This is a genomic window from Chryseobacterium salviniae, from assembly GCF_035819015.1.
GTDB classification, from domain to species: domain Bacteria; phylum Bacteroidota; class Bacteroidia; order Flavobacteriales; family Weeksellaceae; genus Chryseobacterium; species Chryseobacterium salviniae.
The window spans coordinates 57672-113427 of the sequence record NZ_JAYLAA010000039.1; the positions used below are offsets into that span (position 1 = coordinate 57672).

The window sequence follows — 55756 nt, forward strand, 5'->3', positions numbered from 1 at the left end:
ATACTGAGCGGCGAAAATGTATTTTTTATCATTCAGATCTTTGATCTGTACATTTGTAAGCTCTTCAATGCTTTGGCCGGTAGAAATTCCGACGTTAATAAATCTTCCAAGTCCAGAATGTGTTAACGGATACGTGTCAATGGTTTCGCTTCCGGCGGGCTTTTTTTCAATGTTCACCGATCCGATGTTTTCAGCAACGTTTCGCACATTAATCATTCCCAGATAAGCACCCACTGACGCGTATTTTGCATAAGCCACATCAAGTGCCGCGATATCTCTATCCTGGGCGATTACAAGTGAGATTTTAGACCCCTGTTTCGTGGAAAGGTCAACCAGGTCATTCAGCGCAATAGCCTCCGCCGGTCCTCTTCCTTCCAGAATAATGTAATCCAGGTCAATCCCTTCGTTCATTGCCTCTGTTGCAAGTGCCGTCTGAATGGCATCAACTTCACCCGGAAGGGTGGAAAGGTCGTTTGTAAATCCTGCAAAAGCAACCCCCTTGATTTCCCTGTTTTTCTTCAAAGCTGTGATCACAACAGGTATTTTGCTTTGAACTGTACTATTAGCTTCTACCGGTAGAATATACAAAGTACTTTCCGGCGCTAATCTGAAGTTTTCAGAGATATGGTGATATGCCAGGGTTTTATTATTAGCATCAGTTGCTTCAGTTAAACCCAGTACTTCTGCATCTTTTGTTTCCAGTAGTTTTTTAGCCTGGCCATAAACAAGAGTAGATCCGGCAATGCTCATGGAGACAACCAATAGTGAAACGTCATCCGTAGCGGGCGCGGTTCTTCCAAGCCCGCCGTTTATTTGTTTGACTTTAATTGCTTGAAATTTTCCCATTATGCAGGTTGATTTTGTGATTCTTCAGTGTTTGTTCCTTCAGATAACTTTTCAGCAATTAAGACCTTTAACCTTTCAGTACCTACATTGTGATGCGCTGCTTTTCCATAAAGCTCTTCGTATTGCGCTTTTAGTGCTTCCAGTTCCTTTGCTTCAGGATCTGAATCTGCTTCTTTCGTCACGACCGGGGTTGTGTGTAGAGCAAGCGTAGCTTTCACCACTGGTACATCTTCAGAATTCACGTTTACAGTCACGTTTTCCCATTGGTTTAATTCAACTGCCTGAAGGGCTTGTGTTCTGGTGATTGTGTGAAACTTCAGTCCAGGGATTCTTCTGCAATGTACACGCGCCCTGTTATCTTCAAAAAAGATGAAACCATCTTCAGCGGCATACACGATATCAATATCCTGGTGTTTTTCGTTGTTGAATACATCTGCCGACAGTCCAAGCAGTTCCTGTAATGATTTAGTATTTTTCACTTTAAAATATTTTTCTACGGATTAAAAACCTAATGAGATACGCTAATGCAATCAGACCAGTGGCCCAGATTACGAGTGTACCAATTGCCATTTTTGCTTCCTGCCATTTGGTTAGAGGCATAGGAACCGGAACCGGTTTATGAGTTTTTTCATACTCTTTGGTGAACTTTTCTTTCCAGTGAAAGAAAATGTTTTGGGCTTCTTTCTGGCAATCCACGGACAAAATGCCGTTTTCGAGCTTTACATTAGGAATAGCCAGATGTTTTCCGGCCTTACTTTTTGGAAGTGACTTCGTTTTGTCAGCCTTTTCTGAGGGCGATTTTAAAACGGGTTTTCCATTTACACATTCTATGTATGCCGAATAAAAAGAGCTGTCTTTTTCGACTACTAAAACTGTGTCTTTTACGGTTTCTGTCTGATAAATCAGACGTTCTTTTATTTCTCCTGGGAGTTGCTTGCTTTTACAACCGGTAAAAGCAAAGCATCCCAGAATAAAAAATATAAATATGAATGTTGTTTTCATTGGTTAGTTGGGTATCCTGATAAATCCCTTGAAAGATGAATTCTTCCGGATCCGGTAAGCGACTTCGTACCCTTCGCGGCTTCCATCATCATTGGTATTTCCTTCGATGGTTTTTACAGTTCCATTACTGTAAACTTCCACGACAAATCCGGTATGTCCCTGGCCTTTTCCGAAATCCATTATGAATATATCTCCAGGTTTCGGTCCTGCAAACTTCAATCTCGGATTGATCTCATTCCACTGGCGTAATACGCCGGCTGTTTTTATCAGGGGATTGGTTGTTTTTAATTCTTCAGCGGCCTTTTTGACCGACCAATAAACAAAAGCCATGCACCACGCATATCCTTTACCAAGCCCAACACTTTTTAGATAAGATTCCACTGCTGGTCCAGCATTGCTGTTTTTGGGAATTTCCTGTACGCCGTTTTGGCTTTGAGCGATTTTTAATGATAATTGATTGAGTGTTGACATGGCTTCTGATTGATATAGTAAAATGGTTATTAGTTATTATTAAGCTGCTTTTCCTGATCTGATAGCGGCAAGACCTTCATCTTTGATCGCTACGCACACCCAGTGCAATTCAAATCCGATTTCGTGACGTCTGAACTGAGGGTTTTGAGTTTTGTCGATCGCGAAACGTTCAGCTGATCCCGGTGCTTTCGCCGTCATTGGAGCGAAGAAACAAACGGAAGCTTCAGTTCCTTCAGTTGCACTGCCGTACGGAATTTTTACACCTGCATCCGTAAATTCTGGAGCGTAAATACTTTCATAAATCTTAAACCCGTAATATTTGGCAGCAATAGCGCCCTCTTCGTGGTTCATGTAACGCTGATTGAACTTTTCGTCCTGCTCCAGTAAATCATCTACGTGATCCGAACATAAAACCAACACACGCCCTTTTTTAGGAACTTTCAGTTTATCCAGTTTCTTTTTAAGCGTTCTCAGGTCCTTAGTGATTAACCTTTTTCTTCCTGTTCCGTCATCGGGTCCAGTTGTTACCAATACAGGCGATACCGTGCTGTCCTGTTCAGGGGTTAAAGAAAATAAAGCATGCTCAGCGGTTACATCTTCCAGAGTTTCTCTGTGTTGAACCTGAACATCATTCACTTTTTCGTACGGAAGCGCATAAAGCTCATCAGACGTTACTTCAGTGTTTTCAGTTTCATACTTGTGAAGAGAAATCTTAATGTGACCATCCTCACGCTGTGACCCGTTAATAGGATAGATTTTGTTATCAATAAGAACCTTCGGGGCCGTTCCCTGGATCGGAATCTTGATCACGTCATTTCCTACCCATTGCGGTTTTGAAGGCACCTCCTGAAGCCAGGTATGCTCATGGTTAAAGTTTTTAACCAATTCAGTAACCGCCAACTCATTTTTAAGCGCCAATACGCTTATTACTTTTTGTGACATAGTTATTAGTAAAAATTATTTTTTTTGAGAATAAGCAGCGTTCATTTTCTTAACCAAATCCGGATTGGTTTCACATAGATCATTGAACGCCTGTGGATCTTTCTCCAGGTAATCATCAATAGTCCAGTTTTCCCTTCCTTTTGGCAGGTCACCGTCAGCCGTATGCTTTTGGTTCTCTGAAGCAGCAGTAACGCCTTTCATACCGTTTAAAATTGCTTCAGTAGATGCCGGATCCTGAATATGTAAGCTGACATACGTTTCTTTCATATCTGCTGTGATCTTTTTATCCAGGATTGCTTTATTAACAACCCTTTCGGCATTAGTTTTCTTCTGTTCATTCGAACTGGCTTCGGCAGCGGCGGCAGCTTCAGCTTTCGTTTTGTTTTCTGCTAATCTGTTAAGTACTTCCTGCTCCGTAGCAGTTGCTGACATGCCTAATGCAGCTCTTAATTGATTGATGTCCATTTTTGTATCGTTGTTGTTTGTATTGTCAGATTTTTTGGCGGTTGGCTGTGGAACATTCGGACAACCACACGCTACCATCATCGCCACGGTTGTTTCATCCACTTCAATTTCTTCGTCTATGATTGTAGAGATCAGGCCTTTTTCTTTGGCTTCCTTTGCATCCATCCAATAGTCATTTTTCCATAGATCATCCACCTCTTCTTCAGTAATGTTCAGTTTTTTTGCATAAGCAGACCTGTAGACATTGGTTAAATTGGTTAAAGCTTTCAGTTCGGCTTTCACCTGGTCTTCGTTTCCACTGGCCCAGGTTAGCGGCTTATGAATCATAAATTGTGATGTGCTGTAAGATTGTGCTTCAAAATGACAGAGAAACATCGTTGCAGCAGAAGCAGCAAGTGATCCAATGGTGATAAGTACTTTATCAAGTCTTTTGAGTTCATTAATCGCTTCCTGGGCTTCAAATACTGATCCGCCTTCAGAATTGATATATAGTTCAGCAGTTTTGATATTTTGAGCCAGTGCAGCATCAATTTCCCATTTAAAAGATGATGCAACATCACCCTGCCAGATTCTTCCTGACAAACGAAGCTTTAAAACCCCGTTGGTAACTGCTGCCTCAATTTTTGTCTTTTTTGCCATTCCGTTCGTTTTACATTGGCAAAATTGCACTGGCTTTTTTTTCCTGTAAAATCGGTGTACCAAATCGGTACGATTCACGGTACGATTTAGTACGATTTACGGTACGATTTAGTACGGGAATTTTACAGGCGATTTTCTTCACCGCAACTTTGCTTCATTAATTATACACTGATAGCATGGCCAAACAAGAGCAGAAAAATCTCGCATTCTTCTACTTTACGGAGGAAAGGATGGAAGCAAAGGAAATTGCGACAAAACTCAAAGTAAGACCTAATACGGTAGGTGATTGGATAAAAAATGGAAACTGGAAACAGATCAGGGATTCAAAAATCAATCAGTCCGGGCAAAGACTTGACCGGATCCAACAGGTTATTGATGACCTGGCCGTGGAAAGGTTGGATATCATGAAAAAAATCAAGGAATATCCCCAACAGATCCGCGAACTTGAAAAAGAGATCCGCGAAGTTTCCAATAAGAATATTCAGGTTGAACTTAAAACACAGGTTGCAGAACTGAAAGGAGAAGAGAAGGACCTGAAGAGGCAAACGGTTTTTATTGACCAGGGAATTGCGATGTGGAACAAAACACTGGCAAACTTTCACACGGAAAACAAAATCACCCTCACCAGGTACATCGAAATACAGGAAAAAATCTTTAACGCAATGAGGGAATACGATGAAAAATTATACATGAAAACTTTAGACTTTCAGCATGAGCATATACTTCATGCAGCAACACAATACAATTAGAGCATTTAAAAAGCGTTTAAACGCTTTTTTTAGCCCTTAAAAAACTAATAACGACCAAAGACATGAAACGACAGGATAAACAGGCTTTAGAGCGCTATCTCGAAAAGTTAGAGTTTGCCCGCGGTGCAGGTTCGCCAAACCTGAACGAAACAAAGAAACAGAAAGAAAAAAGAATTGCCGGATACAAGACTGATATCCGCGGCATGGTGGAATATTATTTTCCACACTACGCAACTTCAGCATGTGCTGACTTCCAGATCGAATTTGCTGAGCTTATTGCAAAGCATAAAACATTTAAAGGATTCTGCCAGTGGGGCCGGGCGCTTGCAAAATCCGTCTGGAGTAATATCATAATTCCCTTCTGGCGATGGCTTTGTGGTGAACCAGTATACCTGGTTATTATCGGAAATTCATTTGAAAAAGCCAAACAGCTCCTGGAAGATATAAAAGCAGAATTTGAAGCTAATCCCCGGATCATATCTGATTTCGGTGAGCAGCAGCAATTAGGTAACTGGGAGGATAAAAAGTTCGTAACAAAAGGCGGCTTTATTGGCCAGGCATTAGGGATGGGACAATCCGTAAGAGGTTTAAGAGTGAAAAACACTCGTCCCAATATGATCGTTTGTGACGATATTGAAGACAAGCAGCTTGTAAAGAATCCAAAAAGACAAAACGAAATTGTAAAATGGATAGAACAGGATCTTATTCCATGTATGGATGGGGAATATCGAAGATGGTGGCAGGCAAACAACCGTTTTGCACCGGTGATGATTCAGACAAAGCTTCAAGAGAAGCACCCGAAATGGATTGTTCACGAAGTAAAAGCGTATGACCCGATTACTTACAAACCAACATGGCACCAGAAATATTCTGATGATTACTTCCGGATCCTGATTGAGGATCCTTTTGAAGGTATTGGAACGCTTGCCGGAAATGCTGAATATAACCACCAACCTCACATTGAGGGAACTCACTTTAAAGATGAAATGATCAACTGGGTGGATATGTCCCTTGAAGATTTTGAACATATCGTGGGCCATTGGGATATCGCATACGCCGGGAACGAAAACAGTGATTATAATGCAGTTAATGTCCAGGGACTGATGGCGAAGAAATTCTATATCTATGATCTTTTCTGCAAACAAACAAAAATGAAAGCGGCGCTGCTATGGATGAGTTTTTTCGACAAAAACCTCCCTCCAGGCGTACGGGTTCACTGGCAATATGAATCACAGTTCTGGAATGATGAAGTACAACGTACCATTGAAGAAGTCGAGGAAGAAACAGGTGTAAAACTGAGACTAAAGAAAGTAACGATCAAAGGCAATAAGGAAGACCGGATTCTCTCACTGGTTTCCTACTACCAGAACAATCGAATGTATATAAACAAAGCCATTAAGGGAAATAATGATACTCAGGTAGCATTAAGCCAGCTTAAAGGAATTGAACCAGGTTACAACGGCCATGATGACTGGCCGGATAGCCATGAAGCCACCACAAAAGAACTTGAAAAATACACCCCAAAGAAAAAGGCCAAAAACCTTATGGGTAAAATGAAACCCAAAAATGAACGTATATGATTTACTTACAGAATAAAGATTTAAACGCTTACACACTTGAACGCTTACTGGATGAAAGCGTGGCAGACTTTGAGCAGGCCAGGGACGAACTGGAGGAACACCGAATCACAGAAGTGAAATCAATGATTTCAAAATATTATGATGTTGAAAATATTTTCTCCAAAACTTCACCGGTACGCCATCCACATATTATAAAAATCCTGGCCAAGATGGTAGGATATGATATGAAGAGACGAACCGGAAGGAAAGCTGGCGAAAGTAACGAAAAGGATCTTGAGTGGGCCGAACGCGAACTGGATAAAATGCACCGGGGAATTATCAAGTTTGACGATCTGCCGGCAAAACCAGTAGAATCGACAGGAACCACCGCATCAAAAATGCTGTACGGCAATCTTAAAAATCCAAACTTTTATATCTAATGAAACCGTTTAAACAACGTTTAAAGACAAATCCAATATACAGGGCCGCGGAAAAATTTTTCATTGGCAATGCATCTTATACCCAATTAAACCAGGTAATGGCAGCAGGAAAAAGGCAAAACCCATCAATGCCTTCCGATGTTGTGAAACACCAGGCAACGATTATGCGGGTGGAAGATCTGGCTTCATGGAAAACGGCCGTAATGCTTGCAACAGATCCGGACAACCCGGACAAATCAAACCTGCACGCACTATACAGAAACCAGTGGACTGACAACCACCTGGAATCCACTATTGAAACCAGAATCGCCAAAACGCAGCAATCGCCTTTTAAGCTTGTAAGTAAAACATCAAAAGAACGCGATGAAGAGGCCGAGAAACTTTTTAAAACTTTGTGGTTTCAGGACTTTATCAAACTGGTCCTGGAATATAAATTTGACGGCACAAAGCTTATTGAGGTTTTTAAAACCAATGAAGAAGGATTATTAACTGAGATAAAAGAGATTGAGCAGCCTTACTTCAATGCAAAGAAAGGAATCATCCTGAAAGAACCTGGTCAAAGTACCGGTGAAGATTATCGAAATGGTCCGCTTTCTACTTATTATATCCAGATCGGTAAAGACTACAAGGATTTAGGGATCCGGGCTTTAATTGCGCCGATTATTCTGGCTAAAAAACTGGGCCTGGGTTCATGGCTTGATTTCATTGAAAAGTACGGCGTACCACCTTTATTTGTCACCACGGACCGTGAAGATGATGACCGATTACTGGAGCTTTTTGAAATGGCAACGAATTTTAAAAGCAATAACTTCATGATTGGCCGCGGAAATGAAAAATTTGAAATTCCAAATATATCGTCCACCAACAGCCAGGAAGCATTTGACGGATTAATCAAACGGGCTGATAATGAAGTTTCCAAACGGATTCTGGGCGGTACAGGACTAACGGATGAAAAAGGCTTCGTGGGTTCCGTGGAAATACAGTTTGAATTAGCCCAGTTCCGGTTTACCTCAGATAAACTTCTGGTCCGAAATGTTGTAAATGAAAAACTCATTCCATTACTCGTAAAGCTTTCGCCGGCTTACTCGAACCTTGCAAACTTTGATTTTGAGTGGGATGATGAAGATGAAATGACCATTGATAAGCTGATCAAAATTGTCAGCGGATTAGGAAATTATTTTGATTTCGATCCTGAGCAAATTGAGCAGATTACCGGTCTTAGAATTTTAGGAATTAAGAACGCCGGTTCCGGTGTCACTCAACCAGAACCCACCGCCCAGGGAGCGTCAAAAAAAAAAGCCGTGACATAAATGCTTTTCTAAAAACCAGGGCCGTTTTACGAGATATAGAAGCGGCCTATAATGGAAATAGCTGCGATTGTAAAGAATGTAAATCAATCTCTGAAGCTTTTCAAGCTATTGATCTGGAACCGTACGCCAGGCTAATAGAAAAGATTGCTAAAGATATGCACGATGGCAGTTTAAAACCGGAAGATCTGAACAAAGACCTTGTAAAACAGATTTACAAAGACCTTTCAGAAGGTGCTGCAACGGTCTACGGTGAAAAATGGAAAAAATTTGACGTCAAAGAACCACAATCCCTTCAGCAAAAGTTCAAGAAAAACCTTTGGCAGTTTTCAAGTGCAAAAACGTACACTCAGCTTCAGGAAATGAATAACAATCTCCTGGATAAAGGAAGAATCAGGTTATTTCCGGAATTCCTTCAGCAAGCGAGGAAGACAAATCAAAAGTTTAATGAGAACTATATCCAGGCTGAACACCAAACAGCAATAAAAGGCTGTCAGGCAGCCGAACAGTGGAAAATTTTCATGAGGGATGCCGATATCTTTCCGAACCTGGAATATAGGACCGTTGGCGACGACAGAGTAAGGCCGGAACATGAATTGCTTAATGGCGTGATAAAACCAATCGGAGACGCCTTCTGGAAAATCTATTATACCCCGAATGGATGGCGCTGCCGGTGTTACATCATCCAAACCGCTGCAAAAGCAACGCCGGGCAAATTTGACGATGAATCAGTACTTCCGGAATTCCGTGGAAACGTTGCCCTGGATGAAGAGATTTTCACAAAGAAAGGCGGGTTTTTCAAGCTGCTGAATATGGACCACAAGGCAAAAGTTAACGCCGAATACATGAAACTTAATGCCCCGTATGATGAAGCATATACGGCACAGAATGGTAAAAAAGTGTATGCAAATATCTTTGCGGATGAGTCTGACAAGGTAAAGAATGTGGAAACCGGGATGATCATTGCGGAAAAACTGGAAAAGGATGTTTTTGTCAGGCCTCACATAGATGTTCAGAATCATAAGAATCCGGAATATTTGATTGATGGTAAACTGGCCGACCGTAAAGAACAGCGCGGGAAAAACATTTCTTCAAATCTTAACTCAGCGAAAAAACAAGGCTGCAAAACGGTTGTTTTTGATATTACTGAAGATTTCAAACAGTCCTTAGAATTTTTCAAAAACCAGTTAAGAGGACATTTAAAAGCCCATTACAAAGGCGCTTTTGATGAGATTATCATCATCACCGGAAACAAGGCTGAAACAATAAAAGTAAAGGATTTAATTAAATAAAGAAGGGCGCTATACCTCGCGCCCGTAAGGAAGAAGATCAGATCACTCTTCTCTTCATTGCAAATATACAAAAATTATGGAAGTTCAAACACCTATGCCGGATTTTGAAGGTATTGCTGCTGAAGCTATTGATAAAGCCCGGCGTTATGCAATGGTATATTGTCTGAATTATTTCAAAGACAGTTTCCGGAAGCAGGGATTTACGGATCACAGTTTTGATGCCTGGGAAAAAAGAGTAAGCCCGGACTACCGTCCAGGTGGAGCGCTCCTGATATCAACATCGTTTCTATTGGAAAGTATAAAAGTTTTGTCAGGAAATAAGCGTCAGATCGTATTCGGATCGTATGCTCCATACGCGGGGCTCCATAACGAAGGCGGAACCGTTCAGATAAAGATCACCGCGAAAAGCAGAAAATATTTCTGGTATATGTTCAAAAAAACAAAGGATGAAAAATGGAAGTGGATGGCGTTATCAAAAAAAAATGTCATCACTTTTAAAATGCCGAAACGTCAATTTATCGGTGAAAGTGCTAAAATGATGGAAGGACTGGATGATTGGTTCTTCGAGTTTATTGTTCAAAAATTTAAAAACTTATAATGGAAAGTTGGAGTAATCTATACATGGAAATGGCCGAAATATTGGCCGCTGATTTAAACGAAAAAGAAATTGAAAAGTACGGCATGCTCAACACCATTGCCGGACGCGAAAACAAAACACCGGTTCGGTGGATTGATCTTTGGAATAACCAGGTGAATTTTTTATCTGATGAACTGGAGTTCCCTGCACCGGCCGTTTTCTTTTCTTATCGTACAATGGGAATTACTGACCTGGGAGAAAAGACCCAGCAGATCACGCTTCAGATTGATTGCTTTTACTTTTATGAAACCTTTGCCAATTCCTTCCAGGGATCATTTAACCAGGATCACGCAATCCGGTTCCTGAAGATCATGGACTTTATCAATAGCCGTTTCCACGGCACATCCGGTATTAATTACAATTCCATGAGAAAACTGGGCTTTAATCCTGAAGATACTGGTGGAACCGGCAATCTTTACAAGATAACTTTTGAGTGTATTATCCGGGATGATAGTGCCGCTCAGGATCCGGAAGAAGGAAATTTCTCAGGAATTGACTTTCAGGCAGGATATCAGATCAATCAGCCATAATAAAACCCCGCTAAAAAATAGCGGGGTTTTCTTTGCTTTAAAAAATAACACTTGTATGAGAAATTGTTTTGTTTACTTCATGGGCTTATGGTTTTAGTTTTTCAATTATTAAAGTTTAAATGTATAGGTAATTAATTTAACTGCAAATTATACCCTATGAAAAATGATATTTTCTACAGTTGCTGTACTGTAAAAAAAATTGTGGGCCAAATTTGCTACTATCCAATCAAAGCTATGCTTTTGCACGCCATATTCCTGAATTTCTGACAGTCTTTTATACTCTGCTCTGACTGCTCTGTGTCGGTTTTCAGTGGTTGTTTTAGTTTTTTTCGCATCACACATGCTGCAAAAATATATGAAGTTTTTTTTCCTGCAAATTTCAAATAAAAAAAATCCTGTAAATACAGGATTTAAAATCTTATTAGCCATTCTGGAGAAGAAACCATTCTGAATAAATATCCATTTTTTGACTTATAGCCTTGTTTAGAAATAGCCTCTTTATTTCCATCGGGATCAATAAATTTTTTCCAAATAGAAAATAAATTTTGATAATTGCCCCTCACACTTGTAAAATCCCATTGTTTCACACCTAACAATCCCAGGTTTTTATCTTCCATAGACTGATAAGTTTGATAAAAGAAGATCATTTCATCATCTACTTTGTCAGGGTTACCGAAGACAAGTATTTTTGAGGTCTGAAAAGTATCATATTTAACAAACTTGTAATTTGTGCCGGTTGTTTTTATAATAGCGTCAATTTGAGTAATAAATGCAGCTGAATCCAAGTTTTTAAATGATGTTTGAGAATAAAAAAGAATTGGAAACAGCAGAAATAGTAATGTTTTCATGTAATATTTTTTTGTAAAAATAAAAAAATCCTGCTTACCAGGATTTTAAAATTAAACTTTTGTTAAATAGCCAAACCAGAAAATATCCTTCAGTTCAAGTTTAGCACCTTCTTTTAAGGTAAACACGATGTTACTCGAATTAATCACTTTACAGTCCCAAGACATTGCAAATCCCTGGCCTAAAATGCCACATTGTAAATGCTCAAGTATTTCATTGATGATATCTTCCTGAGCGTTAATTTTAAATTCAGTCATAATCTATAACTTTGGTTTTGTTCTTATTTCTAAAACTTTGTTTCCTACTTTATGCCACATATTCTCTTCTGATGGTAGTTCACCATTTTTTACAGCACATTCAACGGCATTTTGATCATCATCCAGGTACTTCCAGATTTTTATCTGATAACCGCGAGCTTTCAGGGCTTCAAGTACTTCAGATTTTGAATACATAAATCCGTTTAATTGCAACATTTCGACCTTCGTATTAGGTTTATGCTTTACAGTTGCTCCAAATAGTTTAAATTCTTGCATGATTATTTTTTTGTAAAATTAAATTGTTGTACATCTATTTAAAAACGGTTTTCCGTACTTATATAAGCTTTGGTTTTGTAAATCCCGTTTGGAATTCTTTGATTGCGACATTGGACCAGATATTGTCATCTGAAGGAAGTTCATCACCTTTTACGGCACATTCAGTGTGGAACCACTCTTTAATAAATAAACTTCCGTGCATTGCCCTTTCGTGATAAGTTCTGAAAGGAAGTATCATGTATCCTTTTTTTCTTAATGCTTCCAAAATCTCACTTTTAGAATATTCAAATCCGTTAATTTTCATATCTATTCCCAGTATCTTCCGTTTAAATAACTAGATGCATAAGGAATATTTGTACCTTCTTTCCGTTTTTGCGGAATGTAAATTTCCAGATAAAGCACGGCATCCATTCGCGAGGGGTCTGTGAGGTTATTCCAAGCCTTTAAAGCTTCAGCCTTCTTTCCGAGTTTGTTGGGATACTTTTTATAAAAACCATCAAAAGAAAGATCTGTCATTTCTTTAAAAATCCATTGACTTGTTGGCGACTGATTCTTAATCTGGGAAATGCAATACATTGCGTTTGCCGGTATTTTTGCTTTAATCCTTTCTATCAGTTCATCGGTCCATTGTCCATCAAATTCAACAGCCTTTAAAACACCGCTTAAATCATATTTAAAGGATATTCTTAATCCGGTTTTTCTACCAATTGCTAAAAATGTTCTCATAGTGCAATTAATTGTTGATGAAACTGGTTTTTGTACCTGCGAATGCAGTTCTGTTCAAAGGGTTTTACTTGATTAATTTGACTATTGAAGATGAAAGATTCATATAGGGCAGCGATGTGATAAGCTTTAAATTTCATTAGAAAAATTTTTGTTGTACCTTTCTTCTGAAATTCCTTCATAATAAGTTTATCTCTCACTTCCTTCAGCAGCATGATTGATACAGTCCGGCTCAGTTCGCCATTTTCCTGTATGAATTCACCCAGTTCATTAAGATAGTTAATCATCACCCTTAAATCTTCCGCGTCTGTTTTTACGCTGATTTCCGGATAATTTTTGTCTAATATGTTCATTCTTGTTAAAAATTTTCTTACTTGTTAATACCCATTTACCACATTCACGGCAGAAATAAGTTCTTTCTGGAAGGACGGCCCTGGAAGAAGTTCTACGGATGAAGTTTTTTGTTGTATTCGCTTCTTTTTTGCTCGCAAAACCTATTTTGTTACACATTAATTGGCTGATGGAGGGATTAATTTATTTTTATGATACCAGGCTTTTGTTCCTGGTGTCCGCGCCGATCTCTCATAGTTGTTTTCGATACCTCTAAACTGAATCTCCAGTTCTTTCAACTCTTCAAGATTGTGGTCATTTAAGCGCTTTTTAAATTTGCTGGCGGTAAGCATCCAATTATTAAATTTATCCCATGAATCAGGCTCTTTTAAGCCTAATCGACTTGCGATTGTTAAAATATTTGATCTCCTGTTCTTTAAATTTTGCTGAAGCTTAGCATGAGCCAGTTCCTGTTCGCTTGACATTTCCATCGGAAAGAATACATTGTAAATCTTTTCAATTTCTTCAGCTGTTAAATCATCAATATTGGTGGTTCTACGCGTGTGCATGTACACAGTTTGACTGATTGCGAAAGCAGTATGCTTTGTTTCAATCTTCTTTTTTAGGGTTTTAATTCTTACATTCATTGCATGTGATTTTATTTGCTCCCAGGGGCGGAATCGAACCGCCCAGAAACCATTTGGGATTAGTTGTTTATGAAATTGAAAACTCCATCAAATCGCAGCTTTTCAATTTTCAAATTCTTCACGTAAATTTTAGGATCATTGTCATTTTGCTGTCTGATCTCTTCTAAGATCTTATTTACGTGATCTTGTACCTGCTGTTCATTGTCTGCTAAACAAAAATGCACTTTTGATACACCTGTAATCTTTACATTCTTTTCAGCGGGTTTTGTGATAAGGAACTGAACCCTGTAAAGTTTTGGGACTCTTTTGGCCATGATTAATCTTCTATAAATAAATTCATTTTTAAAAACTCTTTTTTCTCACGTTGTAAGGCTGATTTTGATGAAAATCCGGACCTTAATATTTTCCAGTGAAGGTTATTCCTATCTTTAAATTTCAACTGTAAATTATGTTCGTCTGCTCTTATGATGGTAAATCCGGCACGCATTACTTTTAATTGGTCTTTTTGTGTCATTTTATTTTCTTTAATTATCAAATAGTGACGGTTGGGCGGTGGTCGCTTTTTTCTTACTGGCACCTTTCCAGATCACAAATTCTTTATTTCCACCGAAGCGGCTTGTTGGTAGTGTGATTTTGAAGCTCTCAACGAAAGATTTGATATCACACATGAATTCAATATCCTTTGCATGTTGGCTTTTTGGTGATCCGTTCTTTGCCCAGGCGATAATGATGAACGCCTTTTTAGGAAATTTTGCAATGAGGATCTTGAACTGGTCAACCGTAAGCTTCATATAATCCAAACTGTCAATGATGATCACCTTTGATCTGCTTTTTCTGATATAGGTGACAAGTTCATCAAAGGTCCCACCTGTTAAAAACATTACTTTTCCCGCAACTTCATCCATGTTATTACGGATGATTGCATCCTGAAGGCTTTTAGAAATACCTTGTTCCGGGCTTACATACGAAATCTTACCGAACGATGCCAGATACTTTGCAAATCTGACTGTGAATTCAGTTTTGCCTTCACCGGATCCGCCATACAAAATCATTTTAAAATTCTTTTCTGGCTCTCCGAAACTTTCCAACCATTCCCCCTCAAAAGGAAATGTATCAAAGGTCTTATCTATAAAGGCCTTTACTCCGATTGCTCTCATATTGATGTGTTAAAATTTTATTTGTTCCCACGGGCGGAATCGAACCGCCCAGAAACCGTTTGGGATTTACTTTACCATTTTCCAGGTAATCAAAGCGCATAGAATCACTCCGACCAGGACGCCGCCAATAAAGCAGCCAGTTCCTATAATTGCTATCTCTTCTATCAGTCAATTGAAAATGTGAAGTTGACGCGTCTTTTGTTTCCTTCTCCAAAATCAACCATTTTGTAACCGGTTACAACACGTGAAGTTCTGATATCAATCATGCCCTGGATAATGATATCCATTCCTTCATTAAACAGATCGCTGTTCGCCTTGTCTCGCATCTTATTTAATTCCCTTACTTTTTTAGGATCATAATTACCCTGTACATCGGTCTTTAAAGCAATATTTAGGAACTCCATAAGAATCTTTTCGTTTTCTGTTTCACCTGCTAGCGCAGCCATGTATTGTTTAATCTTTACAATACCTTCAGCTTCAGTTCCGTTAAATGTAGTCCGGGTGTTCCATCCCACTTTTATACTGGCAGAACCATCATCCAGGGTGAAAGTGTGAGTATCCTGTTCTCGCTTTTTATTGCCGTAAATACCGGCCCTTAATTCAATAACCTGTTCCATGTTTGCGAAAAGTCCCAGGATCCTGCTTTCTAACTCCGTTCGTACATCAATAAAATAATCGATGTTTTCGACCACCACACTATCTTCAAGCCCTTTTAAAATCTTCTTATCTGCTGTCAGCTTTTCTTTCGCCTTTTTTTTAGCTTCCTTTAACTTTGCAGCAACAGCTTCCATCTGCTCAGGTGTTAAATCTGGTATTTTAATTGTGTTTTCCATTACTTATATACTTTAAATGAGTGAAAATTTCCGTTAGTTACATCGTAAACAAGAGCATCCCAGTTTCCGGTGAATTGTGCAGTTGGTTTTACAATTCTGAATCGTGTTTTTTCTTTGTTTAAATAGATTTTTACTGTTTTCATAAGAGTTTAATTATTTATTTGTATTGCCTTGATTCCATCTATTAGCATCCTAACTTCATAAGATTTTCCATAATAAAATTCCATTTCTCCGGTTGGAAGGCCATTTAAAAAATCTTCATGAGGTTTTATTTTTGAATTCATTTTTGTAATTGTAGCCTGTACATCTGCAATATGTTCTTCCATAACCGACTTGATCTCTTTTAGGCTTTCGATTACCTTCTTTTCAGTTGTTTCTTTTGTATGCATTTTAATTGTATTGGAGTTTTAATTTTTCTCTTTTAACAGCTCTTTTGAGGCGGCGAATATCTTCTATAACCTCAATTGATTGGTTCCCTTCACGGGTTTGAATGATTTTTTTTAGTGGATTGCACTCTTTGAATAACTGTACTTGAAGTGCATTGTCATGAATTCCATTTGCGGAACAAATCAGTTGAGCATCTTTCTGGGTTGTACCGATCAGACCGAGGTAGGTTCTTCCGAAACGGCTTTCAATTTCATCGAATCCCAGTTTTTTAAGTCTCACGCCATCGCGGATCCTTTTCTCCAGATATTCAGTTCCGGCGAGTAAACAACCCATATTATCTTCGTTTTCATCAAAAAGGTGTATGAACCATCTGATTGCGCTGTCTTTGAGTTTTCCGGCATCGTCTACGATTAAAAGCGGTTTCTTACCTTTTCTCTGGTTAAAAAATTCTGAAACTTTAGTCCCCAGTTTGTCAACATGTACATAATGCTTCGTAGAATCGATTCCCAGGCTTTTGCAAAGTTCCACAAGGAACTCACGTTTTGCCCATTCACGGCATTTGATATAAAAAACTTCATTGTCAGCGTTCAGTTCGTAGTATTTTTCCAATGGTTTGGTTTTGCCTCTTCCGGCCGGTGAAGAAAGGATCATGAAAAACGCTTCGTTTTTTGCATCTGTACAAATGTTCGCTACTTTTCTGTATCCCATTGTTTCGGCGATCTGCCATTCACTTTCATCGAATCCAAGTGAAAAACCAACCTTTGACCACATTTCCGGTTTGATCAGGTCCCAGTTCCTGTTTATCATCTGCGAAATTGTTGCAGTGCTTACTTCGCATTTAGTAGCTACTTTAGCATAGCTTCCAAGTCTAATTTTTTCATTTTCAATGAGAATTACAATCTCATTTTTTTGTAAATTTGTCATATCAAGGTTTATTTATTTAATAAGCATTACGATCATTCAGGTAATCGTTTTCAAAGTCATCCGGTTGTACGTCACTTCCGGATACTTTTTTAACCGGCCGATCATTATAATAATCATCTGCCGTATTGGTTATGTCTTTTTTACCGTATTTTCCGAGCATATAGTTCTCTTCACCAATTGTCTGCTCATAGTCGATACTCTTCAAAGATTCAATTGCTTTTTCACGGGCTTTGGCAACTCCGATCTGCTGAAGGTTTTTATTAGGTCCTTTTGTTTTAGCAGGAACAAAAAACTCAGCTTCACAAAGTGATTTCAATAATATTCCGTGATTTTCCCATAGATATACCACGCTTAAATCTTCAATATCATAGGAAAGAACAACTGATTCCAAGTGATAATTTTTGATAACGTCATAATATGCCGGGCTAATGAAATAGTGCATTTTAACTCCGTAAATTTCAGTTTCAATCTGACCGTTGTTTCTGATCTGGATGTTTTTCTTTTTAAGTCCGAATAACATTGATATGGTTGCATCTGAAACCTCAATTACATGCGGCTTTTCTGACTGATCATGAATTTGGCGCGGTGAAAGATTGACTTTTGAATGTTTACGGCTGTATTTTGAGTAGAGTGTATCTCTGAAGGTTTCAATGATAAATGTACTTTCTTCAACAGCTGCATACATATCAAATCCGGCCTTCTTACTTTCTTTTTTGATTCCTTCAAGGTATTCCGGTGATCTGAAAGCTGATAAACTTCGGGACATAATACCATCACCATAAAAGAAATCAGAATCCGGCATTGTTATTTGCTGTAATGTTCTGAAGAATCTTTCAACTCCTGCTTTATCATTGGCATTATGGGATATTTCGATTTTTACACCTAATGCTTCCATTCTTGCAAACAATGTCTCAACTTCCGGAGTATTGTGGCCGGGGAAACGGTCAGTAATAATTTCATAAGGCAGATAACCGGTGTTTTTAACAGCCATTGCTATTGCATCTGTGTAAACCCTTCTATTTTCAGAATGATCGAAAGAATAACCCACTATATCGCCGCTGTGAACGTCTCTGATAGCAACAACCATCAGGAACTTTTCAACCTTTTTCTTTTTACCGGTGATTTCATCAACTATTTCAACAGAATGACCGATAATATTAACACGGGTTGCATCCATTTCCCAACAATCTCCTGCATACAAAGCACCTTCAGTAGGGATATATGATTTATGGATATGTGATTTTCTACTTGATCCAAATCTTTTTGATGTTAGGAATTTTGTACCTGGCAATTCAAATATGTTTTGCCCGAACCAACGGCGCGAAGGAACACGTTTTCCAGTGAGCGAACACATATCCGTAATTTTACGGATAATGTAATCGTTACTGTAGTTTTTAGGCATAGATCGAAGCTGTAAAGCCCAGGATACAAGTTGAGGATCCGCGAAAACCATTGAATTACTGTTTCCTGCTCTCGGAAGCTTTATGATATCGGGAATTGATAGGCGTTCCGTTGCGAATAGTTCATCAATTTTCTCTTTAAGTCTTAAATGATGATGTGGGATATATTGCAGATCTAACTTTTTTAGAACTGGTTCCAGGTCCTTGTACAGTTTATTCTTTGTACCAGGGTATGAATCTTTGTGATCCAGTATGAAGTCAATAACCGCGCACGCTTTAGCGAGTGCCGGGCGTTGTACTTCATTAGCATCAGTATAAAATTCTAAATACGATCTGTAAACATTGTTTAAATGGCGTTTAAAGTCCGTTTCAAAGTTGGAACTTTGTTTTCCTTTGATGAAATCTTCATAGTTTCTTACCAATTCAGTAGCATCACCAAACAGTTCTCTGTAATTTTGTGGCGCTCTATTTGGAATACGTGAAAGATCATAATAAAATCCTGATTCCATTTTCGCCCAACGCCAACCTTTTCCTGTATCAGGAAGAATATTATGGTGATGGTAGCAAGCTTGAACAGATGCCTTATAGCGCGGGCGCGCTTTTGTTCTTAAGAAATCTTCTGACATTCCACAAACGTCAATTACTAAACGCTGTGACAACCAAATTGTTTGTTTGTCTCCAGATTTTCGTATAATAATATCGCTGTGTAAAAAATTCATTATCGTTTATTGTTCCCAGGAGCGGAATCGAACCGCTCAGAAACCATTTGGGATTATTATTTGTAAGTAATATTTACCGTTAAGCCAAAAAGCATGAAGTAAGTCGCTTCTTGACTTTGACCACTGTTCGCATCTGTTACATCAATTTTCTTGTAACTAAATACATTTTGAATAAGCTTTTTCATGTTGTTAATGTTTAGATAGTTCTATATTTATTTGTTCTTTTGCCTCAATCAGCTTTTTTTCGCAATCCAAATAAGTTTGATATTTGTCTTTTGGTGACTTTCTGTCCTTTATAGACTTCGCTGTAGTGTAGCTCCAGCCCAACAAACGGGCGACCTCGCTCACTTTTATTTTGATTTTCTCATTGCTGCTTGTCATATTTTCTTATTTTTGCGTAATAATTATACGCAAATATACAAACAAGTTTGAACTATGCAAACAAATTTGAATATAAATTCAAACTTCTTTGAAAGAACCTTACGGATAACCGCATTTTACGGATATTCCGGCGTTCCTGAGCTTGCGAGGGCCCTGGGCTATAGTTCTCCTGAGAAATTATATAGGTTGAAGAAAGAAAATGCGAAGCCTTCAATTGATATTTTACAAGATTTATCAAACAAGTTTGAAGACTTAGACCTGAATTGGTTTGTGACTGGAGAGGGCGAAATGCTTAAATCCAAAAGTAAAAATAATGTCCACAAAGATTTTGAGGACATTAATGGGGACGTAAATGAGGACAAACCAAAAGTAAAAAAAACGTCCACAAATACCGCACCCGCTGTAGTTACTGTTGATTCTTTAAACAGGGATAATATTGTGTTGGTACCTCAACGGCTAAAAGCTGGCTATCTCAATGGCTATGCTAATACAGCGTTTATTTCTAAACTTCCGACATATCGCATGCCAGGGCTTAATAACGGTATATTTAGGATGTTTGAGATCGACGGAAATTCTATGTTTCCCACTCTTCCGGACAAAAGTTTTGTAGTTGGTCAGTTCGTTGAAAATTGGGAGCGCGATATTAAAGACAATCAGATCTATGCAGTTATTTCCAATGAAGTCGAGGATGGGCTGGTTAAAAGATGCATTAATAAGATTAAGAAATACAATAATTTAATTTGTAAGTCAGATAATCGAAGGAATTACCCAACCCAAAACATTAACCCTGAAAGCATAAAGGAAATATGGGAGATTAAACTGCACCTTAATTTTCATTTGCCGGATCCGGCTGATATTTATGATCGTATGAGCGATTTTGAGGGCGAAATAGAAAGTTTAAAGGAGATAATAAGAAAGGCTAAACTGCTTTAATAACGTTTTTATGTAATCCAAGCAATAAGTACATTATGAAAATATCGCATTAATAACGGTTTTTATCGCGTAATATCGGTTTTTTTCATCTACTTTTTAATGTTCAAAACTTCAATTTTCGTCTATTTTTCGGCCTTTTTCTAACACTATACTATTTTAACATTTAGATATACCCCTTAAGAATTGGGCTTATAATATAAGAATTCCCCTCAAACTGAGAGTTAGATAAATCTACATTTGGAATTTGTTCTCGCAACAAATCAAAGAAATCGACTTCAAAAATTTCAGCAATTTTCTGTAAGTTTTGCAAGGTAGGTTTAGTTTGCCCGGTTTCCCATTTATTATAGGCAGGTTGGGAAATATCGAGCTGATTTGCGATATCCATTTGCGACCAGCCCTTTTGCTCTCTTAGTTTGCGAAGTTTTGTTTCTAAACTCATAAATTCAAGATTTAAATGCTAAAGTAATGCTTTTTAAAATTATAACCAATGGTTATTATTTTATAACTGTTAGTTTTTGTATAGGAATGGAAAAGTGTATATCTTGCCATAGTGATTTTAGCAATCACAATTTTTTAAATAATTATTAATTTTAAAAATTCAATTAGATGAGAAAAAAAATTTTATTTTTCGCAATGCTTGCTCTCTTTACAATGAGTTTAATGTCTTTCATTAGAACATTACAAGCTACATGGACTTCCACCTGTGGTATTAAGCACATTACAACTTTCACTGGCGATTGGACGGAATCACAAATGGCTTATTACATTGCTCAAATAAATGCAGGGGAATGTGGAAATTACCCATCAAGCGTAACTTTTAATTAAATTACAGAGGCTGTCTAAGGGCAGCCTTATTAATAATTATATAATGAATAGGATATTTCTTTTATTAGCTACTTTATTAAGTTTTTCTTTTTTTGCACAAAAAATTTCTTTCACTCCTTCAATAAGAGTTATTTATGATTCTTCTCTTAAATTAGGAGACAATTTTAAAAAAGAGCAAGAATTTGCATTAATAGGTAATTCGCAAGATTATTATTTTGGTGCTTATCAAAATTATCTAAATGATACAGGGCAGTATGAAAGTAAGGGTATTGACTTAAGAGCAATTAGTGATTATTTTCAAGAAAGGGTAATAAAAAAAAATGGGATTACTAATACTTTTTTAACTGTTACTGAAAGTAAAATAAGGTATCAGGAAAATGTTAGAATGAAATGGGTCCTTTATGGAGATACTAAAGTAATCAATGGCATAAGATGTCAAATGGCGGCTACTAATAAATTTGGAAGAAGGTGGATTGCCTATTTTTCAAAAGAATATCCGCAATCCTTAGGACCTTATAAATTTTGCGGATTACCAGGCCTAATTTTTGAACTATATGATACAAAAGACGATTATCATTTTACTGTCACCAAAATAGAAAAGTTCAACGACGAATTTAATTTTAATTTGGGAAGTTTCAAAAATTATATAAAAGAAAATTATTTAAAAGCCTCATTTAATCTTCAATTTACATCAGCCTCTCTACCTGTTTTACAAGGAGAAATGAGAAAAGAATTTGATGAAGTTATGAAAAAAAAACAAAAGAGATTTAATAACCCACTTGAGTTAAAGCCTTTTGAATAAAAAAACTTAGGCTGTCCGTAAATGTGGGTGAGCCATTAAATTAATTTTATTAATTTTTGGAAGCACTACTACATATTGTTACCCATATATTAAGTTTTACTAAAAACAGCTGAAATTTTGACAAAGTATTTAAAATATTGCATAGTAAACTTAAACTTCAGTAAAAATACCTAAATGGAATATAAGAAAGCTTAAACGGAATGTAAAAAACGCTTAATCAGGTGTTCATTTCACTCAAACGTTTAGATTTTAGTATTTCATAACAATGTTTTAATGGTAAATTGATTCATGAAAAAATCAAATTAAATCTCATAAATTTCGGAATCGGTAAATACATAGAATCTTCCTTTTTTAGGGAGATTTTTGGTGTCCAGTCCGGTAAATTCGCTGAAAGCCGGAAGCAGAAGCTGGTTTTCCGTCACGACAAAACACGGCAGCTTTATTTTTTTTACGGCAGAATTAATGACGAACCCCGGATGAATATGTCCGGTAATCTGAAATTTTTGGTGTTTTTTTTCAAAGTCATGAATCAATATAAAATCTTCGACTTCCATTAATTCAGATTTAAAATTTAAGCATAATTTAGATTCCAGCTTTTTTGAAATTCTGTCGTGGTTTCCTTCAATAAGATGAAACTGCAGATTGCTGTACTGATTTCTCCAAGCGCAGAATTCATCCACATCCGAATTATCGCCGGCGTGAAGAAGGTCTCCTACGACAACAAATTTTTCAGGCTTAAAATATTCAATGAGAATAGAAAGGCGTTCCAGGTCATTTTTCATAATCTGGTTGGCGAGAGCAATTCCGTTTTTCCGGAAATGAGCGGTTTTCCCGATATGTAAATCCGAAAGGATAAGGGCTTTCTGTTCTTCCCAGAACAACGCCCTTTGATTGGTTAAAGTAAATATTTCCTGACGGATTTTTATTTTTTTAGTCTGTACATTCATTCTTTTCAGAAATACTTATTAAGCTGTTAAATAATTTAACCACAAAAAGAAACTTGATTTAATTATCCGCTATTAATAATGTCTATTTCAACGCAAAAATTTCACAAAGATCTAAGTCTTACTTAATAATTTGTATCATTTTGCCGTCAATTAGATTGAACTCCTACGGAGTTCTGTTCTTTTTACAATATGTTTCCTACGCAGATTCCGCTCCTCTGGAGCGGTGTTCATTGTCAATTGTCTGCTCATTTTAGAATTTTATTTTCCGTAAATAAGCCTCTAAATTTTTTTTCTTTTTTGCGTTTTAATAAAACCTTATTGGTTATATATTGCTTTTCAATTCACTTTCCATATTGCTTTTAATTCTTTTTGCGGATAAATTAAGAAACCTTTTCACCAGGAATAAAGCGGAAATGGTAAGTCCGAGCCCCAGCGCAATCCACATTCCGAAAGCGCCCATTTCTAGTGTCACACACAGAAAATATCCCAAAGGAATCGTAATAATCCAGTAGGCAATAAAAGTATAAATGGAAGGGATTTTTACATCCTGCATTCCTCTGAGTGTTCCTAAAGCCGTTACCTGAATTCCGTCTGAAAGCTGGAACAGAGCCGCAATAATCATAAGTTTTGCAGCCAATTCAATCACTTCAATTTCTTCTTTTTTGGTGAAAAAAGTAGGGAGAATATTTCGTCCCAGGATAAAAACGATTCCACAAATGCCCATAAAAATAAAGGCTATTTTCAGGTTGTTGATTCCTACTTTTCGTAATTCCGTAAAGTTTTGCTCGCCCAATTTTCTGCCGATCATCACCGTAGAAGCAACGCTGAAACCGATACAAAGGTTAAAGGTAAACGAAGCCATGCTCAAAGCAATCTGGTGGGAAGCAATATCATGTGCAGAAATCAGTCCGCAGATGAAAGCAGCTCCGGCAAAAGCGGTCACTTCAAAAAACATCTGCAGGGCAGTTGGTAAACCTAATCTCACCATTCTATCGAACATTTTTTTAGAAAAAACTTCAATCTTTAAAGAAAAATCTTTGATGTAACGTCTGGTTTTTTCCTGTTTTAAAAGAACAAAATACAAAAAAACAACCATAAAGATCCTGGCAATAAGACCAGCTAATGCGGAACCTTTCACGCCCATTGGCGGAAACCCGAAAAGACCTTTAATGAAAACATAATTTAAAACGATATTAATGATATTCGCAATAATTGTAGCTTTAGTAACACCAATTGTATAGGATAATCCTTCCGAAACTTCTCTCAAGGTCTGAAAAGCCATAAACGGAACGATACTGATCGCCATGATGGTAAGGAAATCAACCGTATCGGGAACAATTTTTTCCGGCTGCCCGGAACGGTAGAGCAGCGGCATCCCCAAAAGCAGAATTCCCATTAAAATGATTCCGACCGTCATATTAATCACAAAACCATGGCTGAACACAGAATTGATCGTTTTGTGATCGTGCTTTGAATGCGCTTCCGAAACCAGCGGGGGAATTGCGAAAGAAAAACCCAATGCCAATACAAACATCGAGAAAAAAACAGCATTTCCCAATGAAACAGAGGCTAAAGCATCAGCTCCCAGTAGTTTTCCCACGATGATATTGTCAAAAAGATTTACCGAAACCTGTCCGACCTGCGTAAGCATTACCGGAAGTGCCAGAGTAAGGCATTCTTTTGTATAGTTTTTATTTAAAAAGTTCATATAGTTTGAGGTTCATATAGTTTTTAAATCAAAAAAAATTGCAGTAACAAGAGATACTGCAATTTTTATAATTTATTTGAAGTAATACTTACATTATTTCCTTACAAAACTTGCAACATCTTCGGCAGAAACAGTGTTTCCTCCTAAAATGATCAGCCTTTCCACAACGTTTCTCAGCTCTCTGATATTACCTGTCCAGGAAAGTGCTTTTAAGGCTTCAATAGCTTTATCATCAAATTTCTTCGGAGCCGTTCCATGCTCATCGGAGATTATTCCGGCGAAATGCTCAACCAGTGATTTAATGTCTTCTTTTCTTTCATCCAAAGGCGGTACGTAGATTTCGATTACAGAAAGCCTGTGATAAAGGTCTTCACGGAATCTTCCTGCTTCAATTTCCTTCTGCATGTTTTTATTGGTAGCGGCAAGAACTCTTACGTCAACCTTAATTTCTTTATCGCTTCCTACAGGAGATACTTTGCTTTCCTGTAACGCTCTGAGTACTTTTGCCTGGGCAATTAGGCTCATATCACCAATTTCATCAAGGAAAATAGTTCCGCCGTTGGCCTGCTCAAATTTCCCCTGTTTATCTTTAATGGCTCCTGTAAAAGATCCTTTAACGTGACCAAATAATTCAGATTCAATTAATTCAGAAGGAATTGCTGCACAGTTTACTTCGATCATTGGGCCTCTTGCCCTGTCACTCTGGTTATGAATGGCATGTGCAACAAGTTCTTTCCCGGCTCCGTTCGGGCCTGTAATTAAAACCCTTGCATCAGACGCAGCTACTTTCTCAATCATGTCCTGGATCTTCTTTAAACCTGCTGATTCACCAATCATCTGATATTTTTTGCTTACCTTTCTTTTAAGCGTTTTGTTCTCTGTCTGAAGATTTTTATTTTCTTTTTTCAGGCTTTCTTTAGCTAAGGCATTTTTTACGCTGGTAATAAGTCTGTTGATATCGATGGGTTTGGAAATGAAATCGTAAGCGCCGTCTTTAAGGCAGGAAACTGCAGAATCAATGTCTGCATGTCCTGAAATCATAATGAAAGTGGATTCCGGCTTTAGGGCTAAACTCTGTTTCAAAAGTTCAGTTCCTGAAAGTTTGGGCATTTTAATATCGGAAATGATCAGTGCGAAATCTTCTTTTTCTACCTGTTTATAACCTTCAAGGCCGTCTTCGGCGATTACGAATTGATAGTCAGTAAGTTCATCGGAAAGAATACTTTGGAGTACTCCGGAGATTGCTTTTTCGTCTTCTACAATAAGGATTTTTTGCATAGTTGCAAATTTAGATTTTTTTGATTGAATTATTAGCAAAAACTATACCTAATACACTATTTTGAATAATCTCTTCTGCCGAAAATTGCCGATCCTACGCGCACCGAATTGGCTCCGCATTCAATGGCGATGGGAAAGTCGTCACTCATTCCCATAGATAATGTTTCTAAAGGCTGTTGTTGATTTAATTCGTCAAAAAGCTTTTTAAGAGTTAAAAATTCCTTTTTAATCTGGTTTTCATCTTCAGTGAAAGTCGCCATTCCCATTAAGCCGGTAATGGTGATGTTAGGAAATTCACCATTGAGGTACTTTTGGTAAAGATTTTTTGCCTCTTCGGTTTCAAGCCCGAACTTGGTATCTTCTTCGGCAATTTTTACCTGGAGTAGTATTTTGATCCTGCGATTGTATTTTCCTGCTTCTTTATTGATTTCACGGATCAGTTTTTCCGAGTCCACACTCTGGATGGTATCAATAAATTCGGCAATATATTTTACTTTATTGGTTTGGAGATGTCCTATAAGATTCCATTTTATATCTTTTGGAAGAAGCGGATATTTTTCAGTCAGCTCCTGTACTTTGTTTTCCCCAAACACTTTTTGCCCGAGACCATACACTTCCTGAATCGCAGAAACCGGGTGGGTTTTTGAAACTGCTACCAATTCCACGTGTTGAGGAAGCTGGCTTTTTATAGCGTAGTAATTTTCCTGAATGCTCATACCTGCAAATTTCTGAAATTTAAATTAAAATGTAATCAGATCTCGTTAATTTAAATTTAAGCACAAAAGACACAAAAGATTAGTTTAAAATTATTTTTTTAGATAAACAAAGAACACATAAAAGATTTTTAAAAACTTATAAGATTTTATTATCAATCTTACTAACAAAAAACTTTAAATATATTTTTAATCTTTCGGGTCTTTTGTGGTAATAAATTCAAATAAAGTTTAAAGAAATATTTCAGTTCAGTATTTCATTAATTCCCGGATATTCTGAGATTTTCCTGAAAACAAAACGGTTGCTTTTCTGAAGTTTTTGAATAAATAGATCAAGCTCATTAATAGAATCTGCATCGGTTAAATATTGATCGTGGGTAAGAAAAACCAAGTGTCTTGACGTTTTTTCAAGATCGTTAAAGAAAATGCTGTCTACCTTTTTCAGCATGGCTTCGTGATTACCTTTTAAGGCCATCGTATTGGTCGGTTTCCATTCCAGATCCCATCCGATTACTTTGTAACCTGCTTTTTTCAGGCTGTTGGCGGCTTCCGTAGAACTTTTCAGGTCTGTCACGGTAATATTGTTCAGCCTCCAGATATTTCTTCCGGGTGTTCTTGCAATTTTATCGTAGAGTTTCAGGCTGTCTTTAGCTGCATCAAAATCATGAACAACTGCTACCGGATTTTTATAAAAATCGGTGTATTTGTTATGAGCATGCGTAAAGCTGTGATTGGCAAGTTCGATCAGCCTATCTTTTCTAAGAAGCTGAAGGTCTTGCTGTTGTTTTTTGCTTCCATACGCATGTTTTCCTACCAGAAAAGCAGTGGCGCAGACATTTCTTTTGTGAAGTATTTTAAGAAGATTTTCCGTTCCTCGGTTGGGGCCGTCATCGAAAGTTAAATAGATAACTCTTTTATCAGTTGGAACATTTTCATCATGTAGTTTGGGGACAATTTTTGCGACGGGATGGTCTTTCTGAATCATCTTCTCTGATTCTTTCTTGTCTTTTTTCTGATTACAGCTGTTACTTAGAATTGAAGTTGCACTCACCAATGCAAGCATCCCGAGAAAAGCCTTATAGAAAGACTTTTCCGCAAAAGTTTTTGTCATAAAATTTAATGGAGTTTAGTTTGTTAAAAATTGTTAAAAATTCCAAATATTTCTTAACAAAAATTATGCCTCTTTATCAGGAAATTTGCTTTTTAATTTTATTTTAATAAAATATTTATAAAGCATTTTATTTCAGAATACTTTTTAAATACAATCCGTTTTTAACAGCAGAAGTTCCCCAGGTATTATTAAAAAATATAAAAGTTTTGCGATGGGCTTTTTTAATTTTTTGAGCTAAATCATTCAGGAATTCTTCGCTGTATTCAGATTTGTAGAGCACAGGTTTTCCGTGAAGCCTGTAATAAAGAATATCAGAATGGTTGATGATAACATCTTCAGGAAGGTTTCCGGGAAAGCTTACACCTGAAACGACTATATTATTTTCTTTGAGTATATTGAAAACCTGTTCATCCCACCATGAATCATGACGGAATTCAATAACATTTAAGTAATTAAAATCAATATTCTGAAGAATTGTCTCCAAATTTTCCTGAGTGTTTCTGAAAGATGGTGGAAACTGATACAGGAAGCCTGATAATTTTTCTTTCAGATGAGATTCAATATGTTCACAAAAAGCAATGATTTCCTCTTTGCAGTCTTTCATTCTTTTTTCGTGAGAAATGATTTTTGGAATTTTTATAAAAAACCTGAACTCATCCGGCGTTTCATCGGTCCACTTGATGAGTGTCTTTGCAGTTGGTTTTCTGTAAAAAGTGGAATTGATTTCTACACAGTTGAACTCCCGGGCATATAAGATAAGAAAGTCTTTACTTTTGGCATCTTCCGGATAGAGCGATCCTTTCCAGTCATTATTGTAGAAACCTGAGCAGCCGATATATAGATTTTCCTTTTCCATGTTTTTATATTTTCTCTCGCAGATTTAGCAGATGGCGCGGATTATTTTCAATTAAATTTCATAAACATCTGCCAAATCCGTGAAATCAGCGGGAGATCAAAATTTATCTACTATTGAGATCAACCGAATTTAAACGCAGTGAGTTTAAGATAACAGAAAGTGAACTTACGCTCATTGCCGCCGCGGCAATCATAGGAGACAGCAGTATCCCGAAAAACGGATACAATAATCCTGCCGCAACCGGAACTCCCAAAACATTATAGATAAAGGCAAAAAATAAATTTTCTTTGATATTCTTTAAAAGTTTTTCACTCAGAATCCTTGCTTTTGCCACACCGGAAATATCGCCTTTCAGTAGAGTGATTTCGGCACTTTCTATAGCAACATCTGCTCCTGTTCCCATGGCAATTCCGATATTGGCCTGGGCAAGGGCAGGAGAGTCGTTGATCCCGTCGCCGGTCATGGCAACAATTTTTCCCTGCTGCTGTAATTTTTTTACTTCATTCAACTTGTCTTCAGGGTGGCAATTGGCTTTAAAATGTTTAATTCCGAGTTCGTCGGCAACGGCTTTTGCGGTGTGTTCATTATCGCCGGTCATCATCATTACCTCAATTCCTTCGCTTACCAGCTGCTGGATTGATTTTTTAGCGTTATCCTTTATTTTATCGGTAAAACTGATGAATCCTAATACCTTTTCATTCTCCGCTACATAAGAAACGGTGTGTGCTTTCGATTGTACTTCGGCTGCTTTCTTTTTAAGATCTTTTGAAATTGAGATCTGATTCGAAGTAAGAAGACTTTCATTTCCTACATAAACTGTTTTGCCATTAATATTTCCCTTCACTCCTTTCCCGGAGATATTTTCAAAGTTTTGAACTTTTTCAGCAGTAATGTTTTCTTCTTTTGCTTTTTTTATAACGGCGTTGGATAAAGGATGCTCTGAGTTCTGATTTAATGAATAGGCTAATTTCAGCATTAAATTGTTATCGCCGTCAATAGCTTCAATATGCTCGGCCGACGGTTTTCCTTCGGTTAATGTTCCTGTTTTGTCGGTGATTAAGACATTTACCTTATTCATGTGTTCAAGTGCTTCGGCATTTTTTATTAAAATTCCGTTTCTGGCACCTTTCCCGATTCCTACCATAAGAGACATTGGGGTGGCAAGACCTAATGCACAAGGACAGGCCACAATTAAAACAGCGACGGCATTTACAAAAGCAAAAAGGCTTCTCTTTCCTTCGGGTCCGAAAAACTGCCACAAGATAAATGTGAGAACAGCTGCTGCAATAACTGCCGGAACAAATATTTTTGAAACCTTATCGGTAAGCTTCTGGATAGGAGCTTTGCTTCTGCTGGCTTCGTTAACCATCCTGATGATGTGTGAAAGCAAAGTGTCTTCACCCACCTTTTCGGCTTTCATCATGAAAACCTGATTTCCGTTGATGGTTCCGGAAGAAATTTTATCATTAACATTTTTTTCAACGGGAATCGGTTCACCGGTAATCATGCTTTCATCGATGCTCGAGCTTCCTTCCGTAATTTTTCCGTCAACCGGTATTTTTTCACCTGGTTTTACTTTCAGAAAATCCCCGATTTTAACCTGTGAAAGCGGTATTCTTTTTTCTTCGCCGTTGATGATGATATTAGCTTCGTCGGGAGACAGATTCATTAATTCCCTGATGGCATTTCCTGTTTTCCTGTGCGCTGCCGCTTCCATTAGCTGTCCCAAAATGACCAATGTTAAAATCACGCAAACGGCTTCAAAATATAAAGGTGTTTCGTGATGTTCTCCCCGAATTTCATGAGGAATGATATCCGGAAAAATCAATGCGATAATGCTGAAAAGAAAAGCAGCCACAACACCAAGTGCGATAAGGCTGAACATATTTAGGTTCCATGTTTTAAATGAAACCCAGCCCCTTTTCATTAAAAACCATCCTGAGTAAAACAGTACAGGAAGCGTTAAAATCAATTCGATAATTCCCTGAATCTGATGAGAAAACGGAAAGCCTATACACATTCCTCCCATGGAAAGAATGAAAACGGGCACTGTAAATGCTAAAGAAATGATTAATTTTTTCTTTAAAATTTTGTAGGTTTCATCTTCATTGTTGTCTTCTCTTTCTGGCATCTTCACGAGATCCATTCCGCAGATCGGGCATTCTCCCGGCTCATTTCGGATGATTTCCGGATGCATAAGACAGGTGTATTTTGCGGTTTTCTTTTCAGGATATTTTACCAAATCCATTCCGCAGACAGGACATCCCACATTGGAGTCGTAAACTTTATCGCCTTCACAAAACATTGGACAGTAATATTTCCCTGCCATTTCATCGGTTACTTTCTGTGTCTTATGCTGGTGTTGATGATGATGCGAATTATAAGGTATGTTTGTGTCTGAATTTTTAACCAACTCTTCAGTAATTTCTTCTAAATGCATGTTGCAGACCGGGCAATCTCCTTTTTCAGGATAAATTGTATCGCCTTCACAAAACATCGGACAATAATATTCATCAATATGATCTTTAAAGTTTTCCGGAAGATTCGTTTTGGAATAAACGGGTTTAAAATTTGGATCTTTGGCGTGTTTTTCTTCAATCGGCACCAAATACATATTGCAGACAGGACATCTTTTTCCTTGCTGAAAATACACTTTTTCGCCTTCACATTCCATCGGGCAATAGTACACCGACGACGGGGAAACGCGATCCTGAGGTTTTATAAAAGTATTATCGGGGTTAGCAGTATTTTCAAGCTTGTAATTTCCTGTCTCTTTTAGGGTATTATTTAAAATGCTTAAATCGATTGCTTTATCTGAAATAATGATTACCGTGCTGTTTTCCAGATTGACATCAGCTTTGATGCCTTCCAGACTGTTGAGTTTTTCAGAAATTTTTTTCTGACAGCCGGAACAGGTCATCCCGAGAATTTTATATTGATATTGCATGATCCTTTTTATTTATCATACAAATTTCCAAAACTATACCGGAAAGCTGTTACACATTTAAGGATAATGTTTACAGAATTTTGTTTGTGTTGTAGAGTTACAGAGTAGGAGCTGCAATATTTTATAAGTTTTTGATTAAATATTTCAATGTTGCCAAAAAGTAAAAATGCATTAAACACTCAAACTCTAAAACACTCAGACCGTTTAAATCTGATCCAGCGGTTTCCGGGTGTGAACTTTCAGTTTTCTAAATTCTGTAGGAGTAAAACCGGTGCTGTTCCGGAACTGGGATGATAAATGCTGAACACTTTTATAACCAAGCTTTCCTGCAATTTCCGTTAAGGTAAATTCATTATAAAGAAGCAATTCTTTTACTTTTTCAATTTTTTGAAGGATAAAAAACTGTTCCAGGGTAATGTTTTCGTTCTGGGAAAATGTTTTGGAAAGGGTGCTGTAGTCTTTATGGAGCGTGCTGCTTAAAAATTCGGACAGGAGAAAACCTTCATCAATATCGAGTTCACTGATTTTTGTAATGATGAGGTTTTTAATTTTTTCAATAATCTGTCGGGTAGAATCCTTTATCCTTTCAAAACCTGTTTTCTCCAGTAGTTTTTCCAGCAGCAAAAGGTTTTCTTCCGAAAGATCAGATGGAGTTTCTGCCTCGCCGAGGCTGATATTTTTAACATCAATATTCATTTCATTAAAAATATTGGAAACAGCAGTGATGCATCTTCCGCAGACCATATTTTTTATATAGATTTTCATGTGGGATTTTGCTTGTTCAGCCTGTCTTTTACAAACTCTACTTTAGTTTTACCGTGTGGCACAGGATTGCCGTTTTCGTCAAGATTTACCATTACGATTTTATCGACGGTAATAATGGTCTGATGGGTCATTTTATTTCTTACATCACACCTTAGCGTAAGAGAGGTAGATCCGAAAGAAGAGACTTCAATTCCGATTTCGATAATATCTCCCTGTTTTGCAGAGCTTACAAAATTAATTTCTGAGATAAATTTGGTAACAACTTTTTTATTTTCAAGCTGGATCACTGCGTATAATGCTGCTTCTTCATCAATCCACTGCAATAATCTTCCCCCGAATAAAGACTGGTTAGGGTTGAGGTCTTCGGGTTTTACCCATTTTCTTGTATGGTAATTCATAATCGTTGATATTTCCGGTGCAAATTTAATGTTTATAACCTGCATTATCCAACAAATCAGCATTTACCGTCTGAAAGATGATTATTTATTTTCTCGATAATTTACTAAACGTTAAATTGCATTGAAAATTTAGTTACAATATATATGTTATTAATAATTACATTTTTACTAAATATTCATAAAAATTTTATGATGAATTAATACTTTTTAACAAACTTATCTATTGATTGAAAATTTTATTAAAATATTTTCAAAAAAGCTTTTGATATGACATTATAAGTTGTATATTGCACCTGTCTTATATCTGGAATCAATATTTGTTCATTCTTTATGTTGTTTTTCTTTTATAAACCAAATCATTTTTAACATTTTTAATTTTTTAACTCAGATGAACATTTTTGTTTCAAACATCAATTACGCAACGAAAGACTACGAGTTGCAAGATCTATTCTCAGAATTTGGAGAAGTTTCTTCAGTAAAAATCATTACAGACAAAGAAACTGGCCGTTCAAGAGGTTTCGGTTTCATCGAAATGGAAGACGCTGAAGGTCAGCAGGCTGTTGAGGCTCTTAATCAGAAAGAATTCAACGGAAAAACACTTAATGTTTCAGAGGCTAAACCAAGAGAGGAAAAGCCAAGAAGAACTTTCAGTAACAACGCAGGCGGAGGCAACAGAGGCGGCGGAAGTTATGGAGGTGGTAACAACAGAAGTGGAGGTTACGGAGGTAACAACAGAAGCGGTGGAGGTTACGGCGGTGGAGACCGTGGCGGTAACGGCGGCGGAAAACGTTGGTAAAAAATATAAGCGGCTCTTTTAAGAGCCGCTTTTTTTATGCCATGATATTTGTATTATATTATTAATTATGTAAGCATAATGCATTTCTCTCATATTTTATAAATTTTATTTGGTTAATTAGTGGATTATTCGTAAGTTAACGTTATAAATTAAATTAATAATTATGAGAACAAAATTACTTTTTGCATTATTAGCAATGCCTATCATTGCCAATGCGCAATTTACACAGAATTTTGACGCAGGAACAACAATCCCGGCAGGTTGGACTGTCTTAAACGGCGGAGACGCCAATACATGGTCCATCGTAAACTATACGGGAGGAACTATTACTGCTTACAGTGGTGCAAACACTGCTTCCATAGGCTATAGTTCTTCGGCTCACGATGATTATTTAGTTACACCTGCCATTACAGTAACAGCAGGCGTAAGCGACTTTCTTTCTTTTTATGCCAGAAGCCGTGATCCTCTATACCCGGAAACCATCAGCGTGAAAATTTCTACAACAACGCCTACAGCTGCCGCATTTACCACTAATCTGGCAGCAACTGTAGCCCCTCCGAGCGGAGCTAATTTTTATAAATATAGCTACGATCTTTCTGCATATGTAGGACAAACTATCTATATAGGTTTTCATTCTGCTACTACCGATAAGTTTTATTTCGATCTTGATGACATCTCATTGGGCGCTCTTCCGGCATGCGCTCCTCCATCTATTGTAACGATAAATTCAGTGCTGCCAACTTCGGCAAACATCAGCTGGACGGCTTCTCCTACAGCCGGAGCAACTTATCAGATTGAATACGGACCTACAGGATTTACACAGGGAACCGGTACGATTATCACTTCTTCAACTACTTCTGCTGTAATTCCTAACCTTTCAGCTTCTACCGGATATCAGTTTTATATACGGTCTAATTGCGGTACAAACGGTTTCAGTGCATGGAGTGCTGCAAATTCTTTTACAACGATCTGTGCTCCGATTGCATCATTCCCTTATACACAAAACTTTGATGCAGCAACAATTCCTTCATGCTGGGCTAATGAAGCCGTTACCGGAGGCGGAACCGCTACATGGAGTTATGTAACAGCCAATGGAAACAGTTCCATAACACCGAAGTCTGCTCCGAGAATGGCAGAGTTCAGAACGACAACACCTGGAAATAAAGCTAAATTATTATTGCCGGTTTTAAATATTTCCGCAGTTGCTTCTCCTGAGCTTAGATTCAGCCTTGCCAATGTAAACTGGTTTGGTGATGTGGATGAACTAAGAATTTATTATAAAGCAAACCCTTCCGATGCATGGACGCAGATAGGAAGTTCTTATACGACGGAAAATGCAGCGTGGATTGATGTGAGCATTCCGCTTCCAAATAAATCTGCAAATTATACCATTGCTTTCGAAGGAACTTCCAACTGGGCAAGAGGTGTAGATATAGACAATGTTTCTGTTGTAGATGCTTCTGTACTGGCAGTAAATGACATTACTAAAAATAATACAGATGTAAAGGTATATCCAAATCCTGTAAAAGATGTATTGAATATCAATTCTGATAAAAAACTCAACAGCATTCAAATCTTCTCAATGACGGGGCAACTTATCAGAACAATTGATAAAGATGCGAAACAGGTCAGTGTTTCTGACCTGAAAAAAGGAGTGTATCTATTGAGAGTAAAATCCGAAGGAAAAGACCAGTCATTTAAAGTAGTTAAAGACTAGAAGATATTTACTAAATTAGTAAGGCTGTCTCAAGATTGAGGCAGCCTTTATTTATGTTGAAAGTTTTTACTCGTCCTATTCTTTCTTTTTCTTCTTCTTTTTATCCTTGCTTTTCTTTTTATCTTTTTTAGGATTAAGAATTTCATTGGCATATTCAAACTCAGGTTCTTTTTTTTGTTCGGTATCGAAATTAATATTGAGATCTCTAAGCTCATCTTCAGAAACTATTTGCTCATCAATCATGAAGCTTACGATTTCCTTCCCCGAACCGCTGAAAAAATGATCAGAAAGCTGGGTAAGTAAAAACTTTCTGTATTCTTCAACTGGTACAATAGTCTGATATCTGAATATTCTCCCTTCTTTTTCCGTTGAGAGATAACCTTTTTCTACCAATATTTTTAAATAGGTTGAAACGGTATTCTGATGTGGCTTCGGTTCAGGATGCTGCTCCATAACTTCTTTCAGATAAAAAGACCCGAACTTCCACAACAGCCTCATTAAGTTTTCCTCAGCAGATGTAAGATGATTTATTTTCATATGAAATTCTTAATGTTGAAACTGAATATTGCAATAAAGATAAATAAAAGATACCACAATTGCAATCCCGGCACCCATGAATACTTCTTTCGGAGTATGCCTTTTTAAGATAACTCTTGTGAGACCTACCAATGCTGCAATAGCCAGCCACATTAATCCAAAACCCGTATCCATGGCGAAAAATAAGGCAGCAACAAAAATATTGAAAGCAGTATGCATGGAACTTTTAATATAATAATTACTGATTTGCATGGCGAAAAGCAGAATCAGAATAAACAGCATAACAAGATCTATATAACCGTTTTTAAAATAATTAAATGCAAGATAAGATATTACACATGCTGCAATGAAGAAATACAAGCTCTTCCGTTGATTACGGTTGGAAACATCCATATTGGTATATCTGCCGGTTTTTACGTTCCAAACCAGCCAGATGATTACAGGGAGTATAATCATTAACACTACCGGAAGAAAGTAGAGCAGAGAATCTTTCAGAGCGTAATTTTTGATGCTCATATAAATAAAAAAAATAATCAAGGAAATCAGAGGATTAAAAAAATCGGATACAATTCTTGAGATTTTATGAATAAATGAAGGGTGTTTTTCTTCCATAATTAAGTTTGACCATGTAAATATAATATTATAAGCAAAAAAACAATGGGCAGGTATACAATAAAAACAAAGTTTTTTTATAATTTTGCTCAACTATTTCATAATAAATAAGCAAGAGCTCAACACATGAAAGAATTTTCTAAAGAGGTATACCTGAAGTGGTATGAAGATATGACAATGTGGAGAAGGTTTGAAGACAAATGCCGTTCTCTTTATCTAAAGCAAAAAATCAGAGGTTTTTTACATTTGTATAATGGTCAGGAAGCTATTCCTGCCGGATTTGCGCATGCAATGGATTTAACCAAGGACAGCATGATCACTGCTTACAGATGTCACATCCATCCGATGGCGATGGGAGTAGATCCTAAAAGAATTATGGCCGAACTTTGTGGTAAAGCTACGGGTACCTCTGGAGGTATGGGTGGATCTATGCACATTTTCAGCAAAGAGCACAGGTTTTACGGAGGCCACGGAATTGTTGGTGGTCAGATTCCTTTAGGTGCCGGAATTGCTTTTGCAGATCAGTATTTCGACAGAAAAGCGGTAAATATCTGCTTCTTCGGGGACGGAGCTGCTAGACAGGGTTCATTACATGAAACGTTTAACATGGCCATGAACTGGAAGCTTCCGGTAGTTTTTGTTGTGGAAAACAACCAATATGCAATGGGAACTTCTGTAAAAAGAACTGCCAACCACGAAGATATCTATAAATTAGGGTTAGGGTACGAAATGCCTTGTCTTGCCGTAGATGCAATGGATCCTGAAAAAGTGGCTGAAGCTGCTTATGAAGCAATCGAGAGAGCAAGAAGAGGAGACGGGCCTACCTTCATCGAAGCAAGAACATACCGTTACAGAGGTCACTCTATGTCTGATGCGGAACCATACAGATCTAAAGAAGAAGTCGCCATTCATAAAAATGACGACCCGATTGAGCTGATCAAGCAAAGAATCCTGGCAAACAGCTGGGCTACCGAAGAAGAATTGGAAGCGATGGACAACAAATCAAGAGATTTCGTGGAAGAATGTATTGAGTTTATGGAAAATTCACCATATCCGGATGCTGAAAAAATCTACGAGTATGTGTACGCTCAGGAAGATTACCCGTTCTTAGACAAATTAGAAAACTAAACGATAATAAGTCAATTTGAAAGTTTGAAAATTTGAAAATGATTTATTATCATATCTTTTTTAATTTTCAAATAAACAAATTACCAAATTTTCAAATTAAAATAAATTATGGCAGAAGTAATTACAATGCCACGTCTTTCCGATACAATGACGGAAGGTAAGGTGGCTAAATGGCATAAAAAAGTAGGAGATAAAGTAAAGGAAGGAGATATTTTAGCAGAAATTGAAACGGATAAAGCCGTTCAGGATTTTGAATCTGAAGTAGAAGGAACCCTTTTATACATTGGAGTAGAAGAAGGCGGTGCTGCTGCTGTAGATTCCGTACTGGCAATTATCGGTAATGAAGGTGAAGATATCTCAGGATTAACCGGTGGTGAGGCTCCTAAATCGAATGATTCTGAAGAAAAAAAAACAGAGGAAGACCATAAAACAGAAAACAGCGCAACAAGCATGGAACAGGCTGATGCGGAAGTTCCTGCGGGAGTGGAAGTGATTACAATGCCGAGACTTTCCGACACCATGACGGAAGGGAAAGTAGCAAAATGGCATAAAAATGTTGGAGATACTGTAAAAGAAGGAGATCTTCTTGCTGAAATTGAAACGGATAAAGCCGTCCAGGATTTTGAATCCGAATTCAATGGCGTACTATTGAAGCAGGGTGTTGAAGAAGGCGGTGCTGCTCCGGTAGATTCCGTACTGGCAATCATAGGACCTGAAGGAACGGATGTTTCTGCAGTTGGCGCTCCTAAAGCTGCGGCTGCTTCATCAGAAAAAACTCCTGAAAAGAAAACAGAAGCTAAAGAAGAAGAAAAAGCTGCTCCGGCTGCCCATACATCATCTTCAGACAGAGTTGCCATCTCTCCTCTGGCAAAGAAAATGGCTCAGGAAAAAGGGGTTGACATCAACAGCATTCAGGGTTCAGGAGAAAACGGAAGAATCGTTAAAAAAGATATTGAAAATTACCAGCCTTCTGCGACGAAGCCGGCTGCTTCAGCTTCGGCTGCAAGTCCTGTCGCACAGGCAGCATTAAGCTTCGTTCAGGGTGAAGATACGGAAACCCCGAATTCACAGGTAAGAAACGTTATCGCAAAACGCCTTTCTGAAAGTAAGTTCACCGCTCCTCATTATTATCTGATGGTTGAAATCAACATGGATAAGGCTATTGAGGCGAGAAAAGAAATCAATTCTCTACCGGATACCAAAATTTCTTTCAACGATATGATTATTAAGGCAACTGCTGTTGCATTAAGAAAACATCCGCAGGTAAATTCAAGCTGGGCGGGTGATAAGATCATTCACAGAGGAAACATCAATATCGGAGTAGCGGTTGCCATTCCGGACGGACTGGTGGTTCCTGTTCTTAAGAATACCGATCAGATGAATTATACCCAGATTTCTGCTGCGGTGAAAGACATGGCTGCAAGAGCGAAAAACAAAGGCCTTAAAGCCAATGAAATGGAAGGTTCTACATTCTCTATTTCAAATCTTGGAATGTTCGGTATCGAAACATTTACAAGCATCATCAACCAGCCAAACTCTGCGATTCTATCGGTAGGAGCGATTATTGAAAAACCGGTTGTGAAAAACGGTCAGATTGTAGTTGGGAACATCATGAAGCTTTCATTAGCCTGCGACCACAGAGTGGTAGACGGTGCTACAGGAGCACAGTTCTTACAGACTTTAAAAACGTATCTTGAAAATCCTTTAACTTTGTTACTGTAATTTTCTAAAGTTCTTAAATTATAAAAAGCGCTTTTTATATTGAGAAGCGTTTTGCAAAGCTTCAAGGTTTTTAAAACCTTGAAGCTTTATTTTTTTACAGTTAACAATTACCTAGCCCAGATAGTAACGGTTACCCCGCAGCACGAGCCGGAAAGCTGATGGATTGGCTGTGGCAGGCATTGGCGTGAGGAGTAATAGTGGATAGCTGGAAACAGCTCCTAAAAAAGTATTGAAAACGAAGAAAAGACAGTTTGGAATTTGCCTTAAATTTTATCTGTATTTTAAAATCAAATTACTATTTTTGGATTATGATTAAAGCAAGAAATATCCATAAATCTTATGGAAATTTAGAAGTATTAAAAGGAGTTGATATTCATATTAAGATGGGCGAGGTTGTTTCTATAGTTGGAGAATCCGGGGCCGGAAAGTCTACGCTTTTACAGATTTTGGGAACGCTGGACCAGCCGACTACTTCATCGAAATTTGATACCGAAATTACCATTGCCGGTGAATCTTTCATCAATATGAATGATAAGCAGCTTTCTAAATTCAGAAACCAGAATATTGGTTTTGTATTTCAGTTTCATCAGCTTCTTCCGGAATTTACGGCACTGGAAAATGTGCTTCTGCCCACTAAAATTGCCGGAGCCAGTGATAAAGAAGCAACGGAAAAGGCTTATGCTCTATTCGAAGACCTGAAAATAGAACAGAGAGTGCATCATAAACCCAACCAGCTTTCGGGAGGTGAGGCGCAGAGAGTGGCTGTTGCAAGAGCTTTAATCAATTCTCCGAAGATAATTTTTGCTGATGAGCCTACAGGAAACCTCGATTCTAAAAATGCCGATGATCTTCACCGTTTATTTTTTGATCTGAGGGATAAATACAACCAGACTTTTGTCATTGTGACCCACAACCCCAATCTTGCAGAAATTACAGACAGGAAACTGGTTATGAAAGACGGAATGATTATAGAGTAAAAAACTTGCACAAATGATGAAACACTTTATTTTTTTACTTCTGTTTTTTACATCCTGCTCAGAATTTGAAGCTCAGCGTTCAGATATATCTTCACATATACCTGCAACAAGAATTTCCGAGGTTAAAACATTTATTAAAGGAAAAGATTACAATCAGGATCTGGCGGTTTTTATCAATTTTAAAATCCATTCCGGAAAATACAGGTATTTTGTTTATGACCTGAAAAACAATATAATCATACAAAAGGCAGTTGTCTCTCACGGAGATGGTTCGGTGGCAAGGAACTCTCAGGATTTAATTTTCAGTAATGTTGACGGTTCCCATCAGTCTTCTTTAGGTAAATATGCGATCCGCGAAAGTTATTTCGGGAAATTCGGGAAGGCATACCGTCTTGACGGACTCGACAGTACGAACAGCAATGCAAGATCAAGAGCTATCGTGCTGCATTCTTACCATTGTATTCCCGACAAAGAATCTTCTGCACCTGCATGTTTAAGTTTCGGATGTCCGATGCTTTCAAAGAATGCATTTAATGAAACTTCAAAATTGATCGATCAATCAGAAACCCCCGTAATTTTATACGCTTTTTATTAAACTAAATAATTCATGAAAAATATTTCTATTCTTGCGGCATCATTATTAATGGTGATGTCTTGCCAAAAAAAAGAACTTCAAAAAGAAAACCTATCGCTTAATCTTCCAAAGGGCTTTGAGCAGACCTTAATCTATGCTTCTTCCACCAAAGGTAATAATAACGGCGGCATGAATGAAGCTACTGAGGTGAAATTCCGCGTAGATTCTGTAGACAAAAGCTCCAATTATTATATTACGGGAGAAATTACCAGAATGACTTTCAACCAGAAAATGTTTGGAGAAGAAGTTCATTTTGATTCCAGGGAACCTTCCGATTCTGATGACGGATTAGGCGAAGAGCTCAAGCCGATGATTAACAATCCGTTTACTTTTAAAATAGACAAATTCGGAAATATTCTTGAGAATCAGAAATTTACCAAAGAAGCTTCAGATGAGAGCAGTTTAAGCACCTATAACATTATTCCGTTTGCTTTTCCGAGAGAAACGGTGGAAGAGGGATTTACATGGAAAGTAGACACTTCCAATCCTTTGACGAAATCTATTATGCCGGTTACAAGCAGTTTTACCTACAAAGGCACTAAAGATAACAAGGTGGAATTTACCATTAATTCAACCATGAAAGGTGTAGCAGAGGTAATGAAAGATACGGATATTAAAGGTAAATATGTTTTCGACAGCAAAACAAAAGCTTTGATTTCTGCCGAAAGAAATATGCCGGTTCAGTTTGGCGGCGGTACTGCCACTTTTACCATTACTCCTAAAATCGAAGGTTTTTAATTAGTTTTTTATGTCCATTAAATTTTTAGCTGAAGACGACAGGCCTCGTGAAAAATTTTTGCTGAAAGGCAAAAGTTCGCTTTCCGATTCCGAATTGCTGGCCATCATTATGGGCAGCGGAAATAGAGATGAAACTGCAGTGGAGCTTGCAAGAAGAATCCTGGCTTCGGTGAATAACAACTGGAACCAGCTCAGTCTGTTGTCGGTAAAAGATTTAATGAAATTTAAAGGAGTGGGACAGGTGAAGGCTATTTCTATTGCGACTGCACTGGAAATAGGGAGAAGGAGAGCCGGGCAGGAAGTGCCGGAGAAACCTGTAATTTCAAGCAGCAGATCGGCTTATGAAATTTTCAGAAATCATTTATCAGATTTAAGAACGGAAGAATTCTGGGCAATTTTTCTGAACAGGAGCAATAAGATGATCCATTTTGTACAATTAACACAGGGAGGAATTAATCAGTCTATTGTGGATATCAGGGTTTTATTTAAAACAGCTTTAGATCATTTTTCAACGGGAATTATTATTGCGCACAATCATCCTTCGGGAAGTTTACAGCCGAGCCGGGAAGATATTGATATTACGAAAAAAATAAAGATTGCTGGAGAAACGATGAATATTCAGCTTCTGGATCACCTTATCATCACCCAAAATTCCTATTTTAGCTTTTCAGACGACGGATTATTATGATAAGAAGAGTGAAATATCATGAAATTGATTTTCAGAAATATACAAAATGCCTGGAAAATTCTGCACAACAAAACTGGTATGCCAAGAAAGAGGTATTGGATGAACTCTCTGGAAATTGGGAGATTTTAATATATGATGATTACAGAGCTGTTGTACCTCTTCCGCTGAAAAAGAAATTTGGAATCAATTTTGTAATTATGCCGCTTTTCTGTCAGCAATTAGGCGTTTTTTCAGAAAAAGATGATATTGAAGTCAATGACAGGTTTTTACAATTTCTGAAAAAAAATTATAAAGTCTTTCTGTATTCTTTTAATCATCATAATTCCTTTTCCAAAAGTTTAGACACAAAAAAGAATTATACGATTCCCATATCAGATTATGTACTTTTACGAAGAAAGAAATATTTTAAAGGAAGAAAATCAACTGCAAAATGCGCACAACATCTTATTTATAAAGAGATTGAATTAAGCACAGAGCATATTTCCTTTATTGAAAAGCATTTTAAAGGGCTTCAAAAAGAAACCGATATTAAAAAGTTCAGAGATTATATGAACTTTCTCCACCGGAATAGTTCATTGAAATTATGTGCGGCCTATCTGGAGGAAAAGCTGATTAATGTTGCTGTTATGGTAGATGAACACACACAGCTTTCTTTACTGGCCTTAATTAATGATGAAACTTACAAAACTGAAAACGGACCTTCCTTTTTAATTGATAAAATCCTGAATAAGTATATTCACGAAAAAGAATTTAATTTCATGGGGAGCAACATCCGCGGAATTGAGATTTTTTTCAAAAGTTTTGGTGGTGAGCTCCGGGAATATCCTTGTTTGCAAAGCAGAATTTTAAAGAAACTCTCTTAATTTTATTCGGTATTTGTTTCCTTTTATTAAGCTTCATTTAGAATCATCATTCTGATAAACTCGCTAATGATTAAAGCACCACAAAAATAAATATTTTCGTTTCATTCTGCATAAAATTTTCTGATAAAAAAGAATCGGGAATACTTATATGATTTTCACGGTAAATTCAGAAAATATCATTAATTTTGCTACCTCAATTATGGCTAGTTTTTCAGGATATTTACCGTATGCATTTGCATTGATTATTGCAATCCCTTTTTTGGTTTTGCTAAGACAATTCGTATTTACCTATATCAGGCTTAAAGAACAGGAAATCAAACTCCTTACCGTAAAATCGAATACCGGCAATAAAGCGCAGTCCTACGAAAGAATGACGCTTTTTATGGAAAGACTGAAACCTTCCCATCTTATTCAGCGTTTTGATAAAGGTCTTGCCGTTCATGAATTTATCTTCCTTACGGAAAAGGCCATCAATGAAGAATTTGATTATAATGCTTCCCAGCAGCTGTATATTACCAAAAATTCCTGGAAAAACATTGTAGATTCTAAAAATGCCATCATAGAGCTTCTTCATAAAACCTATAGTGAAATCAGCGGAAATGCGACACTCGATGAATTCAAGACCATTTTTATCATGAATTTTATAAATGGGGAAGATTATATCTCTGCGACTATAGAAGACCTGAGAAGAGAAATTTTAATAATAACATAATTAAAAAATAAATTCAATTAAATAATGATTCCAAATTTTAAAGCACATCCATGGCATGGTATTTCTGCAGGAGAAGATGCGCCGAATGTTGTAAACGTTTTCGTGGAGATCGTTCCTTCTGACACCATCAAATATGAAGTAGATAAAGAAACCGGGTTTTTGAAAGTAGACAGGCCGCAGAAATTCTCCAACATCATTCCGGCATTGTACGGTTTTGTTCCGAGAACATACTGTGATACTGCTGTAATGAATTTAGCTATCGAAAGAGGTGCGAATGATGTTACCATGGGAGATCATGATCCGCTTGATATCTGTGTTTTAAGCTCACACAACATCCATGCAGGAGGACTTTTGATGGAAGCTATTCCAATCGGCGGATTTAAAATGATCGACGGAGGAGAAGCTGATGATAAAATTGTAGCCGTAATGATCGGTGACCACGCTTTCGGACATTTCAGGGATATTTCAGAATTGCCTGAAGCAGAAGTGAAACGATTAATGCACTACTTTTTAACCTATAAAAACTTACCGGATGAGCCTGCAAAATGCAGAATCCAGGAAGTGTACGGAGCGGAACACGCTAAAAAAGTGATTAAAGCTTCGCAGGAAGATTATGCCAATAAATACGGAGGATAAAAATAAAGTTATTCCATATAAAAGAAGCCGTCTCATTTTACGAGACGGCTTCCTTGTTTTTTAAGTTTATTATAATTCTATTTTCTCTGATAAACCGAAATTCCTTCTTTTATGGTTTCCAGCACTTTCAGATTGCGGATTTTATCATGTTCGATAGTAAGCGGATTTTGATCAAGTATCACAAAATCTGCTAATTTTCCGGTTTTTATTGAACCTTTCCGGTCTTCTTCCTGAATCTGATAAGCAGCATTAATGGTAATTGCTTTTAAAGCTTCCAGCGGTGTAATTCTTTCATCAGGACCGAGAATCATCCCCGAACGGGTTTTCCTGTTAACTGCCGCATACATCGCTGTGATAAGATCTGGCGGAGTAACAGGAGCGTCGTGATGAATGGTAAACAGAATTCCGGCCTTTAAGGCAGAGTTTGCGGGACTAATAAATGCAGCCCTTTCCGGCCCGAAAACACTTGAAAAATGCCAGTCACCCCACAAATAGGCGTGTGTGGAAAAATAAGAAGGAATTACACCTACATCTTTAATTTTTTTGATGTGGTCCGGACGGCTGTTCTGTACATGAATGAGAGTAGCTCGTAAATCGGGAGTGTAAATTTTTTCATCTTTTAATTTTTGAATTACTCTCAGAGCCTGATCAATGGCTGCATCACCGTTTACATGGAGCTGCGCGGTCATACGATTTTGAAATACTGTTTTAAGATCATCATAAAGTACTTCATCTGAAAAAATAGGAAAACCTTTGTAATCGGAACTCTGTCCTTCAGGAGGTTTAAAATAAGGCTGGGTAAGCCACGCTGTTTTTGCCTGTGGAGAGCCGTCATCCGAAAACTTGAAACCGCCAAGTTTCAGGTGTTTACTATAATACCGCATATATTTAGGCTTAAAAAAAGCAAAGCTCTTTTTGAAATATTCATAGTCCGGAAAATAAACGATATCAGCCTTAAATAAATCCTTTGAAGAAGCTTCTTCCAAAAGGGTCACATTTTCGCCCATTGTTCTTCCGTCGCAGATTGTAGTTTGTCCGTAACTCAACCATTCTTCTTGGGCCTTCATAAGGTTATCTATAGCCAGAGACTTGGCATTTGCTGCGCTGCCTAATTTTTGGGTTAATGTGAGAAGTGCTGCAAAACTTGCATTTTCTTCAAGCTTACCGTTTAATTTTCCTGTTTTTTTATCTCTTCCGTAGTGGCCACCTTGAGGATCTTCTGAAGATTCAGTAATGCCTGAAAGCTTCAGCATAGCACTGTTAGCAACACTTGTATGTCCGGATGCATGAACAATAATGATAGGATTAGTGATAGTGATGTCATCCAGTTCTTCTTTTGTAGGATGTCTATGTTCGGTCATGATCGCATCATCATATCCGTTACCAATGATAGGCTGGTCTGTAGGAATATTATTTTTTTGAATGTATTCTCTAATGACATTTTGCAAATCGGTAATAGAATTTACAGTACCATACGGTGTTGGTGAAAGGTCGGCTACCTGCATCATTCCCGCACGAGAAGTAAGATGTCCGTGAGCATCTATGAATCCAGGCAGAAGTGTTTTACCTAGCAAATCAACTCTCTTTGTTTGATAGCCTGTATATTCTTCAGCATCGGATTTTGATCCCACGAATTGTATTCTGCCGTTTACAACAGTAACGGCTTCTGCCAAAGGAATGTCATTTTCCATGGTAAGGATTGTTCCTCCATAGTATACAATGTCTGCTCTTTGTTCCTGAACTCTGCTTTGGCAGCTATAAAGTAATAGCAGGAAAAAGGTCATGTAGAAAAAATTTTTCATTATATTAATTCATTTATTGGTGAAGTTTAAAGTTACGATTTATCTTTTTGATTAATTTACAGATCATTAGAAAATTTTATTATATTTATAAAGCTAATTACAAATTATTAATGTTAAAATAATAAAACTATGGATCTGTTCTATTTAATTCCTGTTTTCGGGGTAGTTGCCTTACTGTATACTTTCATTCAAAGTAACTGGGTAAACAAACAGAACGCCGGAAATGAAAAAATGAAAATAATCAGCGGACATATTGCTGATGGTGCAATGGCTTTTCTCAAGGCTGAGTATAAAATCTTAACCTACTTTGTAGTTATTGTAGCCATTCTATTGGCTGTAATGGGTTCTACTAATGCCAATTCCCACTGGAGCATTGGGGTAGCTTTTGTTGTAGGAGCTGTATTTTCTGCGCTTGCAGGGTTTATAGGAATGAAAATAGCCACCAAAGCCAATGTACGAACTGCAGAGGCAGCAAGAACCTCTCTCTCAAAAGCTTTGAAAGTTTCTTTTACAGGAGGTTCCGTAATGGGAATGGGCGTTGCAGGTCTGGCTGTTTTAGGATTGGGAGCTTTATTTCTAATTATTAAGCAGATTTTTGCGCCGGATGCACATGTAGATTCCGATGAGATGGAAAGAACTATCGAGATTCTTACGGGCTTCTCACTGGGTGCGGAGTCCATCGCTTTATTCGCAAGAGTAGGAGGCGGCATTTACACAAAAGCAGCAGATGTCGGAGCCGACCTCGTAGGAAAAGTGGAAGCCGGGATTCCCGAAGATGATCCGAGAAACCCCGCCACAATTGCCGATAACGTAGGAGATAATGTAGGAGACGTTGCTGGTATGGGAGCCGATCTTTTCGGTTCTTATGTAGCAACCGTTTTAGCAACAATGGTTTTAGGAAGAGAAACAATTTCGGAAGATTCGTTCGGGGGTTTTGCACCGATTCTTTTGCCGATGCTTATTGCCGGGACAGGAATCATCTTCTCCATCATAGGAACTTTATTTGTAAGAATCAATGATAATGAAGATTCATCCACTTCAAGTGTTCAGAATGCCTTGAATTTAGGAAACTGGGGAAGTATTGTTATTACGGCTATATCTTCTTATTTCCTTGTGAATTATATTTTACCGGATGAAATGGTTTTGCGCGGACATGAATTCACCAAAATGGGCGTTTTCGGAGCCATTATGGTAGGATTGGTTGTAGGAACGCTAATGAGCATTATTACAGAATACTATACGGCGATGGGTAAAAGGCCTGTTTCCAGCATTGTAAGACAGTCTTCTACAGGTCATGCCACCAACATTATCGGAGGACTTTCTGTGGGTATGGAATCAACTTTATTACCCATCATTGTTTTAGCTGGTGGAATTTACGGTTCCTATCTTTGTGCCGGATTGTACGGTGTGGCTATTGCTGCAGCCGGAATGATGGCTACAACAGCCATGCAGCTTGCCATTGACGCTTTCGGGCCAATTGCCGATAATGCAGGAGGAATTGCTGAAATGAGCGAATTACCCAAAGAAGTGCGTGAAAAAACCGATATTCTGGATGCCGTAGGAAATACAACAGCGGCAACAGGAAAAGGTTTTGCCATCGCTTCAGCGGCTTTAACGGCGCTCGCCTTATTTGCAGCATTTGTCGGAATAGCAGGGATCGACGGAATTGATATTTACAGAGCCGATGTTCTTGCAGGCTTATTTGTAGGAGGAATGATTCCATTCATTTTTTCATCTCTGGCCATTACGGCAGTTGGACAGGCTGCAATGGCAATGGTAGAAGAAGTTAGAAGACAGTTCCGGGAAATTCCGGGGATTCTGGAAGGAAAAGCCCAACCGGAATATGAAAAATGTGTGGCCATTTCTACCGATGCGTCTATCAGAAAAATGATGCTTCCGGGAGCAATTGCTATTGTATCGCCTTTATTGATCGGCTTTATTTTCGGGCCTGAAGTATTGGGCGGGTTTTTAGCAGGTGCAACAGTTTGCGGTGTTTTGATGGGAATGTTCCAGAATAACGCCGGAGGAGCCTGGGATAATGCCAAAAAATCTTTTGAAAAAGGAGTGAATATCAACGGACAGACATATTTCAAAGGTTCAGATCCTCATAAAGCTTCCGTAACCGGAGACACCGTAGGAGATCCATTTAAAGATACTTCCGGACCTTCCATGAATATTTTAATTAAGCTGATGTCTATTGTTTCATTGGTTATTGCTCCTACCTTAGCTGTTCTTCACAAAGATAAAATTGATGCCAACAGAAAAGCAAAAATTGAAAGCTTAACAGGGACAACTGGTGTTAATACTGTTCCCGGAACTGCATCAGTTGCAGTTATTCCAACAGAAATAAAAGGATATCTTAATGAAAATGGTGACTTTGTTTATGATACGGGAGCACTGAAAGAAGTACAGTTAAAAGATGGTAAAAAAATCTCAATAGGAGAAAACAGCCAGCTTTATAATATGTATGAGTTGGTAAAAAATAAAGACCAGGCTCTTTTAGATCCAAATAAATGGTTTACCATAGAAAATCTTTATTTTGAAACAGGATCGAGTGAATTAAGGGCGGGTTCTGATGCACAGCTTTTAAATCTCGTAGAAATATTGAATGCTTACCCAACGATGAGAGTTAAACTGGGTGGCTATACCGATAATTCAGGGAATGAAGATAGCAATATGAAACTTTCTAACCTAAGGGCGCAAACTGCAAAACTAAAGCTGTTAGAGCTTGGAATTGCCGGAGACAGGTTAGAAGCTGAAGGATATGGAGCGCAATATCCGGTTTGTGCAGCGAATGATACCGATGAATGCATGGCTAAAAACAGAAGAATAGATGTAAGGGTTTTAAGCCTTTAAACGATAAGATTTAAGAATATCAGGCACTGCGGAAGCGGTGCTTTTTTATTCATGATTTTAAATTTAGCTAAAAATTTAAATCTGAAAAATAGAAACTGCTGATCTTATTTTTTAATTTGTTAAAGATGTTTTCTCAGGTGCTCCATCGCATTCATGATGAGTTCATCATTTTTGGCAAAGCTGAAACGTACATAATCCGAATTGTTTCCTGAATTATAAAAAGCGGAAAGCGGAAGGCAGGCCACTCCTTTTTCAACAGTAAGCCACTTGGAAAACTCTACATCGGTCATGGTTTTGGAAATGTTCCTGAAATTAGCTACCTGAAAAACTGCGCCTTCGGTGATATGTTCTACAACAAAAGGAGTTTCTTTAATCAATTCATTAAAAAGATTACGTTTGTTCTGCATCAGATTTTGGTTCTGATAAGGATCAAAAATACCAAGATATTTAGCGATTGCATATTGACACGGAGCATTGGCGCTGTAAGAAATATATTGCTGATGGCATCTGAACTTTGCCGTAAGATCTTCTGAAGATAAAAGATAGCTTACTTTCCATCCTGTAGAATGAAACATTTTCCCGAAAGAAAAAATACAGAAGCATCTTTTCTGAAGTTCGGGATGAAGAAACGCACTGTAATGCTCAATTCCATCATAGCAATATGTATCATAAATTTCTTCTGAAATAAGATAGATTTCCTTTTCTTTTATAAGTTCATACAGATGATTCCAATCGTTTGGAGACCACACCTTTCCGGTGGGATTTTGTGGAGAATTCACAATTATTGCTTTGGTTTTTTCCGAAATACAATCGCCGAGCTTTTCCCAGTTCATGCTAAAATCATTCTCTACATTGTAATACACCGGAATTCCGTGATTTAAAACAATGGAAGGGCCGTACGTATAGTAGGAGGGTTGTATGACAATCACTTCATCTCCGTGATTAAGAATACATTTTAATGCGGTATATAAAGTAAAAGTTGCGCATGGCGTAATGGTAACTTCATTTTGATTCAGAAAAATACGGTTGCTTCTTCTTGAGTTGTAACGAATAATGCTGTCAATTAAAAGAGGATTTCCGGCAAGAGGCTCATAATGATGTGTGGAGAAATCGGCTGCTTCTTTCAGAAACGCTTTCAGGGTTGGATCAATATCAAAATCCGCAAGGCCCAAAGACAGGTCAAAGCTGTTGTTTTTTACAGCCAGATCAGACATTTCAGAAAAAAAGGAGTAATGGGTAAATCCGTAAACTTTCTCCATATATTTTGCATGTATATCAAATATAAGAAATTTACACATTCGCAGGAATGTAAATTAATTTTGTTATTTTTAAATAAATTATTAATAAAATGAGAAAACTATTAGTTCCTGTATTCACAGCGGTTGTACTGTTAAGCTGCGGAACTGCCAAAACCTCTTCTGGTGCATCTTCCCAAAGTTCAGTGGCTGTAAAAGGTGAAAAAGCTTTTGTATCTGCTTATAATGAAATTAAAGCTGCCGATCTGAAAAAAAACTTATACGTAATTGCTTCTGATGAGATGGAAGGGCGTGATACAGGAAGTCCCGGACAAAAAAGAGCGGGAGAGTATATCGTAAATTATTATAAAAACCTGGGAATTTCATTTCCAAAAGCTCTTGGTTCCTATTATCAGAAAGTTGCTTCCGATTTTATGAAAAAACGGGGCGGTTCAAATCTTCCGGATTCCGAAAATATTCTTGCTTTTATTGAAGGATCTGAAAAACCCGAAGAAATTGTTGTTGTTTCTGCGCATTACGACCATGTGGGTATGCAGAATGGCGTTGTCTATAACGGTGCAGATGATGACGGAAGCGGAACGGTAGCCGTTATGGAAATTGCAAAAGCATTCCAGGCTGCAAAAAAATCTGGAAATGGTCCGAAGAGATCCATTTTATTTCTTCATGTAACAGGAGAGGAACATGGATTATTCGGTTCAGAATATTATACTGATAATCCTGTATTTCCGCTTGCCAATACGGTTGTTGACCTTAATATTGATATGATCGGACGCGATGATCCTGAAAACAGAGGAAAACAATATGTATATGTTATCGGATCTGAAATGCTGAGCTCCCAGTTAAAAGTAATTAACGAAGAAGCCAATAAAAGGACAAATAACCTGGAACTGAATTATAAATATGACGATCCGAAAGACCCTCAAAGATTATATTACCGGTCTGATCATTATAATTTTGCTAAAAATAATATTCCGGTTGCTTTTTTCTTTGACGGTATTCATGAGGATTATCATCAACCAACCGATGACGTCGAAAAAATCGATTATGATCTCCTTGCAAAAAGAACCCAGCTGATTTTTACAACAGCCTGGGAAATTGCCAACAGACCGAACAGAATTATCGTTGATAAAAAATAACATTAAATAAAAGGCAGATGGCTAAAAGCTGTTTGCCTTTATTGATATTGCCAAGTAGTAAACTTATGAATCAAAATCCAAAATCAATACGCCCTTTTGTAGGATCTAAAAATTTTGAAACCAGCAGGAAATTCTATAAAGATCTTGGTTTCGAAGAAGTGGTTTTAGAACCGAAACTTTCCCTTTTCCAATGGAAAGAAGTTGCATTTTACCTTCAGGATGCTTACGTAAAGGACTGGATTGATAATACCATGCTATTCATAGAGGTTGAAAATGCAGATGAGTTTCAAAGTCATCTGCAAAACCTGAATTTACCGGATCAATACGAAGGTGTAAGACTCTCTCCCGTAAAAACAATGCCATGGGGAAAAGAATGCTTTTTACATGATCCCTGCGGAATTATACTGAGAAATGATTTACGCATTTGACAGTTACTATTTCGGGGATCAGGCAAAAACAGTATGTATCGCTTTTGAAAGATGGGATTCTGAAACTGAAACTAAAATTTTTACCGAAGCAACAGCAGTTGCTGCTGATTATGAAAGCGGCGCTTTCTACAAAAGAGAATTGCCCTGCATCCTTAATCTTCTGAAAAGTATTGAACTAAAGGATGGTGATTTGATAATTGTTGACGGCTATGTAACGTTGGATAATGAAGGAAAGATAGGATTGGGCGGACATTTATTTGAAGCATTAAAAGGAAAATTTCCGGTTATCGGGATTGCAAAAAACGGGTTTAATTCACCTGATGATCTGAGAAGAGCTGTATACAGAGGAGAAAGTAATACACCACTGTTTGTGACCGCTATAGGAGCCGATGTAGATGAAATCACATTACAAGTAAAACAGATGCATGGGAATTTCAGGATTCCGACGTTGCTGAAAAAGCTGGATCAGCTGACAAGAATTTTTGAGTGATTTAGTAATAATAGAAAGCTGACAAATGTCACTCTCTATTTATTTTTAATTATTCTAAATAAATTTAAATTTGTAATGTTAGTTTTAAGGGATCATCATGTATTTCTTAATCATATCCATATCAATTTTTGTTTTAAAACCGGCGGATAATCTGCCGGTTTATTTATTCAGTCAAAAGATTGTGGTCTCACCAAGAATCGAACTTGGATCTAAAGTTTAGGAAACTTCTATTCTATCCGTTGAACTATGAGACCTTTACTCAAATTTATAAAAATATTTTAATTAAATAAAAGAATCCGCTCTTTAGGAACGGATTCAGTAGATAAAAACATCTCATTTTTTTAATTAGACAACAATAAAAAAGCATAGCCGACAATGCTATGCTTAAATTTTTATAAATTTAATTGCGATTTCAGAATTGAAAAAAGCAAAATATATTTCCACTTCAGTTGTATTACATAGTAAATTTAGAAATAAAAATTCTTATAAACAATAATTAAATGTTAAAATTCACAGGTTATCCACAAAAAAATGTGGATAAGTAAATTCTACTTTTTTACCAAAATTTTATCCGTTGCTTTTCTGCTTAAAATTTCCTGCTTCCCGTCTACTTCCACAGTAAAAGATTTATCGAAGCTTTCAATTTTCAGGATTTTGATTTTTTTATCTAACAATAAATTCCTTTCAGTGAGATAGTTGAGGAAAGAATCGTCAGAAAGGGTTACTGAAGTAAACGTTACAGTTTCTCCCACATCACATGAACTTAATTTCCGCAGATCCTGTGCGATGATATTTCCGTCTTTATCAGGAATAGGCTCTCCGTGGGGATCAAATTTCGGATGATCCAGAATTTCATCCATTTTATCAAAAAATACGGTAGAATGTACGTGTTCCAACTGTTCTGCAATTTCGTGAACGTTTTCCCATCCGAAGTTCATTTTTTTTACCAGAAACATTTCGGTAAGCCGGTGCTTTCGTACAACCAGCGCGGCTTCACGTCTGCCTTTTTCGGTAACGATAAGCGGCTTGTACGTTTCATAGATGACCCAGTTTTTCTCTGCAAACTTTTTCATCATATTGTTTACACTCGGCATTTTTACGGATAAAAATTTGCTGAGCTCATTAATTGTCACTTTATTTTCACTGTCGACAAGGTGAAATAAAGCTTTCAGGTAATTTTCTTCCGTGAGTGTTGTTTTCAAATGTTAGATGCTTTTCGTTACAAATCTAACAAAATATTATGAATTATGTATGACTGTTTCTTTTTAGTTTTTTAATTTTACATCATGAAATTTTCTTTTAAAAACGATTATTCTGAAGGATGCCATCCCAATATCTTACAGGCTTTATTATCTTATAATGACGATCAGCAGGCTGGTTACGGAGAAGACCAATATTCTTTGGAGGCAAAAAAGCTTATTCAGCAGAAAATACAGTCGGATTCAGATATTTATTTTGTATCGGGAGGAACCCAGGCGAACCTGATTGTTATTTCTTCCATATTAAAACCTTATCAATGTGTTATTTCAGCAGCAACAGGACATATTCTGAATAACGAAACCGGAGCCATTGAAGCCACCGGCCATAAAATTTTAAGCATCGAAAAAGAAGATGGCAAGCTTACCCCGGAAGATATCCTTCCTGTATTGGAAAGCCATAGGAATATCCCACACCAGGTAATGCCAAAGCTGGTGTACCTGTCGAATTCTACTGAGCTGGGAACGGTTTATACGCTTGCGGAGCTTGAAAAACTTTCAGCATTCTGTAAAGAAAATAATCTTTATATTTTCATGGACGGAGCGAGAATGGGACACGGGCTTTCTGCCGAAATCAGCGATCTTACACTCGAAAAAGTTGCTGAACTTACCGATGTTTTTTATCTCGGCGGTACCAAAAACGGAGCATTGATAGGAGAGGCCATCGTGATTAACAATAAAGAACTGAAGCAGGATTTTGCGTTTAACATTAAACAGAAAGGCGCTTTGCTGGCAAAAGGCAGGCTTCTGGGAATTCAGTTTTTAGAATTAATGAAAAACGATTTGTATTTTGAACTTGCTGCGCATGCAAACCGACAGGCAATGAAAATTAAAAATGCGATGAAGAAAAGGGGAGTGCAGTTTCTTTCTGATACCTATACCAACCAGATTTTTCCTATTTTGAGCAACAGGCTTATTGAAAAATTATCTGAAAAATTCGAGTTTTATGTGTGGAAAAAAATAAATGATGATTTTTCTGCAATCCGTCTTATAACTTCGTGGAATACTGCGGATGAACCTGTCAATGAATTTATTGAAATTATTACTAATGAATTATAAAAAAACAGCCTCGTGAAGGCTGTTTTTTGTTGAATGTTGTATTTTTTTGATAGGATTTATCCTATCCTGATGTAGATCGTCCTTTCAGGACTCTCTCTATCTGAATATTTTTATTGTAAAGCTTTTGTGACAACGCTGCAATCGGCAGGTTTAAGCATTCTGCCTCCGGCATATTTGATTTTGCTTTCATTGGCGTATTTTGTTCCTGTTTCAGGATCTCTGTCGCCGATTCCTTCGCTCAATCCGTCTTTGGTCTGAAGGAAATAAATGTCATTTTTGTTACCTGTTTTGCCTTCTGAAGCAAATTCGTACGTCAGTTTCAAAGTGTCTCCGGATTTGAATCCTGTAAGTTCACCTTTATTGCTGTCTTTTTCAGTGTTTTTGGTGGCCATTTTTCCGGTAATTGTTCCCAGATTGTCATCAATGCTGACAAAAACTGTGTCTTTTCCGGTAACACCCATGTAGCAGAACGATTTTGCATTAAGTGTATCAATTGTTTGTTCTGTTGTAGCTGCAGTATCAGGCTGCGCTGTTTCAGCAACAGGAGCCTCCGCTTTTTTGTTGCAGTTAAGTAGGAAAACAGAGAATGCTCCTAATAAGATTACTTTTTTCATATCCCTTTTTATTTGAATTTAATAATTTATTTATGCTAAAATAGCAATACTATTTCG

65 protein-coding genes and 1 tRNA gene (1 of these 66 running past the window's edge) are annotated in these 55756 nt (G+C 37.5%); 26 read left to right on the forward strand and 40 right to left on the reverse strand.

The annotated features are described in order from the left end of the window. The 6 genes in view from SOP96_RS10475 to SOP96_RS10500 are tightly spaced (at most 39 nt apart) and all read right to left on the reverse strand, a layout consistent with a single transcriptional unit that may run on beyond the window. Positions 1-846 carry the 5' portion of a DUF2586 family protein gene (locus SOP96_RS10475; RefSeq protein WP_123854461.1) on the reverse strand. The gene continues 384 nt to the left of window position 1, outside the view, so 846 of the gene's 1230 nt are visible here — the first part of the coding sequence; its start codon is at positions 844-846; its stop codon lies off the left edge, out of view. After that, on the reverse strand, positions 846-1325 hold the full coding sequence (locus tag SOP96_RS10480) for a hypothetical protein (RefSeq protein ID WP_123854460.1): 480 nt from the start codon (positions 1323-1325) through the stop codon (positions 846-848). The genes SOP96_RS10475 and SOP96_RS10480 overlap by 1 nt, the downstream gene beginning before the upstream one ends. A 1-nt stretch (position 1326) precedes the next feature. After that, complete coding sequence (locus SOP96_RS10485) at positions 1327-1848, reverse strand: hypothetical protein (protein ID WP_123854459.1); 522 nt, start codon at positions 1846-1848, stop codon at positions 1327-1329. A gap of 3 nt (positions 1849-1851) precedes the next feature. Beyond that, entirely contained in the window at positions 1852-2319 is a 468-nt protein-coding gene (locus SOP96_RS10490) for a CHAP domain-containing protein (RefSeq protein ID WP_123854458.1), read from the reverse strand. A 39-nt stretch (positions 2320-2358) separates the two neighbouring features. Beyond that, positions 2359-3261, reverse strand: coding sequence for a hypothetical protein (locus SOP96_RS10495; RefSeq protein ID WP_123854457.1), 903 nt, complete (start codon positions 3259-3261; stop codon positions 2359-2361). 15 nt (positions 3262-3276) lie between these two features. Continuing rightward, positions 3277-4365 (reverse strand): ATP-dependent Clp protease proteolytic subunit, encoded by a 1089-nt coding sequence (locus SOP96_RS10500; protein ID WP_123854456.1) that lies wholly within the window; start codon positions 4363-4365, stop codon positions 3277-3279. A 176-nt stretch (positions 4366-4541) separates the two neighbouring features. Between SOP96_RS10500 and SOP96_RS10505 the strand changes: the two genes are divergently transcribed. From SOP96_RS10505 to SOP96_RS10535, 7 genes are all read left to right on the forward strand, one after another. Next, positions 4542-5114 carry a hypothetical protein gene (locus tag SOP96_RS10505; RefSeq protein WP_123854455.1) on the forward strand — a complete coding sequence of 191 codons (573 nt, stop codon included), beginning with the start codon at positions 4542-4544 and terminating at the stop codon, positions 5112-5114. 62 nt (positions 5115-5176) lie between these two features. Continuing rightward, positions 5177-6694: a hypothetical protein gene (locus SOP96_RS10510; RefSeq protein ID WP_123854454.1), complete on the forward strand. Its 1518-nt coding sequence runs from the start codon at positions 5177-5179 to the stop codon at positions 6692-6694. Next, entirely contained in the window at positions 6691-7113 is a 423-nt protein-coding gene (locus SOP96_RS10515) for a hypothetical protein (RefSeq protein WP_123854453.1), read from the forward strand. Before SOP96_RS10510 ends, SOP96_RS10515 begins: the two co-directional genes overlap by 4 nt. Before the next feature lie 98 nt (positions 7114-7211). Further along, positions 7212-8423, forward strand: a complete 1212-nt coding sequence (locus SOP96_RS10520; RefSeq protein ID WP_123854452.1) for a phage portal protein family protein — start codon at positions 7212-7214, stop codon at positions 8421-8423. Positions 8424-8578: 155 nt separating this feature from the next. After that, entirely contained in the window at positions 8579-9712 is a 1134-nt protein-coding gene (locus tag SOP96_RS10525) for a minor capsid protein (RefSeq protein WP_123854451.1), read from the forward strand. 76 nt (positions 9713-9788) lie between these two features. Beyond that, the gene (locus SOP96_RS10530) at positions 9789-10310 is read left to right on the forward strand and encodes a phage virion morphogenesis protein (RefSeq protein WP_123854450.1); all 522 of its coding nucleotides are present in this window, start codon (positions 9789-9791) and stop codon (positions 10308-10310) included. Continuing rightward, positions 10310-10879 carry a hypothetical protein gene (locus SOP96_RS10535; RefSeq protein WP_123854449.1) on the forward strand — a complete coding sequence of 190 codons (570 nt, stop codon included), beginning with the start codon at positions 10310-10312 and terminating at the stop codon, positions 10877-10879. The genes SOP96_RS10530 and SOP96_RS10535 overlap by 1 nt, the downstream gene beginning before the upstream one ends. 410 nt (positions 10880-11289) lie before the next feature. Here the strand turns inward: SOP96_RS10535 and SOP96_RS10540 are convergent, their stop codons facing one another. The 17 genes from SOP96_RS10540 to SOP96_RS10620 all read right to left on the reverse strand — a co-directional run bounded on the left by SOP96_RS10540 (position 11290) and on the right by SOP96_RS10620 (position 19759). Beyond that, positions 11290-11727 carry a hypothetical protein gene (locus tag SOP96_RS10540; RefSeq protein ID WP_123854448.1) on the reverse strand — a complete coding sequence of 146 codons (438 nt, stop codon included), beginning with the start codon at positions 11725-11727 and terminating at the stop codon, positions 11290-11292. Between the two features lie 51 nt (positions 11728-11778). Then, positions 11779-11982: a hypothetical protein gene (locus SOP96_RS10545; protein ID WP_123854447.1), complete on the reverse strand. Its 204-nt coding sequence runs from the start codon at positions 11980-11982 to the stop codon at positions 11779-11781. Between the two features lie 3 nt (positions 11983-11985). Beyond that, entirely contained in the window at positions 11986-12258 is a 273-nt protein-coding gene (locus tag SOP96_RS10550; RefSeq protein ID WP_123854446.1) for a hypothetical protein, read from the reverse strand. A 58-nt stretch (positions 12259-12316) separates the two neighbouring features. Continuing rightward, positions 12317-12562, reverse strand: a complete 246-nt coding sequence (locus SOP96_RS10555; RefSeq protein WP_123854445.1) for a hypothetical protein — start codon at positions 12560-12562, stop codon at positions 12317-12319. A gap of 2 nt (positions 12563-12564) precedes the next feature. Further along, positions 12565-12984 (reverse strand): hypothetical protein, encoded by a 420-nt coding sequence (locus SOP96_RS10560; protein ID WP_123854444.1) that lies wholly within the window; start codon positions 12982-12984, stop codon positions 12565-12567. Continuing rightward, positions 12981-13334, reverse strand: a complete 354-nt coding sequence (locus SOP96_RS10565) for a hypothetical protein (protein WP_123854443.1) — start codon at positions 13332-13334, stop codon at positions 12981-12983. The genes SOP96_RS10560 and SOP96_RS10565 overlap by 4 nt, the downstream gene beginning before the upstream one ends. 156 nt (positions 13335-13490) lie before the next feature. Then, positions 13491-13958, reverse strand: coding sequence for a hypothetical protein (locus tag SOP96_RS10570; protein ID WP_123854442.1), 468 nt, complete (start codon positions 13956-13958; stop codon positions 13491-13493). 59 nt (positions 13959-14017) lie between these two features. Then, complete coding sequence (locus tag SOP96_RS10575) at positions 14018-14272, reverse strand: hypothetical protein (protein WP_123854441.1); 255 nt, start codon at positions 14270-14272, stop codon at positions 14018-14020. A gap of 2 nt (positions 14273-14274) precedes the next feature. Beyond that, positions 14275-14472, reverse strand: a complete 198-nt coding sequence (locus SOP96_RS10580) for a hypothetical protein (protein WP_123854440.1) — start codon at positions 14470-14472, stop codon at positions 14275-14277. 10 nt (positions 14473-14482) lie between these two features. After that, the gene (locus tag SOP96_RS10585) at positions 14483-15115 is read right to left on the reverse strand and encodes an ATP-binding protein (protein WP_123854439.1); all 633 of its coding nucleotides are present in this window, start codon (positions 15113-15115) and stop codon (positions 14483-14485) included. 164 nt (positions 15116-15279) lie between these two features. Beyond that, positions 15280-15948: a hypothetical protein gene (locus SOP96_RS10590; RefSeq protein WP_123854438.1), complete on the reverse strand. Its 669-nt coding sequence runs from the start codon at positions 15946-15948 to the stop codon at positions 15280-15282. Continuing rightward, positions 15948-16091: a hypothetical protein gene (locus SOP96_RS10595; RefSeq protein ID WP_164462427.1), complete on the reverse strand. Its 144-nt coding sequence runs from the start codon at positions 16089-16091 to the stop codon at positions 15948-15950. Before SOP96_RS10595 ends, SOP96_RS10590 begins: the two co-directional genes overlap by 1 nt. A 6-nt stretch (positions 16092-16097) precedes the next feature. After that, on the reverse strand, positions 16098-16337 hold the full coding sequence (locus SOP96_RS10600) for a hypothetical protein (RefSeq protein WP_123854437.1): 240 nt from the start codon (positions 16335-16337) through the stop codon (positions 16098-16100). Position 16338: 1 nt separating this feature from the next. After that, positions 16339-17259, reverse strand: coding sequence for an AAA family ATPase (locus tag SOP96_RS10605; protein ID WP_123854436.1), 921 nt, complete (start codon positions 17257-17259; stop codon positions 16339-16341). A gap of 16 nt (positions 17260-17275) precedes the next feature. Beyond that, positions 17276-19378 carry a DDE-type integrase/transposase/recombinase gene (locus tag SOP96_RS10610; protein WP_123854435.1) on the reverse strand — a complete coding sequence of 701 codons (2103 nt, stop codon included), beginning with the start codon at positions 19376-19378 and terminating at the stop codon, positions 17276-17278. A gap of 56 nt (positions 19379-19434) precedes the next feature. After that, positions 19435-19563 (reverse strand): hypothetical protein, encoded by a 129-nt coding sequence (locus tag SOP96_RS10615; RefSeq protein ID WP_262696535.1) that lies wholly within the window; start codon positions 19561-19563, stop codon positions 19435-19437. 4 nt (positions 19564-19567) lie between these two features. Further along, a complete protein-coding gene (locus SOP96_RS10620) occupies positions 19568-19759 on the reverse strand; it encodes a hypothetical protein (RefSeq protein WP_123854434.1) in 192 nt (63 codons plus the stop codon). A gap of 54 nt (positions 19760-19813) precedes the next feature. Here SOP96_RS10620 and SOP96_RS10625 point away from each other — a divergent pair, with 54 nt between their 5' ends. Beyond that, positions 19814-20692 carry a S24 family peptidase gene (locus SOP96_RS10625; protein ID WP_123854433.1) on the forward strand — a complete coding sequence of 293 codons (879 nt, stop codon included), beginning with the start codon at positions 19814-19816 and terminating at the stop codon, positions 20690-20692. 163 nt (positions 20693-20855) lie between these two features. On the opposite strand, the gene SOP96_RS10630 is transcribed toward SOP96_RS10625, so the two are convergent. Beyond that, positions 20856-21131 carry a helix-turn-helix domain-containing protein gene (locus SOP96_RS10630; protein WP_326320915.1) on the reverse strand — a complete coding sequence of 92 codons (276 nt, stop codon included), beginning with the start codon at positions 21129-21131 and terminating at the stop codon, positions 20856-20858. Between the two features lie 167 nt (positions 21132-21298). Here SOP96_RS10630 and SOP96_RS10635 point away from each other — a divergent pair, with 167 nt between their 5' ends. Together SOP96_RS10635 and SOP96_RS10640 are read left to right on the forward strand one after the other, a co-directional pair. Further along, positions 21299-21517 (forward strand): hypothetical protein, encoded by a 219-nt coding sequence (locus SOP96_RS10635; RefSeq protein WP_326320916.1) that lies wholly within the window; start codon positions 21299-21301, stop codon positions 21515-21517. 43 nt (positions 21518-21560) lie between these two features. Continuing rightward, positions 21561-22319 carry a GLPGLI family protein gene (locus tag SOP96_RS10640; RefSeq protein WP_326320917.1) on the forward strand — a complete coding sequence of 253 codons (759 nt, stop codon included), beginning with the start codon at positions 21561-21563 and terminating at the stop codon, positions 22317-22319. A 302-nt stretch (positions 22320-22621) separates the two neighbouring features. Here the strand turns inward: SOP96_RS10640 and pdeM are convergent, their stop codons facing one another. The 9 genes from pdeM to SOP96_RS10685 all read right to left on the reverse strand — a co-directional run bounded on the left by pdeM (position 22622) and on the right by SOP96_RS10685 (position 33042). Further along, positions 22622-23266, reverse strand: a complete 645-nt coding sequence (gene pdeM, locus SOP96_RS10645) for a ligase-associated DNA damage response endonuclease PdeM (RefSeq protein ID WP_326320918.1) — start codon at positions 23264-23266, stop codon at positions 22622-22624. A 322-nt stretch (positions 23267-23588) separates the two neighbouring features. Continuing rightward, the gene (locus tag SOP96_RS10650) at positions 23589-24974 is read right to left on the reverse strand and encodes an MATE family efflux transporter (RefSeq protein ID WP_326320919.1); all 1386 of its coding nucleotides are present in this window, start codon (positions 24972-24974) and stop codon (positions 23589-23591) included. A 93-nt stretch (positions 24975-25067) separates the two neighbouring features. Next, positions 25068-26252: a sigma-54-dependent transcriptional regulator gene (locus SOP96_RS10655; protein WP_326320920.1), complete on the reverse strand. Its 1185-nt coding sequence runs from the start codon at positions 26250-26252 to the stop codon at positions 25068-25070. A 56-nt stretch (positions 26253-26308) separates the two neighbouring features. Further along, complete coding sequence (locus SOP96_RS10660) at positions 26309-26968, reverse strand: YggS family pyridoxal phosphate-dependent enzyme (protein ID WP_326320921.1); 660 nt, start codon at positions 26966-26968, stop codon at positions 26309-26311. Positions 26969-27209: 241 nt separating this feature from the next. After that, complete coding sequence (locus tag SOP96_RS10665; protein WP_326320922.1) at positions 27210-28076, reverse strand: polysaccharide deacetylase family protein; 867 nt, start codon at positions 28074-28076, stop codon at positions 27210-27212. A 127-nt stretch (positions 28077-28203) separates the two neighbouring features. Further along, entirely contained in the window at positions 28204-28932 is a 729-nt protein-coding gene (locus tag SOP96_RS10670; protein WP_326320923.1) for a DUF72 domain-containing protein, read from the reverse strand. A 103-nt stretch (positions 28933-29035) separates the two neighbouring features. Next, positions 29036-31879, reverse strand: coding sequence for a heavy metal translocating P-type ATPase (locus SOP96_RS10675; protein WP_326320924.1), 2844 nt, complete (start codon positions 31877-31879; stop codon positions 29036-29038). A gap of 204 nt (positions 31880-32083) precedes the next feature. Beyond that, positions 32084-32644, reverse strand: a complete 561-nt coding sequence (locus tag SOP96_RS10680; protein WP_326320925.1) for a helix-turn-helix domain-containing protein — start codon at positions 32642-32644, stop codon at positions 32084-32086. Continuing rightward, on the reverse strand, positions 32641-33042 hold the full coding sequence (locus tag SOP96_RS10685) for an acyl-CoA thioesterase (RefSeq protein ID WP_326320926.1): 402 nt from the start codon (positions 33040-33042) through the stop codon (positions 32641-32643). Before SOP96_RS10685 ends, SOP96_RS10680 begins: the two co-directional genes overlap by 4 nt. A 388-nt stretch (positions 33043-33430) precedes the next feature. Between SOP96_RS10685 and SOP96_RS10690 the strand changes: the two genes are divergently transcribed. Then, a complete protein-coding gene (locus SOP96_RS10690) occupies positions 33431-33838 on the forward strand; it encodes an RNA recognition motif domain-containing protein (RefSeq protein WP_066436206.1) in 408 nt (135 codons plus the stop codon). Positions 33839-34001: 163 nt separating this feature from the next. Continuing rightward, positions 34002-35555, forward strand: coding sequence for a T9SS-dependent choice-of-anchor J family protein (locus tag SOP96_RS10695; RefSeq protein WP_326320927.1), 1554 nt, complete (start codon positions 34002-34004; stop codon positions 35553-35555). A 75-nt stretch (positions 35556-35630) separates the two neighbouring features. Here SOP96_RS10695 and SOP96_RS10700 read toward each other — a convergent pair whose 3' ends face one another. Both SOP96_RS10700 and SOP96_RS10705 read right to left on the reverse strand, forming a co-directional pair. Beyond that, entirely contained in the window at positions 35631-36092 is a 462-nt protein-coding gene (locus tag SOP96_RS10700) for a BlaI/MecI/CopY family transcriptional regulator (RefSeq protein ID WP_326320928.1), read from the reverse strand. Between the two features lie 9 nt (positions 36093-36101). Beyond that, positions 36102-36704, reverse strand: coding sequence for a phosphatase PAP2 family protein (locus tag SOP96_RS10705; protein WP_326320929.1), 603 nt, complete (start codon positions 36702-36704; stop codon positions 36102-36104). Positions 36705-36830: 126 nt separating this feature from the next. On the opposite strand from SOP96_RS10705, the gene pdhA reads away from it, so the two are divergent. The 9 genes from pdhA (at position 36831) to SOP96_RS10750 (ending at position 44802) form a co-directional block, all read left to right on the forward strand. Continuing rightward, entirely contained in the window at positions 36831-37832 is a 1002-nt protein-coding gene (pdhA, locus tag SOP96_RS10710) for a pyruvate dehydrogenase (acetyl-transferring) E1 component subunit alpha (RefSeq protein WP_326320930.1), read from the forward strand. Positions 37833-37940: 108 nt separating this feature from the next. Continuing rightward, positions 37941-39554, forward strand: coding sequence for a pyruvate dehydrogenase complex dihydrolipoamide acetyltransferase (locus tag SOP96_RS10715; RefSeq protein ID WP_326320931.1), 1614 nt, complete (start codon positions 37941-37943; stop codon positions 39552-39554). Positions 39555-39862: 308 nt separating this feature from the next. Beyond that, positions 39863-40531: an ABC transporter ATP-binding protein gene (locus tag SOP96_RS10720; RefSeq protein WP_326320932.1), complete on the forward strand. Its 669-nt coding sequence runs from the start codon at positions 39863-39865 to the stop codon at positions 40529-40531. Positions 40532-40544: 13 nt separating this feature from the next. Continuing rightward, positions 40545-41126 (forward strand): murein L,D-transpeptidase catalytic domain-containing protein, encoded by a 582-nt coding sequence (locus SOP96_RS10725; protein WP_326320933.1) that lies wholly within the window; start codon positions 40545-40547, stop codon positions 41124-41126. A gap of 12 nt (positions 41127-41138) precedes the next feature. Further along, entirely contained in the window at positions 41139-41903 is a 765-nt protein-coding gene (locus tag SOP96_RS10730; protein ID WP_326320934.1) for a DUF6263 family protein, read from the forward strand. A 10-nt stretch (positions 41904-41913) separates the two neighbouring features. Beyond that, positions 41914-42591, forward strand: coding sequence for a RadC family protein (gene radC, locus SOP96_RS10735; RefSeq protein ID WP_326320935.1), 678 nt, complete (start codon positions 41914-41916; stop codon positions 42589-42591). Next, entirely contained in the window at positions 42588-43454 is an 867-nt protein-coding gene (locus tag SOP96_RS10740) for a hypothetical protein (protein ID WP_326320936.1), read from the forward strand. Before radC ends, SOP96_RS10740 begins: the two co-directional genes overlap by 4 nt. A gap of 199 nt (positions 43455-43653) precedes the next feature. Beyond that, a complete protein-coding gene (locus tag SOP96_RS10745) occupies positions 43654-44166 on the forward strand; it encodes a DUF7935 family protein (protein ID WP_312176211.1) in 513 nt (170 codons plus the stop codon). Positions 44167-44190: 24 nt separating this feature from the next. Next, positions 44191-44802, forward strand: a complete 612-nt coding sequence (locus SOP96_RS10750; RefSeq protein ID WP_326320937.1) for an inorganic pyrophosphatase — start codon at positions 44191-44193, stop codon at positions 44800-44802. 77 nt (positions 44803-44879) lie between these two features. Here the strand turns inward: SOP96_RS10750 and SOP96_RS10755 are convergent, their stop codons facing one another. Further along, the gene (locus SOP96_RS10755) at positions 44880-46604 is read right to left on the reverse strand and encodes an amidohydrolase (RefSeq protein WP_326320938.1); all 1725 of its coding nucleotides are present in this window, start codon (positions 46602-46604) and stop codon (positions 44880-44882) included. 129 nt (positions 46605-46733) lie between these two features. Here SOP96_RS10755 and SOP96_RS10760 point away from each other — a divergent pair, with 129 nt between their 5' ends. Then, positions 46734-49460: a sodium-translocating pyrophosphatase gene (locus tag SOP96_RS10760; protein WP_326320939.1), complete on the forward strand. Its 2727-nt coding sequence runs from the start codon at positions 46734-46736 to the stop codon at positions 49458-49460. Between the two features lie 119 nt (positions 49461-49579). Here SOP96_RS10760 and SOP96_RS10765 read toward each other — a convergent pair whose 3' ends face one another. Further along, the gene (locus tag SOP96_RS10765) at positions 49580-50719 is read right to left on the reverse strand and encodes an aminotransferase class I/II-fold pyridoxal phosphate-dependent enzyme (RefSeq protein ID WP_326320940.1); all 1140 of its coding nucleotides are present in this window, start codon (positions 50717-50719) and stop codon (positions 49580-49582) included. A gap of 89 nt (positions 50720-50808) precedes the next feature. Here SOP96_RS10765 and SOP96_RS10770 point away from each other — a divergent pair, with 89 nt between their 5' ends. The 3 genes from SOP96_RS10770 (at position 50809) to SOP96_RS10780 (ending at position 52770) form a co-directional block, all read left to right on the forward strand. After that, positions 50809-51852 carry a M28 family metallopeptidase gene (locus SOP96_RS10770; RefSeq protein ID WP_326320941.1) on the forward strand — a complete coding sequence of 348 codons (1044 nt, stop codon included), beginning with the start codon at positions 50809-50811 and terminating at the stop codon, positions 51850-51852. 65 nt (positions 51853-51917) lie between these two features. Further along, positions 51918-52280, forward strand: coding sequence for a VOC family protein (locus SOP96_RS10775; protein WP_326320942.1), 363 nt, complete (start codon positions 51918-51920; stop codon positions 52278-52280). Beyond that, positions 52264-52770 (forward strand): endonuclease V, encoded by a 507-nt coding sequence (locus tag SOP96_RS10780; RefSeq protein ID WP_326320943.1) that lies wholly within the window; start codon positions 52264-52266, stop codon positions 52768-52770. Before SOP96_RS10775 ends, SOP96_RS10780 begins: the two co-directional genes overlap by 17 nt. A gap of 182 nt (positions 52771-52952) precedes the next feature. Here SOP96_RS10780 and SOP96_RS10785 read toward each other — a convergent pair. Beyond that, a tRNA-Arg gene (locus SOP96_RS10785) sits at positions 52953-53024 on the reverse strand. Positions 53025-53318: 294 nt separating this feature from the next. Then, positions 53319-53972, reverse strand: a complete 654-nt coding sequence (locus SOP96_RS10790; protein WP_326320944.1) for a metal-dependent transcriptional regulator — start codon at positions 53970-53972, stop codon at positions 53319-53321. Between the two features lie 84 nt (positions 53973-54056). On the opposite strand from SOP96_RS10790, the gene SOP96_RS10795 reads away from it, so the two are divergent. Beyond that, positions 54057-55085, forward strand: a complete 1029-nt coding sequence (locus SOP96_RS10795; RefSeq protein ID WP_326320945.1) for a threonine aldolase family protein — start codon at positions 54057-54059, stop codon at positions 55083-55085. Positions 55086-55195: 110 nt separating this feature from the next. Here SOP96_RS10795 and SOP96_RS10800 read toward each other — a convergent pair whose 3' ends face one another. Further along, complete coding sequence (locus tag SOP96_RS10800) at positions 55196-55699, reverse strand: hypothetical protein (RefSeq protein WP_326320946.1); 504 nt, start codon at positions 55697-55699, stop codon at positions 55196-55198. Between the last annotated feature and the right edge of the window lie 57 nt (positions 55700-55756).

Bases quoted from the DNA above. Each gene is read 5' to 3' on its own strand.
- SOP96_RS10485 (WP_123854459.1), bottom strand. From the start codon at position 1,848: ATGAAAACAACATTCATATTTATATTTTTTATTCTGGGATGCTTTGCT.
- SOP96_RS10490 (WP_123854458.1), bottom strand. From the start codon at position 2,319: ATGTCAACACTCAATCAATTATCATTAAAAATCGCTCAAAGCCAAAAC.
- SOP96_RS10495 (WP_123854457.1), bottom strand. From the start codon at position 3,261: ATGTCACAAAAAGTAATAAGCGTATTGGCGCTTAAAAATGAGTTGGCG.
- SOP96_RS10500 (WP_123854456.1), bottom strand. From the start codon at position 4,365: ATGGCAAAAAAGACAAAAATTGAGGCAGCAGTTACCAACGGGGTTTTA.
- SOP96_RS10505 (WP_123854455.1), top strand. From the start codon at position 4,542: ATGGCCAAACAAGAGCAGAAAAATCTCGCATTCTTCTACTTTACGGAG.
- SOP96_RS10510 (WP_123854454.1), top strand. From the start codon at position 5,177: ATGAAACGACAGGATAAACAGGCTTTAGAGCGCTATCTCGAAAAGTTA.
- SOP96_RS10515 (WP_123854453.1), top strand. From the start codon at position 6,691: ATGATTTACTTACAGAATAAAGATTTAAACGCTTACACACTTGAACGC.
- SOP96_RS10520 (WP_123854452.1), top strand. From the start codon at position 7,212: ATGGCAGCAGGAAAAAGGCAAAACCCATCAATGCCTTCCGATGTTGTG.
- SOP96_RS10525 (WP_123854451.1), top strand. From the start codon at position 8,579: ATGCACGATGGCAGTTTAAAACCGGAAGATCTGAACAAAGACCTTGTA.
- SOP96_RS10530 (WP_123854450.1), top strand. From the start codon at position 9,789: ATGGAAGTTCAAACACCTATGCCGGATTTTGAAGGTATTGCTGCTGAA.
- SOP96_RS10535 (WP_123854449.1), top strand. From the start codon at position 10,310: ATGGAAAGTTGGAGTAATCTATACATGGAAATGGCCGAAATATTGGCC.
- SOP96_RS10540 (WP_123854448.1), bottom strand. From the start codon at position 11,727: ATGAAAACATTACTATTTCTGCTGTTTCCAATTCTTTTTTATTCTCAA.
- SOP96_RS10545 (WP_123854447.1), bottom strand. From the start codon at position 11,982: ATGACTGAATTTAAAATTAACGCTCAGGAAGATATCATCAATGAAATA.
- SOP96_RS10550 (WP_123854446.1), bottom strand. From the start codon at position 12,258: ATGCAAGAATTTAAACTATTTGGAGCAACTGTAAAGCATAAACCTAAT.
- SOP96_RS10555 (WP_123854445.1), bottom strand. From the start codon at position 12,562: ATGAAAATTAACGGATTTGAATATTCTAAAAGTGAGATTTTGGAAGCA.
- SOP96_RS10560 (WP_123854444.1), bottom strand. From the start codon at position 12,984: ATGAGAACATTTTTAGCAATTGGTAGAAAAACCGGATTAAGAATATCC.
- SOP96_RS10565 (WP_123854443.1), bottom strand. From the start codon at position 13,334: ATGAACATATTAGACAAAAATTATCCGGAAATCAGCGTAAAAACAGAC.
- SOP96_RS10570 (WP_123854442.1), bottom strand. From the start codon at position 13,958: ATGAATGTAAGAATTAAAACCCTAAAAAAGAAGATTGAAACAAAGCAT.
- SOP96_RS10575 (WP_123854441.1), bottom strand. From the start codon at position 14,272: ATGGCCAAAAGAGTCCCAAAACTTTACAGGGTTCAGTTCCTTATCACA.
- SOP96_RS10580 (WP_123854440.1), bottom strand. From the start codon at position 14,472: ATGACACAAAAAGACCAATTAAAAGTAATGCGTGCCGGATTTACCATC.
- SOP96_RS10585 (WP_123854439.1), bottom strand. From the start codon at position 15,115: ATGAGAGCAATCGGAGTAAAGGCCTTTATAGATAAGACCTTTGATACA.
- SOP96_RS10590 (WP_123854438.1), bottom strand. From the start codon at position 15,948: ATGGAAAACACAATTAAAATACCAGATTTAACACCTGAGCAGATGGAA.
- SOP96_RS10595 (WP_164462427.1), bottom strand. From the start codon at position 16,091: ATGAAAACAGTAAAAATCTATTTAAACAAAGAAAAAACACGATTCAGA.
- SOP96_RS10600 (WP_123854437.1), bottom strand. From the start codon at position 16,337: ATGCATACAAAAGAAACAACTGAAAAGAAGGTAATCGAAAGCCTAAAA.
- SOP96_RS10605 (WP_123854436.1), bottom strand. From the start codon at position 17,259: ATGACAAATTTACAAAAAAATGAGATTGTAATTCTCATTGAAAATGAA.
- SOP96_RS10610 (WP_123854435.1), bottom strand. From the start codon at position 19,378: ATGAATTTTTTACACAGCGATATTATTATACGAAAATCTGGAGACAAA.
- SOP96_RS10615 (WP_262696535.1), bottom strand. From the start codon at position 19,563: ATGAAAAAGCTTATTCAAAATGTATTTAGTTACAAGAAAATTGATGTA.
- SOP96_RS10620 (WP_123854434.1), bottom strand. From the start codon at position 19,759: ATGACAAGCAGCAATGAGAAAATCAAAATAAAAGTGAGCGAGGTCGCC.
- SOP96_RS10625 (WP_123854433.1), top strand. From the start codon at position 19,814: ATGCAAACAAATTTGAATATAAATTCAAACTTCTTTGAAAGAACCTTA.
- SOP96_RS10630 (WP_326320915.1), bottom strand. From the start codon at position 21,131: ATGAGTTTAGAAACAAAACTTCGCAAACTAAGAGAGCAAAAGGGCTGG.
- SOP96_RS10635 (WP_326320916.1), top strand. From the start codon at position 21,299: ATGAGAAAAAAAATTTTATTTTTCGCAATGCTTGCTCTCTTTACAATG.
- SOP96_RS10640 (WP_326320917.1), top strand. From the start codon at position 21,561: ATGAATAGGATATTTCTTTTATTAGCTACTTTATTAAGTTTTTCTTTT.
- pdeM (WP_326320918.1), bottom strand. From the start codon at position 23,266: ATGAATGTACAGACTAAAAAAATAAAAATCCGTCAGGAAATATTTACT.
- SOP96_RS10650 (WP_326320919.1), bottom strand. From the start codon at position 24,974: ATGAACTTTTTAAATAAAAACTATACAAAAGAATGCCTTACTCTGGCA.
- SOP96_RS10655 (WP_326320920.1), bottom strand. From the start codon at position 26,252: ATGCAAAAAATCCTTATTGTAGAAGACGAAAAAGCAATCTCCGGAGTA.
- SOP96_RS10660 (WP_326320921.1), bottom strand. From the start codon at position 26,968: ATGAGCATTCAGGAAAATTACTACGCTATAAAAAGCCAGCTTCCTCAA.
- SOP96_RS10665 (WP_326320922.1), bottom strand. From the start codon at position 28,076: ATGACAAAAACTTTTGCGGAAAAGTCTTTCTATAAGGCTTTTCTCGGG.
- SOP96_RS10670 (WP_326320923.1), bottom strand. From the start codon at position 28,932: ATGGAAAAGGAAAATCTATATATCGGCTGCTCAGGTTTCTACAATAAT.
- SOP96_RS10675 (WP_326320924.1), bottom strand. From the start codon at position 31,879: ATGCAATATCAATATAAAATTCTCGGGATGACCTGTTCCGGCTGTCAG.
- SOP96_RS10680 (WP_326320925.1), bottom strand. From the start codon at position 32,644: ATGAAAATCTATATAAAAAATATGGTCTGCGGAAGATGCATCACTGCT.
- SOP96_RS10685 (WP_326320926.1), bottom strand. From the start codon at position 33,042: ATGAATTACCATACAAGAAAATGGGTAAAACCCGAAGACCTCAACCCT.
- SOP96_RS10690 (WP_066436206.1), top strand. From the start codon at position 33,431: ATGAACATTTTTGTTTCAAACATCAATTACGCAACGAAAGACTACGAG.
- SOP96_RS10695 (WP_326320927.1), top strand. From the start codon at position 34,002: ATGAGAACAAAATTACTTTTTGCATTATTAGCAATGCCTATCATTGCC.
- SOP96_RS10700 (WP_326320928.1), bottom strand. From the start codon at position 36,092: ATGAAAATAAATCATCTTACATCTGCTGAGGAAAACTTAATGAGGCTG.
- SOP96_RS10705 (WP_326320929.1), bottom strand. From the start codon at position 36,704: ATGGAAGAAAAACACCCTTCATTTATTCATAAAATCTCAAGAATTGTA.
- pdhA (WP_326320930.1), top strand. From the start codon at position 36,831: ATGAAAGAATTTTCTAAAGAGGTATACCTGAAGTGGTATGAAGATATG.
- SOP96_RS10715 (WP_326320931.1), top strand. From the start codon at position 37,941: ATGGCAGAAGTAATTACAATGCCACGTCTTTCCGATACAATGACGGAA.
- SOP96_RS10720 (WP_326320932.1), top strand. From the start codon at position 39,863: ATGATTAAAGCAAGAAATATCCATAAATCTTATGGAAATTTAGAAGTA.
- SOP96_RS10725 (WP_326320933.1), top strand. From the start codon at position 40,545: ATGATGAAACACTTTATTTTTTTACTTCTGTTTTTTACATCCTGCTCA.
- SOP96_RS10730 (WP_326320934.1), top strand. From the start codon at position 41,139: ATGAAAAATATTTCTATTCTTGCGGCATCATTATTAATGGTGATGTCT.
- radC (WP_326320935.1), top strand. From the start codon at position 41,914: ATGTCCATTAAATTTTTAGCTGAAGACGACAGGCCTCGTGAAAAATTT.
- SOP96_RS10740 (WP_326320936.1), top strand. From the start codon at position 42,588: ATGATAAGAAGAGTGAAATATCATGAAATTGATTTTCAGAAATATACA.
- SOP96_RS10745 (WP_312176211.1), top strand. From the start codon at position 43,654: ATGGCTAGTTTTTCAGGATATTTACCGTATGCATTTGCATTGATTATT.
- SOP96_RS10750 (WP_326320937.1), top strand. From the start codon at position 44,191: ATGATTCCAAATTTTAAAGCACATCCATGGCATGGTATTTCTGCAGGA.
- SOP96_RS10755 (WP_326320938.1), bottom strand. From the start codon at position 46,604: ATGAAAAATTTTTTCTACATGACCTTTTTCCTGCTATTACTTTATAGC.
- SOP96_RS10760 (WP_326320939.1), top strand. From the start codon at position 46,734: ATGGATCTGTTCTATTTAATTCCTGTTTTCGGGGTAGTTGCCTTACTG.
- SOP96_RS10765 (WP_326320940.1), bottom strand. From the start codon at position 50,719: ATGGAGAAAGTTTACGGATTTACCCATTACTCCTTTTTTTCTGAAATG.
- SOP96_RS10770 (WP_326320941.1), top strand. From the start codon at position 50,809: ATGAGAAAACTATTAGTTCCTGTATTCACAGCGGTTGTACTGTTAAGC.
- SOP96_RS10775 (WP_326320942.1), top strand. From the start codon at position 51,918: ATGAATCAAAATCCAAAATCAATACGCCCTTTTGTAGGATCTAAAAAT.
- SOP96_RS10780 (WP_326320943.1), top strand. From the start codon at position 52,264: ATGATTTACGCATTTGACAGTTACTATTTCGGGGATCAGGCAAAAACA.
- SOP96_RS10795 (WP_326320945.1), top strand. From the start codon at position 54,057: ATGAAATTTTCTTTTAAAAACGATTATTCTGAAGGATGCCATCCCAAT.
- SOP96_RS10800 (WP_326320946.1), bottom strand. From the start codon at position 55,699: ATGAAAAAAGTAATCTTATTAGGAGCATTCTCTGTTTTCCTACTTAAC.